General features: G+C 72.4%; 52 protein-coding genes (2 of these 52 running past the window's edge). 25 read left to right on the forward strand and 27 right to left on the reverse strand.

What is annotated here, in order from left to right; all coding sequences use genetic code 11:
- From ABD331_RS11485 to thrS, 4 genes are all read right to left on the reverse strand, one after another.
- Positions 1-153, reverse strand: the start of a protein-coding gene (locus tag ABD331_RS11485; protein ID WP_344473498.1) for a DUF1850 domain-containing protein. The gene continues 321 nt to the left of window position 1, outside the view; 153 of the gene's 474 nt are visible here — the first part of the coding sequence; the start codon lies at positions 151-153; the stop codon falls past the left edge of the window.
- A 23-nt stretch (positions 154-176) separates the two neighbouring features.
- Entirely contained in the window at positions 177-1,130 is a 954-nt protein-coding gene (locus ABD331_RS11490; protein WP_344473500.1) for a TAXI family TRAP transporter solute-binding subunit, read from the reverse strand.
- Entirely contained in the window at positions 1,127-3,106 is a 1,980-nt protein-coding gene (locus tag ABD331_RS11495; protein ID WP_344473502.1) for a TRAP transporter permease, read from the reverse strand. Before ABD331_RS11495 ends, ABD331_RS11490 begins: the two co-directional genes overlap by 4 nt.
- 92 nt (positions 3,107-3,198) lie before the next feature.
- Positions 3,199-4,434 carry a threonine--tRNA ligase gene (thrS, locus tag ABD331_RS11500; protein WP_344473504.1) on the reverse strand — a complete coding sequence of 412 codons (1,236 nt, stop codon included), beginning with the start codon at positions 4,432-4,434 and terminating at the stop codon, positions 3,199-3,201.
- Positions 4,435-4,560: 126 nt separating this feature from the next.
- Between thrS and ABD331_RS11505 the strand changes: the two genes are divergently transcribed.
- Both ABD331_RS11505 and ABD331_RS11510 read left to right on the forward strand, forming a co-directional pair.
- Positions 4,561-5,532 carry a helix-turn-helix transcriptional regulator gene (locus ABD331_RS11505; protein WP_344473506.1) on the forward strand — a complete coding sequence of 324 codons (972 nt, stop codon included), beginning with the start codon at positions 4,561-4,563 and terminating at the stop codon, positions 5,530-5,532.
- Between the two features lie 302 nt (positions 5,533-5,834).
- Positions 5,835-6,812: a trypsin-like serine peptidase gene (locus ABD331_RS11510; RefSeq protein WP_344473509.1), complete on the forward strand. Its 978-nt coding sequence runs from the start codon at positions 5,835-5,837 to the stop codon at positions 6,810-6,812.
- A 99-nt stretch (positions 6,813-6,911) separates the two neighbouring features.
- Here the strand turns inward: ABD331_RS11510 and ABD331_RS11515 are convergent, their stop codons facing one another.
- On the reverse strand, positions 6,912-9,509 hold the full coding sequence (locus ABD331_RS11515; protein WP_344473510.1) for a LuxR C-terminal-related transcriptional regulator: 2,598 nt from the start codon (positions 9,507-9,509) through the stop codon (positions 6,912-6,914).
- 75 nt (positions 9,510-9,584) lie between these two features.
- Between ABD331_RS11515 and ABD331_RS11520 the strand changes: the two genes are divergently transcribed.
- From ABD331_RS11520 to ABD331_RS11530, 3 genes are all read left to right on the forward strand, one after another.
- Positions 9,585-10,661, forward strand: a complete 1,077-nt coding sequence (locus tag ABD331_RS11520; RefSeq protein WP_344473512.1) for a hypothetical protein — start codon at positions 9,585-9,587, stop codon at positions 10,659-10,661.
- A 104-nt stretch (positions 10,662-10,765) separates the two neighbouring features.
- Positions 10,766-11,104 carry a YciI family protein gene (locus ABD331_RS11525; protein WP_344473514.1) on the forward strand — a complete coding sequence of 113 codons (339 nt, stop codon included), beginning with the start codon at positions 10,766-10,768 and terminating at the stop codon, positions 11,102-11,104.
- A gap of 31 nt (positions 11,105-11,135) precedes the next feature.
- Positions 11,136-12,446 carry an RNA polymerase sigma factor gene (locus ABD331_RS11530; protein WP_344473516.1) on the forward strand — a complete coding sequence of 437 codons (1,311 nt, stop codon included), beginning with the start codon at positions 11,136-11,138 and terminating at the stop codon, positions 12,444-12,446.
- On the opposite strand, the gene ABD331_RS11535 is transcribed toward ABD331_RS11530, so the two are convergent.
- Positions 12,426-13,520 (reverse strand): cytochrome P450, encoded by a 1,095-nt coding sequence (locus ABD331_RS11535; protein WP_344473518.1) that lies wholly within the window; start codon positions 13,518-13,520, stop codon positions 12,426-12,428. The two genes, ABD331_RS11530 and ABD331_RS11535, sit on opposite strands and share 21 nt — an antisense overlap.
- A 273-nt stretch (positions 13,521-13,793) precedes the next feature.
- Complete coding sequence (locus ABD331_RS11540; RefSeq protein ID WP_344473520.1) at positions 13,794-14,246, reverse strand: ATP-binding protein; 453 nt, start codon at positions 14,244-14,246, stop codon at positions 13,794-13,796.
- 171 nt (positions 14,247-14,417) lie between these two features.
- Here ABD331_RS11540 and ABD331_RS11545 point away from each other — a divergent pair, with 171 nt between their 5' ends.
- Complete coding sequence (locus ABD331_RS11545) at positions 14,418-14,885, forward strand: adenylyltransferase/cytidyltransferase family protein (RefSeq protein WP_344473522.1); 468 nt, start codon at positions 14,418-14,420, stop codon at positions 14,883-14,885.
- Between the two features lie 208 nt (positions 14,886-15,093).
- Here the strand turns inward: ABD331_RS11545 and ABD331_RS11550 are convergent, their stop codons facing one another.
- On the reverse strand, positions 15,094-15,951 hold the full coding sequence (locus tag ABD331_RS11550; protein ID WP_344473524.1) for an NAD(+)/NADH kinase: 858 nt from the start codon (positions 15,949-15,951) through the stop codon (positions 15,094-15,096).
- 68 nt (positions 15,952-16,019) lie between these two features.
- On the opposite strand from ABD331_RS11550, the gene ABD331_RS11555 reads away from it, so the two are divergent.
- Complete coding sequence (locus tag ABD331_RS11555) at positions 16,020-16,871, forward strand: DUF72 domain-containing protein (RefSeq protein ID WP_344473526.1); 852 nt, start codon at positions 16,020-16,022, stop codon at positions 16,869-16,871.
- On the opposite strand, the gene ABD331_RS11560 is transcribed toward ABD331_RS11555, so the two are convergent.
- The 3 genes from ABD331_RS11560 to ABD331_RS11570 all read right to left on the reverse strand — a co-directional run bounded on the left by ABD331_RS11560 (position 16,868) and on the right by ABD331_RS11570 (position 20,164).
- A complete protein-coding gene (locus ABD331_RS11560; protein ID WP_344473528.1) occupies positions 16,868-18,190 on the reverse strand; it encodes an enolase C-terminal domain-like protein in 1,323 nt (440 codons plus the stop codon). The two genes, ABD331_RS11555 and ABD331_RS11560, sit on opposite strands and share 4 nt — an antisense overlap.
- Before the next feature lie 8 nt (positions 18,191-18,198).
- The gene (gene kdgD, locus ABD331_RS11565; RefSeq protein WP_344473530.1) at positions 18,199-19,113 is read right to left on the reverse strand and encodes a 5-dehydro-4-deoxyglucarate dehydratase; all 915 of its coding nucleotides are present in this window, start codon (positions 19,111-19,113) and stop codon (positions 18,199-18,201) included.
- A 124-nt stretch (positions 19,114-19,237) separates the two neighbouring features.
- Entirely contained in the window at positions 19,238-20,164 is a 927-nt protein-coding gene (locus tag ABD331_RS11570; protein WP_344473532.1) for a LysR family transcriptional regulator, read from the reverse strand.
- 169 nt (positions 20,165-20,333) lie between these two features.
- Between ABD331_RS11570 and ABD331_RS11575 the strand changes: the two genes are divergently transcribed.
- From ABD331_RS11575 to ABD331_RS11595, 5 genes are all read left to right on the forward strand, one after another.
- Positions 20,334-21,341, forward strand: a complete 1,008-nt coding sequence (locus ABD331_RS11575; RefSeq protein ID WP_344473534.1) for a Bug family tripartite tricarboxylate transporter substrate binding protein — start codon at positions 20,334-20,336, stop codon at positions 21,339-21,341.
- A 63-nt stretch (positions 21,342-21,404) separates the two neighbouring features.
- Positions 21,405-21,956 carry a tripartite tricarboxylate transporter TctB family protein gene (locus ABD331_RS11580; RefSeq protein WP_344473536.1) on the forward strand — a complete coding sequence of 184 codons (552 nt, stop codon included), beginning with the start codon at positions 21,405-21,407 and terminating at the stop codon, positions 21,954-21,956.
- A 9-nt stretch (positions 21,957-21,965) separates the two neighbouring features.
- Positions 21,966-23,474: a tripartite tricarboxylate transporter permease gene (locus ABD331_RS11585; protein ID WP_344473538.1), complete on the forward strand. Its 1,509-nt coding sequence runs from the start codon at positions 21,966-21,968 to the stop codon at positions 23,472-23,474.
- Positions 23,471-23,866: a universal stress protein gene (locus tag ABD331_RS11590; protein ID WP_344473540.1), complete on the forward strand. Its 396-nt coding sequence runs from the start codon at positions 23,471-23,473 to the stop codon at positions 23,864-23,866. Before ABD331_RS11585 ends, ABD331_RS11590 begins: the two co-directional genes overlap by 4 nt.
- Entirely contained in the window at positions 23,863-25,137 is a 1,275-nt protein-coding gene (locus ABD331_RS11595) for an enolase C-terminal domain-like protein (protein ID WP_344473542.1), read from the forward strand. The genes ABD331_RS11590 and ABD331_RS11595 overlap by 4 nt, the downstream gene beginning before the upstream one ends.
- Before the next feature lie 4 nt (positions 25,138-25,141).
- Here ABD331_RS11595 and ABD331_RS11600 read toward each other — a convergent pair whose 3' ends face one another.
- The 7 genes from ABD331_RS11600 to ABD331_RS11630 all read right to left on the reverse strand — a co-directional run bounded on the left by ABD331_RS11600 (position 25,142) and on the right by ABD331_RS11630 (position 34,525).
- Entirely contained in the window at positions 25,142-25,858 is a 717-nt protein-coding gene (locus ABD331_RS11600) for a FadR/GntR family transcriptional regulator (RefSeq protein ID WP_148438804.1), read from the reverse strand.
- Between the two features lie 10 nt (positions 25,859-25,868).
- Positions 25,869-26,993 carry an L-talarate/galactarate dehydratase gene (locus ABD331_RS11605; RefSeq protein ID WP_344473546.1) on the reverse strand — a complete coding sequence of 375 codons (1,125 nt, stop codon included), beginning with the start codon at positions 26,991-26,993 and terminating at the stop codon, positions 25,869-25,871.
- Between the two features lie 3 nt (positions 26,994-26,996).
- Positions 26,997-28,118, reverse strand: coding sequence for an L-talarate/galactarate dehydratase (locus ABD331_RS11610; protein WP_148438806.1), 1,122 nt, complete (start codon positions 28,116-28,118; stop codon positions 26,997-26,999).
- A gap of 77 nt (positions 28,119-28,195) precedes the next feature.
- Positions 28,196-29,395: a cytochrome P450 gene (locus ABD331_RS11615; protein ID WP_344473549.1), complete on the reverse strand. Its 1,200-nt coding sequence runs from the start codon at positions 29,393-29,395 to the stop codon at positions 28,196-28,198.
- Between the two features lie 17 nt (positions 29,396-29,412).
- Positions 29,413-31,110 carry an FAD-dependent oxidoreductase gene (locus ABD331_RS11620; protein WP_344473551.1) on the reverse strand — a complete coding sequence of 566 codons (1,698 nt, stop codon included), beginning with the start codon at positions 31,108-31,110 and terminating at the stop codon, positions 29,413-29,415.
- Positions 31,111-31,210: 100 nt separating this feature from the next.
- Positions 31,211-32,128, reverse strand: a complete 918-nt coding sequence (locus ABD331_RS11625) for a TIGR03620 family F420-dependent LLM class oxidoreductase (protein ID WP_344473553.1) — start codon at positions 32,126-32,128, stop codon at positions 31,211-31,213.
- 192 nt (positions 32,129-32,320) lie between these two features.
- The gene (locus ABD331_RS11630; protein WP_344473555.1) at positions 32,321-34,525 is read right to left on the reverse strand and encodes an AfsR/SARP family transcriptional regulator; all 2,205 of its coding nucleotides are present in this window, start codon (positions 34,523-34,525) and stop codon (positions 32,321-32,323) included.
- A 481-nt stretch (positions 34,526-35,006) separates the two neighbouring features.
- Between ABD331_RS11630 and ABD331_RS11635 the strand changes: the two genes are divergently transcribed.
- From ABD331_RS11635 to ABD331_RS11675, 9 genes are read left to right on the forward strand one after another with little or no spacing between them, the layout of a single operon-like run.
- Positions 35,007-35,951 carry an alcohol dehydrogenase catalytic domain-containing protein gene (locus ABD331_RS11635; protein WP_344473557.1) on the forward strand — a complete coding sequence of 315 codons (945 nt, stop codon included), beginning with the start codon at positions 35,007-35,009 and terminating at the stop codon, positions 35,949-35,951.
- Between the two features lie 2 nt (positions 35,952-35,953).
- The gene (gene melA, locus ABD331_RS11640) at positions 35,954-37,249 is read left to right on the forward strand and encodes an alpha-galactosidase (RefSeq protein ID WP_344473559.1); all 1,296 of its coding nucleotides are present in this window, start codon (positions 35,954-35,956) and stop codon (positions 37,247-37,249) included.
- Positions 37,242-38,294 (forward strand): amidohydrolase family protein, encoded by a 1,053-nt coding sequence (locus tag ABD331_RS11645; RefSeq protein WP_344473561.1) that lies wholly within the window; start codon positions 37,242-37,244, stop codon positions 38,292-38,294. The genes melA and ABD331_RS11645 overlap by 8 nt, the downstream gene beginning before the upstream one ends.
- Positions 38,291-39,220 (forward strand): carbohydrate ABC transporter permease, encoded by a 930-nt coding sequence (locus ABD331_RS11650; RefSeq protein ID WP_344473563.1) that lies wholly within the window; start codon positions 38,291-38,293, stop codon positions 39,218-39,220. Before ABD331_RS11645 ends, ABD331_RS11650 begins: the two co-directional genes overlap by 4 nt.
- Positions 39,221-39,234: 14 nt before the next feature.
- Positions 39,235-40,104, forward strand: a complete 870-nt coding sequence (locus ABD331_RS11655) for a carbohydrate ABC transporter permease (protein ID WP_148438816.1) — start codon at positions 39,235-39,237, stop codon at positions 40,102-40,104.
- 12 nt (positions 40,105-40,116) lie between these two features.
- Positions 40,117-41,448 carry an ABC transporter substrate-binding protein gene (locus tag ABD331_RS11660; RefSeq protein ID WP_344473566.1) on the forward strand — a complete coding sequence of 444 codons (1,332 nt, stop codon included), beginning with the start codon at positions 40,117-40,119 and terminating at the stop codon, positions 41,446-41,448.
- A 16-nt stretch (positions 41,449-41,464) separates the two neighbouring features.
- A complete protein-coding gene (locus ABD331_RS11665; protein WP_344473567.1) occupies positions 41,465-43,528 on the forward strand; it encodes a spherulation-specific family 4 protein in 2,064 nt (687 codons plus the stop codon).
- Positions 43,525-43,683 (forward strand): hypothetical protein, encoded by a 159-nt coding sequence (locus ABD331_RS11670; protein WP_344473569.1) that lies wholly within the window; start codon positions 43,525-43,527, stop codon positions 43,681-43,683. The genes ABD331_RS11665 and ABD331_RS11670 overlap by 4 nt, the downstream gene beginning before the upstream one ends.
- A gap of 31 nt (positions 43,684-43,714) precedes the next feature.
- Positions 43,715-44,560: a hypothetical protein gene (locus ABD331_RS11675; protein WP_344473572.1), complete on the forward strand. Its 846-nt coding sequence runs from the start codon at positions 43,715-43,717 to the stop codon at positions 44,558-44,560.
- A gap of 4 nt (positions 44,561-44,564) precedes the next feature.
- Here ABD331_RS11675 and ABD331_RS11680 read toward each other — a convergent pair whose 3' ends face one another.
- The 7 genes from ABD331_RS11680 to ABD331_RS11710 form a co-directional block, all read right to left on the reverse strand.
- Positions 44,565-45,329, reverse strand: a complete 765-nt coding sequence (locus ABD331_RS11680) for an SDR family NAD(P)-dependent oxidoreductase (protein ID WP_344473575.1) — start codon at positions 45,327-45,329, stop codon at positions 44,565-44,567.
- A 21-nt stretch (positions 45,330-45,350) separates the two neighbouring features.
- Entirely contained in the window at positions 45,351-46,433 is a 1,083-nt protein-coding gene (locus ABD331_RS11685; RefSeq protein ID WP_344473578.1) for an alanine racemase, read from the reverse strand.
- A gap of 82 nt (positions 46,434-46,515) precedes the next feature.
- Positions 46,516-47,274 carry an IclR family transcriptional regulator gene (locus tag ABD331_RS11690; RefSeq protein ID WP_344473581.1) on the reverse strand — a complete coding sequence of 253 codons (759 nt, stop codon included), beginning with the start codon at positions 47,272-47,274 and terminating at the stop codon, positions 46,516-46,518.
- 61 nt (positions 47,275-47,335) lie between these two features.
- Positions 47,336-50,110, reverse strand: a complete 2,775-nt coding sequence (locus ABD331_RS11695; protein ID WP_344473584.1) for an FAD-binding and (Fe-S)-binding domain-containing protein — start codon at positions 50,108-50,110, stop codon at positions 47,336-47,338.
- Between the two features lie 61 nt (positions 50,111-50,171).
- Positions 50,172-51,020 carry a fumarylacetoacetate hydrolase family protein gene (locus ABD331_RS11700; protein ID WP_344473586.1) on the reverse strand — a complete coding sequence of 283 codons (849 nt, stop codon included), beginning with the start codon at positions 51,018-51,020 and terminating at the stop codon, positions 50,172-50,174.
- A gap of 11 nt (positions 51,021-51,031) precedes the next feature.
- On the reverse strand, positions 51,032-51,895 hold the full coding sequence (locus tag ABD331_RS11705) for an SMP-30/gluconolactonase/LRE family protein (protein ID WP_344473588.1): 864 nt from the start codon (positions 51,893-51,895) through the stop codon (positions 51,032-51,034).
- Positions 51,892-52,662 (reverse strand): IclR family transcriptional regulator, encoded by a 771-nt coding sequence (locus ABD331_RS11710; protein WP_344473591.1) that lies wholly within the window; start codon positions 52,660-52,662, stop codon positions 51,892-51,894. The genes ABD331_RS11705 and ABD331_RS11710 overlap by 4 nt, the downstream gene beginning before the upstream one ends.
- A gap of 110 nt (positions 52,663-52,772) precedes the next feature.
- Between ABD331_RS11710 and ABD331_RS11715 the strand changes: the two genes are divergently transcribed.
- Complete coding sequence (locus tag ABD331_RS11715; protein WP_344473596.1) at positions 52,773-53,312, forward strand: hypothetical protein; 540 nt, start codon at positions 52,773-52,775, stop codon at positions 53,310-53,312.
- On the opposite strand, the gene ABD331_RS11720 is transcribed toward ABD331_RS11715, so the two are convergent.
- Positions 53,309-54,304 carry a zinc-dependent alcohol dehydrogenase family protein gene (locus tag ABD331_RS11720; RefSeq protein ID WP_344473599.1) on the reverse strand — a complete coding sequence of 332 codons (996 nt, stop codon included), beginning with the start codon at positions 54,302-54,304 and terminating at the stop codon, positions 53,309-53,311. The two genes, ABD331_RS11715 and ABD331_RS11720, sit on opposite strands and share 4 nt — an antisense overlap.
- 82 nt (positions 54,305-54,386) lie before the next feature.
- The gene (locus ABD331_RS11725) at positions 54,387-54,575 is read right to left on the reverse strand and encodes a hypothetical protein (protein ID WP_344473602.1); all 189 of its coding nucleotides are present in this window, start codon (positions 54,573-54,575) and stop codon (positions 54,387-54,389) included.
- A gap of 167 nt (positions 54,576-54,742) precedes the next feature.
- Between ABD331_RS11725 and ABD331_RS11730 the strand changes: the two genes are divergently transcribed.
- The 3 genes from ABD331_RS11730 to ABD331_RS11740 all read left to right on the forward strand — a co-directional run.
- A complete protein-coding gene (locus ABD331_RS11730) occupies positions 54,743-55,105 on the forward strand; it encodes a nuclear transport factor 2 family protein (protein ID WP_344473603.1) in 363 nt (120 codons plus the stop codon).
- Positions 55,106-55,195: 90 nt separating this feature from the next.
- Positions 55,196-56,047: an LLM class F420-dependent oxidoreductase gene (locus ABD331_RS11735; RefSeq protein WP_344473606.1), complete on the forward strand. Its 852-nt coding sequence runs from the start codon at positions 55,196-55,198 to the stop codon at positions 56,045-56,047.
- A gap of 29 nt (positions 56,048-56,076) precedes the next feature.
- On the forward strand, positions 56,077-56,493 hold the 5' portion of the coding sequence (locus ABD331_RS11740) for a GNAT family N-acetyltransferase (RefSeq protein WP_344473609.1). Its footprint extends 429 nt past the window's final position; only the first 417 of its 846 coding nucleotides appear in the window; the start codon lies at positions 56,077-56,079; its stop codon lies beyond the right edge, outside the window.

Raw genomic sequence — 56,493 nt, forward strand, 5'->3', positions numbered from 1 at the left:
CATGGTGAAGCGCCCGCCCGCCACGGTGAACACCTCGGCGGAGGGCGCCCGGTAGATCGAATGCACGTAGGCGAGGGCGAAGCCGTTCGTCACGGGCAGGCCGTTGAGTGCCGGGCGCCCGGCTCCGTCGCCGGAGCCGAGCGCCAGCGCCACCGTCAGCGCCAGGAGCAGGCGGATCAGCCCTTCTCCTTGTAGTAGCGCGCGGCCCCCGGGTGCAGCTCGACCGGGGCCACCTGCTGACCGAGCGCCGGGTCGAGCTTCTTGGCCTCGGGGTGCACCTTGGCCAGCTCGTCCTTCTTGTCGAACAGGGTCTTGGTGATGTCGTGGGCGAGCTGCTCGTCCATGGAGTCGGGCACGAGCAGCACGTTCGCGATGCCGACGGTCTTGATGGTGCCGGACAGCTTGTAGGTGGCGGACATGTCCACGTCGAGCGAGACGTACTGCTGCCCGTAGGTGGACTGCATCTTGGCCAGCACGTCGCTGGTGTCGAGCATCTTCATGTCCGGCTTGCTGGTGGCCAGGTCGGTGATGCCGGACGTGGGCAGGCCGCCGACCCAGAAGAACGCGTCGATCGTGTCGTCCTTGACGGCCTGCACCGACTCGTTGATGGACAGCTGCTGCTTGGTGATGTCGGTGTCGGGGTTCAGCCCGGCCGCCTCCAGCACGCGCCTGGCCACGACCTGGGTGCCGGAGTTGGCGGGGCCGAGCGAGACGCGCTTGCCCTTCAGGTCGGCGACCTTGGTGGCCTCGACGCCGGGGGCGACGACGACGTGCGTGTAGTTGTCGTAGATGCGGGCGATGGCCTTGACCGGCTGCTTGGCGGTGAAGGTGTCCTTGCCGTTGACCGCGTCGGCGGCCGTGTCGGCCTGGGAGAACCCGATGTGCGCCTTGCCGCCGGCCAGCAGCTTGATGTTCTCGACAGAGGCCGAGGTGACCGACGCGGTGGCGCGGGTGTCGGCGATGTTGGCCGAGAGCTGCTGGGCCAGGCCGCCGCCGTAGACGTAGTAGACGCCCGTCGTGCCGCCCGTGGCGATGGACAGCCGGTTGCCCGCCCCCCCCCCCCCCCCCCCCCCGCCGCCGCCCGCCGCGGCCAGGACGGCGGCGGCGACGATGATGAGGATCCGCTTCACGCTGCTTCCCTTCTCCTGCTTCTGATGAGGTGCACGGCGGCGGCCACGGCGAGCACGGCCAGGCCGGCGACGATGGGGACGGGTTCGAGGAACAGCAGCAGCACCGCGGCCACGGCCGCCAGCAGCCGTTCGGGCCAGGCGGCCAGCCCGCCGGTGGCCATGGCCAGGGCGGCCACCGCGACGGCCGACACCCCGGTCATCAGCAGCACGGTGCCGATCGGCCCCTGCCCGAGCAGCGCCTGCCCGTTGGGCGTCAGCACGAAGGCGAACGGCACCAGGAACGCCGGCAACGTGTAACGCCAGGTCATCATCATGGTCTTGTACGTGTTGCCGCCGGTGATCGCGGCCGCCGCGACCGCGGACAGCGCGGTGGGCGGGCTCACCTCCGAGAGCACCGCGTAGTAGAAGACGAACATGTACGCCTCGGGCCGGCTGACGCCGAGGTCGAAGAGGGCCGGGCCGATGATCACGGCCGCGATGATGAAGCTGGCCGTCACCGGGACGGCCAGGCCGAGCAGCAGCACCGCGATCGCCGCCATGACGGTGGTGATGATCAGGTTGCCCGCGCCGATGTCCACGATGATGTCGGCCAGGTTCTGGCCGAGCCCGGTCAGCGTGATGGAGCCGACGATGATGCCCGCCGCCGCGCAGACGGCCGTCACCGGCAGCACCTCCAGGGCGCCCTTGGCCAGCGCCTGCCCGATCCGTTTGGGCCCCATCCGGTGCGCGGGGTCGAGGAACGACAGCAGGAACGCCACCACCGTGGCGATCACCACGGACTGGAACGCCGACCGGTCCAGCGCCATCAGCACGACGATGAGGATCAGCGAGCTGAAGTGGTAGCCGAAGCGCAGCAGCAGCCGGCCGATCCTGGGCGCGTCCACCTCGACGGCGCGGGTGCCGAAGCGGCGCGAGTCGATCTCGATGGCCAGGAAGATGCCGAGGTAGTACAGCAGCGTGGGGATGGTCGCGTACAGCAGCACCTGGAGGTAGTTGACGCCGAGGTACTCGGCGATGATGAACGCCGCCGCGCCCAGCGTGGGCGGCGACAGGATGGCGCCGATGCCGCCCGCGGCGAGGATGCCGCCCGCAGGCTCCCTCGGGTAGCCGGCCCGCCGCAGCACCGGCCAGGCGACGCTGCCGAGGCTGACGGTGGTGGCCACGCCGGAGCCCGACACGGTGCCGAGCAGGAAGCCGGCCGTGGTGACGGTGCGGCCGGGGGCGGCGCGGGACTTGCGGAAGGCGGCGAAGCTCAGGTCGATGAAGAACCTGCTGGCGCCCGAGTATTCGAGCACCGCGCCGTAGATGGTGAACAGGATGATGTAACTGGCCGCCACCTGCATGGGCACGCCGAAGAAACCTTCGGTGCCGGTGTAAAGCTGCGAGATGATTTGTCCGATATCAAACCCGATGTGACCTATAGTCCAGTCAATGGGTAAATATGCGCCGTAGTAGGTGTAAAGCAGGAAAATTACGCAGATGATGGCGAAAGACCAGCCGACCGTACGGCGTACCGCCTCCAGCAGCAGCACCGTCAGCACCACGCCCGCCACGACGTCCAGGTCCGTCAGCGCCGCGCCCGAGCCGCGGTCGCGGAACGCCTCGATGTCCAGCAGCGGGTAGAGCAGCACCGCCAGCGACGCCGCCGCCAGCAGCCAGTCGGCCACGCTGGGCCACTCCACCCTCGGCCCCGCCACCAGCTCAGGCTCAGGCTCGGGCCGCCGTAACAGGCGCCGCGCGTACGGCGCGAGACCCGAGCGGTAGCAGAGGAAGACCAGCGGCAGCGCGACCGCCAGGAACGTCATCCGGTGCTCGATCGCCTCGACCGGCCGGAACACCACCACCAGCGAGTACGCCGACAGCAGCCCGCCCACGATCCACACGCCGAGTTTGAGCGGCCCGCCCAAATGACGCGCCGGACGTTCCTGCTCGTGAGCGGAGACCAGCTCTGACTCACGATCGCTCAGCTCGGTCAAAATCCGGCCTCCCCGACCACGGCGTTGCAGCGGACTTTACGAGCCGTTCACATGATCAGGGAAGCCTCCGTTATCCATTTGATTTCCGCTCGTCAGCCGAACGGTCGCGATTGTGCGGCCAACTGCTCGATCGGCACCTCCCCCGCCTGGCTCCCGTCGCGCAGCCGCACCGCCGCCCGTCCGCTCGCCGCCTCGCGCGGCCCCACCACGAGCTGGTACGGCACCAGCCGGTGCGCCCTGATCCTGGCCCCGAGGCTGCCCCGGTCGGCGGGCGCCAGCTCGGCCCGCAGCCCGGCCGCCACGCAGCGGCGCAGCAACTCCCCGGCGGCGGGTGACTCGGCGTCCGACAGCGGCAGCACCACCGCCTGCACGGGCGCCAGCCAGGCGGGGAACGCGCCGCCGTGCACCTCGATGAGGTGCGCGACCAGGCGTTCGAGGCCGCCGACCACGCTGCGGTGCACCATCACCGGCCGCTCGCCGCCCGCGTAGCGCAGGTCGAAGCGCTCGGGCTGGAAGTAGTCGACCTGGACGGTGGACAGGGTCGCCTCGCGGCCGGCCGGATCGGCGATCTGGATGTCGATCTTGGGGCCGTAGAAGGCGCCCTCGCCGTGCTCCTCGTCGTACGGGCGGCCCCGCTGCCGCAGCACGTCCCGCAGCACCGACTCCGAGCGCCGCCACATGGCGGGGTCGTCCACGAACTTCTCGCCGTCGCCGCGCAGCGACAGCCGGTACCGGGCGGCCCGGATGCCGAGCCGGTCGTGCGCGGCCTCGATCAGGTCGAGCGCCGCCGACACCTCGGCGGCGGCCTGCTCCGGCGCGCAGAACACGTGCCCGTCGTTGAGCTGGATCGCCCGCACCCTGGTCAGCCCGCCCAGCACCCCCGACAGCTCGGAGCGGTACATGCCGCCCAGCTCGGCCAGACGCAGCGGCAGGTCACGGTGGCTGCGCTGCCGTGAGCGGTAGACGAGCGCGTGGTGCGGGCACAGGCTGGGCCGCAGCACGAACTCCTCCCCGCCCACCCGCATGGGCGGGAACATGTCCTCGGCGTAGTGCGCCCAGTGCCCCGATCTCTCGTACAGCTCCCGTTTGCCCAGCACCGGCGAGTTGACGTGCAGGTAGCCGTTTCGGCGCTCCAGCTCGTGCACGTAGTCCTCGATCGCCTTGCGCACGGCCGCCCCGGCGGGCAGCCAGTAGGGCAGGCCGGATCCGATCAGCGGATCGGTGTCGAAGATGCCCAGCTCACGGCCGAGCCTGCGGTGGTCGTTCATGGTCAACCTCTCCGTGGAAAGGGCGAACGACCAGCTCCCGGGCGTCCGCCCGGGAAGCATGGAGTCAGCGCGCCGGGAGGGTCTCCGGCGTCGTCGTGACGAAAGCGCGCTGCATGGCTACGACCATAGCACCGGGCGCCTCGGCGGCACCCGGGTTAAAACTTCGGCAAATGATATAAAAGCACCGTGGCCCAGATCACCGTGGACGTGCGCCATCTGCAGGCGTTCGCCGAGGTCGGCTACCAGGTGGCGGGCGGCGGGGGCGCGCACGGGGCGATGGCGGCGCTGCGCCGCGTGGTCGCGCTCGACGCCTACGAGTTCGTCGCCTACGACCCCGCCACCGGGCGGCACCACAGCGTGGTCTCCGACGGCCATCCGCGCATCGACCAGGACGCGGCCGAGGAGTACGCCGGGCTGGAGGCGTACCGCAGGGCGATGGCCACCCGCGCGCCCGTCGCCATGCCCGAGCCGGGCACCGAGCGGTACTTCCGCCGCCACCTGGCCCCCTACGGCTGGCGGGCGGGGCTGACGGCGCCGCTGTTCCTCGACGAGGGACGCTACACGGGGCTGCTGCACCTGGCGGCCAGGGAGGCGTTCCCGCTGCTCACCGGGGCGGTGGTGGCGGCGGTCAGCCCGATGCTGGCGCACGTGACCGATCTGAGCAGGTGCGTGATCGACCCGGTGGGGCTGCCGACCGGCTTCCGCGCGGTCGCCTACGACCGGCTCGGCGTCCGCCGGGAGGTGCCGGGGCACGAGGTCTCGGCCGCGTTATGGGACGACCCGGCGATGGCCGCCTACGCGCGGGCGTTCATCGACTCGCGCGAGCTGAGCAGGCATGGGCTCTGGCTCGGCGCCGACGGGCGCTGGCGCGAGGTGCGGCTGCTGCGGGCCGGCGTCGGGTTCCAGGGGGCGGTGCAGGGGGCGGTGGCGGCCGAGCGCCGCTGTCACCTGCCGTACGAGCTGACGGGGCGCGAGGTGGACGTGCTGACCCGGGTGGCGGCGGGTGACTCCAACCCGCAGATCGCGGCGGCGCTGGTGCTCAGCGTCCGCACGGTCACCACGCATCTGGAGCACATCTTCGCCAAGCTGGGCTGCGACAGCCGCACCCGCCTGACCACCAAGGCCCTGGCCGAGGGCCTGTGCCGCCTGGACGTCTGACCTAGCGGTTCACCACCAGTCCCGGCCGCCTCCCCAGGGGCCGCCCCACCAGCGCCTGCGGCGGCGGCAGCGGCGACGACGCCAGCGGCGCCGCCCGCAGCCTCCTCCTTCGTGGAAGCCGGATGTCCCAGCCATGATGTCCTCCCCCCGATCGTCACTCCCTTCCTCTCCACGCTAATCCCGCAAACCCCCACAAAACCCCATATATCCACTCATTTCGCCCAGTCTTGGGACCTTTCTGGTTCTCCTCAAACGTGACAAATGTGGTAAGTCTCCGTGGTCACTTTTGTCACGGAGGACCCATGCGCACCCTGCCTATCGCCGGATTGACCGCCTTGCTGCTCGGGCTGCCCGCCCACGCCGCCCATGCCGCGCCCGACCCGGACGGGCCCGTCGCGCACCAGCTCACGCGCACGTTCGCGGCGGGCGACGACTACTGGACGCCCGAGCGCATGCGCGCCGCCCGGCCGCTGGCCGCCCCCGCCGGCGCCGCCAAGGCCGCGACCGGCGGCGCGACGCCGTACGCCGCCGCCGAGCAGGTGGACGTCAAGCCCGCCACCTCCCTCGCGCGCTGGGAGAAGGTCTCCGCCTACGACGCCTCGGCCGCCGCCCAGCAGACGTGGAAGTCCGGCGGGCTCATCGGCAGGACGGCCGGCAAGGTGTTCGGCACCGGCGGCAACGGCAAGGACTTCGTCGCCTCCGGCACCGTGGTGAACAGCGCCGACGGCGACATCGTCCTGACCGTCGCGCACGCCATGATGGACGCCGAGGGCCGCTGGAGCAGCAACCTGGTCTTCGTGCCCGCCTACAAGAACGGCGCGGCGCCGTACGGGAAGTTCGCGGCGCGCACCATGTTCATCTGGTCCGGCTACTACAAGGACGGCGTCCGGCAGCCGCCGCTCGACTTCGGCATGCTGGTCGTCAGCAAGGTGAAGGGCAAGACCCCGGTGCAGACCGTGGGCGGGCAGGGCATCCGGTTCAACGCCACCGCCGCCGGCACGTCCAACCTGCTGCTCGGCTACCCCAGCAACGGCAACGGCGGCCAGACCCTGCAGTACTGCAGCGGCGCCTCCGTCACCCCCGCCTACGGCATGAAGTACGCGCTGATCTGCGACATGGGCGGCGGCTCCAGCGGCGGCCCCTGGTTCCAGCAGTTCAACAAGCTCACCGGCGCGGGCTACGTCATCTCCGCCCACGCCCTGCGCAACACCACCACCAGCTACGGCGCCTACCTCGGCCCCGAGGCCCTAGCCACCTTCCGCGCCGCCGAGGCCGCCTGACCGGGCGCACTGCCTCGACGCTCAGGTCAGGCCACCTGAGCGGGCGCACTGCCTCGACGCCCGGGTCAGGCCGCCGGACCGGGCGTGCTCCGTCGGCGCTCACTCCAGAAGGTCCATCAGCCGCGCCAGCCCGGCGCGGCTGCTCACCCCCGTCCGCTCGTAGACCTGGACGAGCGTGTTGGCCACCGTGCGGCGCGACAGCACCAGCCGCTCGGCGATGTCCGGGTTGCTCAGCCCGGAGGCGGCGAGCTGGGCGATCTGCCGCTGCCTGGCCGTGAGCCCGGGGACCGCCAGGCCGACCAGCGCCGGCGTGCGCGCCGTGCCGCACCGGCGGGCCAGCGTCCACGCCCGCGTCTCGGCCGCCCTCTCCGCCCTGCGCAGCCCGTCGCGGTGGTGGCCCGCCGCCGCCTGCGCGGCGGCCTCGGCGGCGTGCAGCGTCAGCCCGAGTCCCTCCAGCGCCTCCGACACCTGCTCCAGCTCGGCGGGGGTTCTGGCGCGGGCGTGCCTGGCGAGGACGGGAGCCAGGTCCCCCTCCACGACCTGCGCCAGCCACCCCAGCCGGTCGGCGACCCGCTCGCCCGCGCCCAGGCGGACGACGTCGTGCAGCGCCAGCAACTCGTAACCGGGAAACACGGTCGCGCCCTCAGCGCCCGCCCCATGTAGTTCTCCCCTGGCCGCCCGTGCCGCGCCCAGGGCCGCCTCCACCGCGCCCTTGACGTCGCCCTCGGCGGCCAGCGTCCACGGCCTCGCCAGCAGGAAGGCGAACTCGGTCTCGTGCGGGCCCGGCAGCACCAGCTCATCGGCCAGCCGCAACGCGCCCTGCATCGCCGCCACGTCCCCGGCCAGCGCGTACGCGTGCACCAGCTCAGCCAGGCACATCCCCGCCTGCATCGTGCGGCCCCGCAGCCGGACGAGCGCCTGCCTGCACAGCCGGACGGCCTCCGCGACCTGGCCGCGCAGCCGCAGCACCTGCGCCCGCCGCGCCGCGAACGCGACCAGCGCCCGGTCCCAGCCCGCGTAGTCCTCCCCGATGCGGTACCCGATCCCGGCGAACCGCTCGGCCGCCGCCAGATCCCCCGCCAGCACGGACGCCGCGGCCCCCGCCCCGGCCACGGCCGCCGTGATCGAGGGCAGCTCCTGCTCGGGCCCGCGGCCGATCAGGGCCAGAGCCTCGTCCGCCGTCGCCATGGCCTGCCGCGCGAGCCCCCGCCCCAGCAGCAGGTACGCCTCCACCCCCACCACCCCGGCCGTCACCCGGGAGCCGCAGGGGCCGATGGCGCGGATCTCGTCGAGCGTGGCGCGGGCGACGCCGAACAGGCCGGTGGCATGCTCGATCGAGGACCTGACCGTGAGCACCCCCTGCCGCGGCTCCACCTCGGACATCAGCTCCCGCGCGTCCGTCAGCACGGCCCGCGCCTCCTGCGCCCGCCCGAACCCCCAGAACAGGTTGAGCGCCCGCACCACCTCGTACTCGGCCAGCGTCTGGTCGTCCATCGGCGCGCCGGCCAGCCCGGCCAGCACCTCCTGGGCCTCGCCGTAGCGGTCGGCGTAGCTGAGCACGTTCGCCAGGGGAATCCCGGCCGCGACGCCGCCGCCCGCGGCCAGCGCCGCCCTGCCGAGCCTGGCTGCCAGCTCCAGGTCTCGTACGGTGCGCGCGATGTGGCACGCCCTGACCAGCGGGGCCGGGTCGGCGGCGGTGCCGCTGTCCAGCCGCCAGACCGCGACGCGCAGCAGGTCCTCCGGCGTGCGCGGGCCCGCCGACTCCAGCGCCCCGGCCAGGCCGCGCAGCACCTCGCGGGTGCGCAGGGCGCCGCAGCCCGCCCGGATCACCTCGCCGTGCAGGGGGTGCGCCAGGCGTACCACGAGGTCAGGGGTGGTGACGGCGGCGAGCTGGCGGTCCTCCAGGCCACGCAGGGTCTCCTCGGGCACGAGCCGGGTCAGGGCCGCCAGGGGCAGCGGCTCGCCGTACGCGATGAGCTCCAGCGCGGCCCGCTCACCGGTCGTGACGTCGCCCAGGCGGCTCTCGATCAGCTCGCGCAGCCGCGTCGTCACCGGGATCTCGCCCTGCCCGCGCCACACGCCGTGCTGCTCGGCGAGCGTCCCCCCGGACTCACCCGCCAGGACGAGCTCGCGCAGGAACAACGCGTTGCCGCCGCTCACCTGCCACAACCGTTTGGCGGTGGCCGGCTCCACCTGCCCGCCCAGCGCGCCCGCCAGGATCTCCGCGGCCTCGCCCAGCGTCAGGGGGGCCAGGTCCAGGCGCGGGAGCAGCCCGTCCTTCCACAGCGCGGTCACCGCGTCGGGCGCCCGCTCGCCGGACCTCAGCGTGACCAGCACCTTGATCCGGCCGTCCGCCGCAAGGTGGTGGACCAGCGCGGCCGAGACGGGGTCGAGCAGGTGGGCGTCGTCGGCCAGCAGCGTCCTGTGCCGGGTCGCGATGGCGTCGGCCGCCCAGCGGAGCACGTTGTGGCCGGGCGCATCGGGCGGCAACAGGTGCGCCACCGCCCCCAGCGGAATACCGGACGCCGCAACCGTCGCCCTCACCACGGCAACACCCGGCTCGCGGACGGCCTCGGCGGCCAGTCTGCTCTTGCCCACCCCCGCCGGGCCGGCGAGCACGGCGCCCTTGGAACGCAGGGCCGCCGCCACCGAGGCCAGCTCGGACGTCCGGCCCGCGAAAGGCCACAGGGCACGCACAAGGGGATGATAAGCCGCCCTTTTGAGTAAGCCCATGCTCTATGCGCAGACCGCCTCCACCGGCACGGTGTGGACATGTCGCACGCCGACCCCACCCCCCTCGTACGGCAGGCACTGGACCTCCCGGACGCCGAGATCGCCGCCACCCGCGTGGAGCCCCTCGCGCACGTGCCTGGCACCCCCTCCACGGGCTCCCTGCGCAGGGTCTCCGGCACGACCACCTGCGGGCGCACCTGGTCGTTCGTCGTCAAGCGCATCCAGTCGGCGCGCCACTGGCCGCACCTGCACCTCGTCCCCGAGGACGCGCGTGACCGCTTCGTCGCGATCTTCCCGTGGCGGATCGAGGCCGACGTGTACGCGTCCGGCAGGCGGCTGCCGCCGGGGCTGCGCATGCCGCGCCTGTACCTGCTCGACGACCTCGGCGACGACCGCCTCGACCTGTGGCTGGAGGACGTGCGCACCCGCGGCCCCGCCGAATGGGACCTCGCCAGGTACGCGGCGGCGGCCCGCGTCCTGGGCAGGCTGGCCGGCATGTACCCGGCCGCCGGGCCCGGCGAAGGACCCGGGTTGCGCATGTACGTCACCAACCGGGTCATGGCGGGCGCCGTGCCCGCGCTGCGCGACCCGTCCGTCTGGCGTCACCCCCTCGTCGAGCCGCACGCCGACCCGCTGCTGCGGATGGACCTCGACCGGCTCGCCCACCGCGTCCCGGACCTGCTGGCCGCACTCGACGCCCTGCCGCACACCATGGCGCACGGGGACGCCAGCCCCGAGAACCTGCTCGTGCCCGCCTCCCGGCCGGACGAGTTCGTCGCCATCGACTGGGGGTGGCAGGAGCCGGTGCCCGTCGGCTTCGACCTCGGCCAGCTCCTCGTCGGCCGGGCGCACGAGGGGCGGCTCGAACCCGGCGAGCTGCCCGCCGTCCACCGAGCCGTCCAGGAGGCGTACGCGCTGGGCCTGGCCGACGAGGGCGCGCCGGCCGGCGGGCTGGCGGCCGGGTACGTCACCTCGCTCGTGCTGCGCAGCGCGTTCACCGCGATCCCGGTGGAGCGGCTGGGCGAGCCGGTCACCGCGGAGCTGGCCGAGCTGTTCCGCAAGCGGGTCGGGCTGGCCCGCTTCCTGGCCGATCTCGGGCTCGGGCTGCCATCGTGAAAGTCGCGGCAGAATTTTTCCCGGGGCGTGTCCTTCCGCGGTCGTCCCGTTCGTAGAGATGGCGACGCGGCGCTCCGGCCGCGACGACGACAGGGAGACCGGACATGAAGTACATGCTGCTGATCAACAGCGCCGCCGAGGAGAGCGACGCCGAGGGCGCCTCGTTCGAGGAGTGGATCGCCTACGACAAGAGCGTCAGGGAGTCGGGCGTCTACGTCTCGGGCGAGTCGCTCGCCGACCTCACCACCGCCACCACCGTCCGCGTGGACGCCTCCGGCGAACGGACCGTCACCGACGGGCCGTTCGCCGAGACCCGGGAGGTTCTGGGCGGCTTCTACGTCATCGACGTGCCCGACCTCGACGTCGCCCTCGACTGGGCGTCCCGCTGCCCGGGCGCCCGCGGCGGCGGCTCCGTCGTGGTCCGGCCGGTCGCCGAGTTCTGAACGAGGGAGCGGTGATGGTGGCGGTGGCGTCGTGACGGCGGGTGGGGAGGGGGTGGCGGGGGTCGGGCCGTCGGTGGAGGCGGTTTTCCGGGAGGAGCGCGGCCTGCTGCTCGCCGCCCTGGTGCGCCGCTTCGGCGACCTGGACCTGGCCGAGGAGGTCGCGTCGGAGGCCATCGAGGCGGCCCTGGTGCACTGGCCGTCCGACGGCGTGCCGCCGAACCCGGGCGCCTGGCTGATGACCACCGCCCGCCGCCGCGCCGTCGACCGCCTGCGCCGCGACCGCACGTACGCCGCCCGCCTGGCCATCCTCCAGGTGGAGGCGGAGCGCGCGGGCCCGGCCGCACCCAGCACCGGGGACGGCGAGCTGCCGGACGAGCGGCTGCAGCTCTTCTTCACCTGCGCCCACCCCGCCCTGTCCGCGGAGGACCGCGTGGCGCTGACGCTGCGCTGCCTGGCCGGGCTGACCACGCAGGAGGTGGCGCGCGCCTTCCTGCTGCCGCCCGCCACCATGGCCAAGCGCATCGTCCGCGCCAAGAAGAAGATCCGCGAGGCCCGCATCCCGTTCCGCGTGCCGGGCGCGGACGAGCTGCCGGGGCGGCTGCCCGGCGTGCTCCAGGTGATCTACTCGATCTTCACCGAGGGGTACGCCGCCAGCGCCGGCCCCGACCTGCAACGGCTGGACCTGGCGGAGGAGGCCATCCGGCTGGCCAGGATCCTGCGCCGCCTGCTGCCCGGCGAGCGGGAGGTCGCCGGGCTGCTCGGCCTGATGCTGCTGGTGCACGCCCGCCACGCGGCCAGGATCGGCGCGGACGGCGAGCTGGTCCTGCTCGACGACCAGGACCGGAGCCGGTGGGACCGCACGCTCATCGAGGAGGGTCAGGGTCTGGTGATCGTGGCGCTCACCGGCGGCCCGCCCGGCCTGTACGGGGTGCAGGCCGCCATCGCCGCCCTGCACGACGAGGCCGCCGACCTGGCCACCACCGACTGGCCGCAGATCGTGGCACTGTACGACGTGCTGCTCTCGCTGGCCCCGTCCCCGGTGATCGCGCTCAACCGGGCGGTGGCGGTGGCCATGCGCGACGGCGCGGAGGCGGGGCTGGCGCTGCTGGACGAGCTGGCCGGGGAGCCGCGGCTGTCCGGCTACCACCCGTACGCGACGGCGCGCGGCGACCTGCTGCACCGGCTGGGCCGCCACCGCGCCGCCGCCGACGCCTACCGCCAGGCCCTCGGCTGGGCGGGCACGGAGCCCGAGCGGGCCCATCTGCGGCGCCGTCTGACGGAATGCGAGACGGCCGCCGACGGCAGCTCAGAAGACGTCAGTTCAGGAGACCGCGACGACTAGCCCCCTGATCTCGTAGCCCCCGATGTCGTTGTTGAACGTCACCCTGGGCGCCGCCGCCATCCTGACCCCCTCCATGGCCAGCAACCGCGTCAGGAACACATCGGTCTCCAGGATCGCGATCCCGGATCCCGGGCACTTGTGCGGCCCGTCCCCGAACGCCAGCGCCGCCGCCCCCGTCCCGTCGCCCACCGCCCGCCCGGGCCGCACGGCGAGCGGCTCGTCGCCGACGGCGGCGGGGTCGGTGTTGGCGGCGTCCACCAGCACCTCGACCACCGCACCGGCGGGCACCGTGACGGGCCCGTCGGCGCCGGGAAGCTCGATCGCGGCCGTCGTGCGCCGCCGCAGCCTGCTCACCACCGGCTCCAGCCGGACGATCTCGTGCAGGACGGCCAGCCGCCCCGGCTCGTCCGCCTCCCGGTAGCGGGCGAGCAGGGCGTCGTCGGTGAGCAGGTGCCAGGCCGCCACGCAGATGAACTCGCGGGTGGTCACCATCCCGGCCGCCGCGAACGTCAGGCACTCGCCGAGGATCTCCGCCGCCGAGCACCCGTCGTCCAGCAGGTGCGAGATGAGGTCGTCGCGCGGCTCGCGGCGGTGGTCGCGGATCGCCGGGCGTACGTCGGCCAGGTAGACGCGCATCCAGTTGGCGTTCTGCCTGAAGATCCAGTAGAGGCCGTGGAGGCTGGTCAGCCCCGGTTTGCCGTACTTCTCGGGGAAGAAGCGCTCCAGCCGTTCGCGGATGCCCGGCTTGCTGGAGGTGAGCCCGATGATCGCGCTCGCCACCTCGATCGCCATGCCGAAGCTCAGCTCGGAGAGCTGGGCCTCGCCCGCCGCCCGCAGCTTGGCGAGCTGCCGGTCGGCGACGTCGGCCATCAGGCCGCGGTACCGCTCGTCCACGCGGCGCGGCGTGAAGAACCGGGCGGTCTGCCGACGGTCCTCCCGGTGCTCCGGGCCGTCCCGGTACAGCACCGGCCGCCTGACCTTGGCGGGCAGCTTCTCCACCGTCTCGACGCCCAGCCCCGCCTGCACGGTGGCCTCGCTGCGCAGCACGGCGCGGGCCGTCGCGTGGCCGCTCACCTGCCAGGTGCCGTCATCCGCCCGGCGAATGGGACAAACCTGCCGCTCAGTACCGGACCGCTCAGTGCCGGGCCGTTCGATGCCGGGCCGCTCAGTGCCGGGCCGCTCAGTGCCGGGCCGTTCAGTGCCGGGCCGTTCAGTGCCAGGTCGCTCGATCTTGCGAGCGTCGCCGTCATACCGACTCACGCCGCGCGTCTCCCGTCCGTACTCGGATCCCGCTGACCATGCTCCAGCGCGCCCGCCTCCGGATCAACCCCGCGCGGAACCGCCGCCCTACACGGCCACCCGCGCGGGCAGCCGCTGCTGCGACAGCTCGAACCAGACCGTCGTCGCCCCCGCCTCCCTGACGAACCCCCAGCGGTCGCTGAGCGCCTCGATCAGCGGCAGGCCGCGCCCGCTCGTCGCCTGCATGCTCGTACGGCACACGCACGGCGGCTCGTCCGACCCCCCGTCCGACACGAACACCCGCACCACCACGGCCGAGCTGACCACGCTCACCGTGAACGAGCCGCCCGCGCCGGACTTGGTGTGCAGGATCGCGTTCGTGGCCAATTCGCTGGTGAGGAGCGCCACGTCGTCGTAGAGCGGGTGATCGCGGCCGAGCGCCGCGCCGACCAGCTCTCTCGCCCTGGCCACCTGCGACGGCATCCCCGGCAGCCGGACCACGTGGTCGCCCGCGCCGGTCTGGTCATCCCCGTTCACGTGCTGCGAGTCCGGCGGCGCCACGGCGACCTCCCCCAAATCCGGTGACGTTATGAGACGCGCGGGGGGCGGCCCGGAGATTATCGCGAATAGGTAGTAATGACCTTTCCCGAGGTCGCTTGCACGTCCCGCTTCACCGACCGAGTACGCTGCGATCGACGAGTCGTCTAGGCCCGTGGGGGAGCAGGAGGTCGCGTGAGCAGCCTGGAGGCCGTCTGGACGCAGCCTTACGAGCGGCCGGGGGCGGCGGTCGTGACCGGCGTCTTCGACATTCTGCATGTCGGTCACGTGCGCTATCTCGGCGCGGTGGCGGCGCGCGGGCTGCCGCTGGTGGTGGGCGTCGAGGACGATCCGCGCGTGCGCGCGTGGAAGGGGCCGACGCGCCCGTTCAACCCATCGGCGGAGCGCGCCGAGGTGCTGGCCGCGCTCCGCTTCGTCGCCGGGGTCTTCATCGTGACGGGGCCGCCGGAGGCGCACGGGCCTGACGACTACATCGACCTGCTGGCCCCGATGCGGCCTGCCGCGCTCGCCCACACGGCCGGTGACCCGCACGCGGGGGCCCGGGCCGCTGCGGCGGCGATCCTGGGCGCCGACTGCTGGGAGATGGCCGCCATCCCGGACCGCTCGACCACGCGCATCGTCAACGCGGCCGGCAAGGGCTGACCCCCACCGCCCGCGCCTGGCGATCCAGGCCCCGCGCGAGCATGAGCGCGGGCAAGCCATGGGGTAAGGGCGCGTGGCGAGGGGCGCACTACGAGGGGCAGTGGCACGCTGAGCACGGTGCGAGGCGCATCGGCCGCAGCGCGAAAGGCATGGCCGCGCCGGGCACAGCGCGAGGGAGCCTGGCGCGCGTTGGCTGCGGCGCGAGGGCTCAGTCGACCTCGGCGCTCCCGTCAACGCGCAGTTTGCGCCGCGCCCGCTCGTAGAACGTGGTGCCCAGCCGCACCACCTTCGCGGCCCCCGGCCACGCGGTGACCGTGACGCTGTCGCCCGGGCACAGGTGCCCGACCACGGCCCCGTCCACTTCGACGGCGAGCCGCCCGCTGGTGGGCAGCACCTGCAGCGTCACCTCCTCGTCGGCGGGCAGCACGAGCGCCCGGTTGAAGGCGGAGTGCGCGGCGGCGGCCACGACGAGGACGGCTTCCACGCGGGGCGACACGATCGGCCCGCCGGCGGAGAAGCTGTAGGCGGTGGAGCCGGTGGAGGTGGCGACGATGACGGCGTCGGCGGAGTAGCGGACGAAGGGGCTGCCGGACGGCGTGACGGACACGGCGGCGAGCCCGTCGCCCGGGATGCGGACGAGCGCGATGTCGTTGAAGGCGGTGACGTCCACCCCGGCGACGGAGCTGCGGATGGCCATGCGCGGCTCGATGGTGTAGGCGTGCTCGTCGATGGCCGACAGCGTGCCGGCCAGTTCGTCCACGTTGATCTCGGCGAGGAAGCCGAGCCGCCCGAGGTTCACCCCCAGGATGGGGGTGGGCCGGCCGGCGAGCAGCCGCATGGTGCGGAGCATGGTGCCGTCGCCGCCGAGGCCGACGAGCAGGTCGGCCCGTTCCACCAGGGTGGTGGCGTCCACGGGGACGGCGGTGCAGTCGATGCGGCCCACCTCCTCGGGCAGGCCGAGCACGGTGGCGCCTTTGTCGGCGGCCCACCGCAGGATCGTGTCTATCGCCTTCTTGGAGTCGCGCTGAGGATGCAGTACCAGCCCGACCGTCCCGACCATGCCCATGCCGCCCACATTACGACGAGCCCGGACGCGGCGGCGTGACGGGGGCGAGTGGCGATAACGTCGTGCCCATGCGGCTTCACGTGGGATGCGCGATGTGGGCACATGCGCGCTGGCAAGGACGTTACCTCCCCGGCAACCTGACCCCGGGTGACCGGCTGCGCGCCTACGCCACCTGGTGCGACGCGGTGGAGGGCAACACGACGTTCTACGCCACCCCGCCGAGGGCGGCGGTCGAGTCGTGGGCGGCGCAGACGCCGGAGGACTTCCGGTTCGTGATCAAGCTGCCCAAGCCGATCACGCACGAGCGCCGCCTGGCGGGCGCGGAGGAGGAGCTGCGGGCGTTCCTGGAGGCGATGGAGCCGCTGGGGCCGCGCGTGCACGCGTTCTGGGTCCAGCTTCCCGGCTCCTTCTCCCCCGCCGACCTCGGCACGCTGGCGGCGTTCCTGCGGGGCCTGCCCCGCGAGCACCGTTACGCCGTGGAGGTGCGGCACCGCGCGTTCTTCGCGGAGGAGCGGGCCGAGCGGCTGCTGGAGCGCGTGCTGGCGGCGGTGGACGCCGAGTGGGTGCCGTTCGACACGACGGTGATGTTCGCGAGCCCGCCGACCAGCGACGCCGAGCGGGACGCGTGGATGAAGAAGCCGCGCGTGCCGCGCCGCACGCGGGCGCTGACCGCCCGCCCGATCGTGCGTTATCTGGGGCGCGACGCCGAGGAGCGGACGGTCGAGGGCTGGCGGCCGTGGGTGGAGCAGGTGACGGGGTGGCTGCGCGAGGGCCGCGAGCCGACGGTGTTCGTGCACACCCCGGACAACGCCGACGCGCTGCGGCTGGCCCGCCGTTTCCACGACGAGGTGCGCGCCGGCGTCCCGGAGCTGGAGCCGCTGCCCGACCCGATGCCGGACGAGCCGCTGACTCTTTTCTAGCGGACGAGGCAGGGCCGCTTCGGGTCGAACACCCAGCCTTCGACCAGGAACCGCATGGCGACGGAGTCGTCGCGCGCGCCGAGCCCGTGGCGCAGGTACAGCTCGTGGGCCGCGGCCAGGGCGTCCCTGTCGAGCTCGACGCCGAGGCCTGGCGTGTCGGGCACGTCGATGGCGCCGCCGGTGATCAGGAACGGCGCGGTGGTGAGCGCCTGGCCGTCCTGCCAGATCCAGTGCGTGTCCAGCGCGGTGATCTCGCCGGGCGCGGCGGCGCCGACGTGCGTGAACATGGCCAGCGAGATGTCGAAGTGGTTGTTGGAGTGGGAGCCCCAGGTGAGCCCGAAGTCGTGGCAGAGCTGGGCGACGCGCACCGAGCCCGCCATGGTCCAGAAGTGCGGGTCGGCGAGGGGGATGTCCACGGCGTCGGAGCGGATGGCGTGGGCCATCTCGCGCCAGTCGGTGGCGATCATGTTGGTGGCGGTCGGCAGGCCGGTGGCGCGGCGGAACTCGGCCATGGTCTCCCGCCCGGAGAAGCGCCCCTCGGCGCCGCACGGGTCCTCGGCGTAGGCGAGCACGCCGCCGAGGCCGCGGCACAGCCGTACGGCGTCGGACAGCAGCCAGCCGCCGTTGGGGTCGAGCGTGACGCGCGCCTCGGGGAAGCGGGCGGCCAGCGCCCTGACGGCCTCGACCTCGTCCTCGCCGGGCAGCACGCCGCCCTTGAGCTTGAAGTCGGCGAAGCCGTAGCGCTGCTGGGCGGCCTCGGCCAGCGCGACGACGGCGTCGGGGGTGAGCGCCTCCTGGCGGCGCAGCTTGGACCAGGCGTCGTCGCCGCCGTCGTCCATCAGGTAGGGCAGGTCGGTCCTGCCGGTGTCGCCGACGTAGAACAGGTAGCCCAGCATCGGCACCCGGTCGCGCTGCCGCCCCTCGCCGAGCAGGTCGGCCACGGGCAGGCCGAGGTACTGGCCGTGCAGGTCGAGCAGGCAGGACTCCAGGCCGGTGACGGCGTGCACGGTGGTGCGCAGGTCGAAGGTCTGCAGGCCGCGCCCGCCGGCGTCCCTGGAGGCGAACCGCTCGGACACCGAGCGCAGCAGGGCGCGGTAGCGGGCCACCGGCCGGCCGGTCAGCAGCTCGGCGGCCTCCTCGATGGTGCGCCTGATGGCCTCGCCGCCGGGCACCTCGCCGAGCCCGGTGCGGCCGTCGGAGTCGGTGACGATGACGACGTTGCGGGTGAAGAACGGGCCGTGGGCGCCGCTGAGGTTGAGCAGCATGCTGTCGTACCCGGCGACCGGGACGACCTCGACCCCATGGATCGTGGGAGACACGAGAGCCCCTAGCTGATCTTGTTGATGAGGGCGGTCAGCTCGGCGAGCTCACCGTCCTTGAGGTTCGACAGCGGCGGGCGCACCGGGCCGGCCGGGCGGCCGACGGCGGCCAGCCCCGCCTTGATGATCGACACGGCGTAGCCCTTGGTGCGGTCGCGGATGTCCAGGTAGGGCACCACGAACTCGCGGATGCGCCGGTAGACGGCGGCGTGGTCCTGGGCGCGCACGTCGGCGTAGAAGTCGAGCGCGTACTGCGGCACGAAGTTGAAGATCGCCGAGGAGTACGTGCTCATGCCGAGCTGCAGCAGCGGCAGCGCGAACGTCTCGGCGGTGGGCAGGCCGCCGATGTAGGCCAGGCGGTCGCCGACGGCGGCGTAGATGCGGGTGAGGTTCTCGATGTTGCCGACGCCGTCCTTGAACCCGACGAGCGTCTCGTTCCGCTCGGCCAGGGCGGCCACGGAGCGGTCGTTCAGCACGGCGTTGGCGCGGCTGTAGACGATCACGCCGAGGCCGCTGGCGCGGCAGACCGCGGAGACGTGCTCGACCAGGCCCTCCTGGCCGGCCTCGGTGAGGTAGGGGGGCATGAGGAGGATGCCGTCGGCGCCCGCGGCCTCGGCGGCCTTGGCCTGGGCCACGGCGTTGGCGGTGCCGCCGGTGGCGGGGGCCACGACCGGGACCTTGCCGTTCACCTCGCTCACCGCGGCACGGACCACCTGGTCGATCTCGGCGGCGGTGAGCGAGAAGCCCTCGCCGGTGCCGCCCGCCGCGAACAGGCCCGCCACGGGGTACGAGCTCAGCCACGACAGGTGGTCGCGGTAGCTGGCCTCGTCGAACTCCAGGTCCTGGGTGAAATGGGTGACGGGGAACGACAACAGACCACTCTTGAGCTGTGTGGCGAGCTCCTGCGGGGAGTAATGGGGCATGGCGGACGCTCCTCGCTTCACTGCGGTCGTGGGACTTTTCCCGCACCGCCGGTAAGAACTGACGCCGACAGGCTAAGGAAGTGGGGCGATACTTGTCCAAGTGCGATTATGTATCCGGCGATACTCAACGAGCATCATCGGCTTCCAGGTCGGGCAGGAGTTCGAGCACCCGGGCCAGCGCGGGGTTGGTGGACTCGCGGCTCCAGATGACGTGCAGCTCGACCGGCTCGCCGTTGCCGCCGTCGCCGTCGAGCGGGTCGCCGCCGCCGCGTACCAGGTCACAGAAGGCGATGCCGTCCACGCCGAGGGACCGCGCGCTGGCGGGCGTCAGCGCGACGCCCCGGCCCGCCGCGACGAGCAGCACGGCGGTGAGGATCTGGTGGACCTGCTGCTCGATCCGCGGGTGGGCGTTGGTCAGGAAGCGCACGGTCAGCTCGTGGAAGTAACGCGACTGGACGGGGTTGTAGCTGATCACCGGCAGGCCGTCGAAGTCGTCGGGGGCCAGCGGCCTGCCCAGCTCGGACAGCGGGTGGCCGAGCGGCACGGCGGCGCACAGCGGCTCGCGGAAGACGACTCGGGAGTCGAGGGTGTCGATGTCGAAGGGCGGGCGGGCCAGGCCCAGGTCGAGCTCGCCGCGCAGCAGCCCGTCCACCTGCCCTGCGGTCACCCGCTCGTGCAGGATGACGTCGATCTCGGGAAGCTGCTCCGACAGCCGCCGCAGCAGCGCGCCGAGCATGCTGATGGCCGAGACGGCGGTGAACCCCAGCCGCACGGTGCCGGCCGCGCCGCTGGCGATCCGGCGCGCCCGGTCGCCCGCGGTGTCGACGAGGGAGAGCATGCGGCGGGCGTCGTCGAGGAAGCCGCGCCCGGCGTCGGTGAGCACGACACGGCGGTTGTCACGCTCCAGGAGCGTCACCCCGATCACCCGCTCCAGCTTCTGTATGTGCCTGCTGAGCGGGGGCTGGGTCATGCGTAGCCGATCAGCCGCGCGGCCGAAGTGCAGCTCCTCGGCGACCGCCACGAAGGCTCGGATCTGATCGAGTGTTAGCATGATGCACGAAGAGTATCACTTGATACCGAATTGAGCCTGGACAGGCATCGAGGCTGGTCCATAGTCTCCGGAGACTACAGAGCGGAAACCTTGCCGTAACCTTACGCAACCCTCTCTCCGCTTCACAGAGATCCACGGGCGGCTCCCCGCCCGCATGAAGGAGAAGTCAATGCCGACATCTCGGACAGCCCCCCGTCGCATCCTCCTGGGTGTCGCCGGCGCCGCCGCCGCGATCACGCTGACCGCCTGCGGTGGTGTCAAGACGACCTCCTCGGGTGGCGGGGACGGCGAATATCCCACGGGCAACATCGAGTTCAGCGTGGGCGCCTCCGCGGGCGGCTCGACCGACCTGATCACCCGGTCCCTGGCCAAGGGCATCGGCCAGGAGCTCGGCGTCTCCACCCCCGTGCTGAACAAGCCGGGCGCCAACGGCGCGCTGAACGCCAAGGAGCTGCAGTCGGCCAAGGCCGACGGCTACAAGATCGCCGTGCAGAACGCCTCGCTCTTCACGATCACGCCGCTCACGGTGTCGGCCGCCGAGGCCACGAAGATCGACTCGTTCGACGTCATCACCGGCATCTCGCGCGACGACTACGTCATGGCGACCAGCACCCAGTCCGGCTACAAGTCGATCGACGACCTGAAGAAGGCCGGCAAGACGATCAGGTACGGCACCACCGGCGTCGGCACCGGCGCCCAGCTCGCCTCCGCGCTGACCTTCAAGTCGGCCGGCGTCGAGTCCACCGCCGTGCCCTTCGACGGCGGCGCCCCCAACCTGACGGCCCTGCTGGGCAACCAGGTGGACGTGTCCACCATGCAGATCGGCGAGGCCATCGAGAACATCAAGGGCGGCAAGCTCGTCCCGCTCGCGGTCTTCTCGCAGGAGCGCATCCCGTTCCTGCCCGACGTGAAGACGGCCAAGGAGCAGGGCTACGACGTCCAGGTGACGCAGTACCGGTTCCTGACCGCGCCCAAGGGCACCCCGGAGAACGTCAAGGCCAAGCTGCTCGACGCGGCCAAGAAGACGTTCGCCACCGCCGAGTACAAGAAGTTCAACGAGGACAACTCGCTGACCCCGATGGAGGTCTCCCCGCAGGAGGTCCTCACCTCGCTGCAGAACGACTCCACCACCTTCAAGGCACAGCTCGACAAGTTCGGCATCAACCTGGCCGGTTGATGACGACGGCGGCGGCCGGGCTCACCGGCCGTCGCCGTCCGGCACAAAGGAGTGTGCATATCCATGACCGACCCCGCGAAGCCGCCCGGCGCGGAGCCTGAGCACGCCGCTCTCGCGACCGACCTCCAGGAGGAGGCCGACCGGCTCCAGGCCGAGCTGGACGAGGCCAGGCCACCGCACGCGGGTCCGATCTCGCAGATCGCGGCCGCCGTGGTGACGCTCGCCGTCGGCGTCTTCGGTGCGGTCGGCTCGTACGCGCTCGGGCTCGGCAAGCTCACGCAGCCCGGCCCGGGCCTGTGGCCGTTCGCCATCAGCGTCGTCATCATCGTGCTGTCGGCCGTGCTCCTCGTCACGGGCCGCGGCCTCCAGGACACCGAGCGGTTCTCCCGCTCCAGCCTGCTCACCGCGGTGGGCCTGGTGACGCTCGTCGGGCTGGCCGCGCTGCTGCCGGTGATCGGCTTCGAGATCCCCTCGCTGCTGCTGATGTTCATCTGGCTGCGTTTCCTCGGCAAGGAGTCGTGGCGTTCCTCCATCGTGATCAGCATCTGCGCCGTGGCCGCGTTCTACGTGCTCTTCGTCGTGCTGCTGCAGATCCCGCTCCCTCGCCTCATCTGAGAAAGTCACATGGACATCTCCCCGATCCTCGACGGCTTCGGCGTCGTCCTGGAGCCGACCAACCTGCTGTACTGCCTCATCGGCGTCATCATCGGCATGCTCATCGGCGTGCTGCCCGGTCTCGGCCCCGGCGCGACCATCGCCATCCTGCTGCCGATCACGTACGGCATCGGGCCCGTGTCGGCCATCATCATGCTGGCGGGCATCTTCTACGGCGCCCAGTACGGCGGCACCATCACCTCGGTCCTGCTCCGCCTGCCCGGCGAGGCGTCCTCGGTCGTCACCGTCTTCGACGGCTTCGCCCTGGCCAAGCAGGGCAGGGCGGGCACGGCGCTGGGCATCGCGGCCATCGGCTCGTTCATCGGCGGCACGGTCTCGATCATCGGCCTGACGCTCGTCGCCCCGGTCGTGGCCGGCTTCGCGCTCGACTTCGGGCCGCCCGAGTACGCCGCGCTGGGCATCCTGGGCGTGCTGCTGATCTCCTCGATCGGCAACGGCAACAAGCTCAAGGCCATCATCGCCGCCTGCATCGGCCTGCTGATCGCGACCGTGGGCCGCGACACGTTCACCGGCGCCGAGCGCTTCACCTTCGGCAGCCTGAACCTGGCCGAGGGCATCGACTTCATCCCGATCGCCATGGGCCTGTTCGGCCTCAGCGAGATCCTCTACAACCTGGAGGAGCGGCACAACCAGGTGCACGCGCCGGCCAAGGTCGGCAACGTGTGGCCATCGCGCAAGGACCTCGGGCAGGCCAAGGGCGCCATCGGGCGCGGCTCGGTGATCGGGTTCGTGCTGGGCGTGCTGCCCGGCGGTGGCGCGGTGCTGTCGTCGCTGGCCGCGTACGCGCTGGAGAAGCGGCGCGCCAAGCAGCCCGAGCGCTTCGGCCAGGGCGCCGTGGAGGGCGTGGCCGCTCCCGAGACCGCCAACAACGCCGCCGCGACCTCGTCGTTCATCCCGCTGCTGACGCTGGGCATCCCGGCGAACGCGACGATGGCGCTGATGTTCGGCGCGCTGCTCATCCAGGGCATCCAGCCGGGGCCTCAGCTCGTCACCGAGCACCCGGACGTGTTCTGGGGCGTCGTCAACTCGATGTACATCGGCAACATCCTGCTGCTGGTGATGAGCATCCCGATGGTGGGCGTGTTCGTCCGCATCCTACGGGTGCGACCGGCCATCATGGCCCCGATCACGGTGCTGATCACGCTGCTGGGCGCGTACACGGTGCGCAACCAGGCCTACGACATCTTCCTGGTGATCGTGTTCGGCGTGCTGGGGTACTTGATGAAGAAGTTCGGCTTCGAGCCGGGGCCGCTGGTGCTGGCGTTCGTGCTGGGCTCGATGATCGAGAGCTCCGCGCGGCAGGGGCTGCTGATCTTCGGCGGCAACCCGGCCGGGTTCTTCACCCGGCCCATCTCCGGCACGGTGTTCGCCCTGGTGCTGATCGTGGCGGTGTGGCCGCTGATCCGTAAGGCGATACGCCGCAAGCCCACCGATCGTGTTGAGGAGAAGATCTCATGACCATCCTCGTCGGTTACCTGCCGACGCCCGAGGGCGAGGCCGCCGTGGACGCGGGCCTGCGCGAGGGCGCGCTGCGCGGGGAGCGCGTGATCATCGTGAACTCGCCGCGCCGCGGCGCCCCCATCGACGAGCACAAGATCGACGACGCGGCCGGCGCGGAGTTGCTGCGGCGGGCGCGGGAGGCGGGCGTGGACGCCGAGCTGCGCCAGCCGCTGCACGACGACGACCTGCCCGAGACGTTCGAGGCGCTGGTCAAGGAGACCGGCGCGACGCTCGTGGTGATCGGGATCCGGCACCGGTCGCTGGTCGGCAAGTTCATCATGGGCAGCGAGGCGCAGCGCATCCTCATGGAGTCAACCGTCCCCGTGCTGACGGTGAAGGCGGCCCAGTGACTGTCAGTGAGGCCGGGCGGGTCAGCAGGGTCGTCGTCACCCCGGTCGCCTTCCGCGACCCGCCGCTGCTCAACGTCGTGGGCGTGCACCAGCCGTACGTGCTGCGCACCATCGTCCAGGTGCACACCGACGAGGGCCTGGTCGGCCTCGGCGAGACCTACGCCGACCAGGCGCACGTCGAGCGGCTGGAGGCGGTCGCCGCCGCCCTGCCCGGCGCGGACGTCTTCGACCTGCACGCCCTGCGCCGGATCGTCGGCGAGACGCTCGGCGCCGCCACCGGCGGGGCGGGCGCCAGCTTCGGCGGCATGCTGGAGGTCTCCAGCGCCGTGGACACCGTGGTGTCGCCCTTCGAGGTGGCGCTGCTGGACCTCCAGGGCAGGGCGACCGGGCGGCCGGTGAGCGACCTGCTCGGCGGCGCCGTACGCGACCGGGTGCCGTTCTCGGCGTACCTGTTCTACAAGTGGGCCGGCCACCCGGGCCACGAGGAGGACACCTGGGGCGAGGGCCGCACGCCCGAGCAACTGGTCGAGCAGGCGCGGCGGATGATCTCCGAGTACGGCTTCACCGCCGTCAAGCTCAAGGGCGGCGTGTACGAGCCCCGCCACGAGTTCGAGACCGTCGAGGCCCTGGCCGCCGCCTTCCCCGGGCACGCCCTGCGCATCGACCCGAACGGCGCCTGGACCGTCGAGACCTCGATCAAGGCGGCCGACCGGCTCTCCGGCCTGCTGGAGTATTTGGAGGACCCGACGCCGGGCATCCCCGGCATGGCCGAGGTGTCCAGGCACACCGACCTGCCGCTCGCCACGAACATGTGCGTGATCGCGTTCGAGCACCTCAAGCCCGCCGTCGCCGCCGACGCCGTGCAGGTCGTGCTCTCCGACCACCACCTGTGGGGCGGGCTGCGCCGCTCGGCGCTGCTGGGCGGCATCTGCGAGACGTTCGGCATGGGGCTGTCGATGCACTCCAACTCGCATCTCGGGGTCAGCCTGGCCGCCATGACGCACCTGGCCGCCGCCACCCCGAACCTCACCTACGCCTGCGACACCCACTACCCGTGGAAGACGGAGGAGGTCGTCAAGCCGGGCGCGCTGGAGTTCTCCGGCGGGTCCGTCGCCGTGCCGAAGGGGCCGGGGCTCGGCGTGGAGCTGGACGAGGACGCGCTGGCCGCGCTGCACGAGCAGTATCTGACGTGCGGGCAGCGGGCGCGCGAGGACACCGCCTACATGGCCTCGATCGTGCCGGGCTTCACCCCGAACACCTCCCGCTGGTAGCCGGTCACGGCGGCTGCAGCCTGGCCTTGGAGTTGGACAGGTGCAGCCGCATGGCCGCGCGCGCCGCGGCGGGGTCGCGCCCGGCGATGGCCCGGTAGACGTTCTCGTGCTCCAGCGTCACCCGCGTGAAGTGGGTGGCGTTGGAGACCGTGTAGACGTGCTCCAGCCGGGTCCGCGGCAGCATGATCATCATCGGCCCGAGCGACGTGAGCAGGTCGGCGTAGAACCGGTTGTTCGCGGCGAGCGCGATCTTCAGGTGGAACTCGAAGTCGGCCTCCACGGCGTTGCCGGGCTGCTCCCCCGAGCGTCCCAGGTCGACCAGCGCCCGCTCGATCGCCTTGAGCTGCAGGTCCGTACGCCGCTCCGCCGCCAGCCCCGCCGCCTCCGTCTCGACCCCGATCCGGAAGTCGATCATGTCGAGGACGTCGCGGTGGGTGCGCACCTGCGACGCCTCCACGGAGAACGCCGTGGAGGCGGGCAGGGCCAGCACGAACGAGCCGCGCCCCTGGAAGGTCTCGACGAGCCCGGCGGCCTGCAGCCGGGAGACGGCCTCGCGCACCACCGTGCGGCTGACCCCGAACTCCTGGATCAGCGACGACTCGGTGGGCAGCTTCTGGCCGGGCTGGATCTCCCCGGCCAGGATGCGGGCCTTGAGCCGCTCGACGAGCTCGTGCGCGAGCCCGCGGCCGGTGTCGCGGTCGAGTCTCTGATCGGGCGGCACGGCGGACAATCTACCGGCCGTCCACGCGGAACTCGACCTCGTCCAAGCGCCAGTCCCTGGCCTGCGCGGCGAGGCTGAGGCCGAGCCCCGGCCGGTCGGGCACGGCCATCCGCCCGCCCTCGATCTTCAGCCGCTCCTCGAACAGCGGCGAGAGCCATTCGATGTGCTCGACCCAGGACTCGCGCGGGTAGGCCGCGGCCAGGTGCACGTGGATCTCCATCACGAAGTGCGGCGCGACGTGCAGGTGCGCGTGGTCGGCGAGGGCGGCGACCTTGAGGTAGGGGGTGATGCCGCCGACGCGCGGCACGTCGGGCTGCAGGAAGTCCACGGCCCGCAGGTCCACGAGGCGGACCAGGTCGGTGACGCTGGACAGCATCTCGCCGGTGGCGATGGGGGTGTCGAGCGCGGCGGCGAGCTGGGCGTGCCCCTCGGCGTCGTGGGCGTCCAGCGGCTCCTCGATCCACACCAGCCCCAGGTCCTCCACGGCCCGGCCGAACCGCAGCGCGCTCGCCCTGTCCCACTGCTGGTTGGCGTCCACCATCAGCGGCACCTCGTCGCCGAGGTGCTCGCGCACGGCCGTCAGCCGCCGCAGGTCCGCCGCCATCGAGGGCTGGCCGACCTTGATCTTGATGCCGCCGATGCCGCTGTTCAGCGACTGGCCGGCCTTCTCCTTGACCTCCTCGATCGGGGCCTGGAGGTAGCCGCCGGAGGTGTTGTAGACCCGCACCGAGTCGCGGTAGGCGCCCAGCAGCTTGGCCAGCGGCAGCCCGGCCCGCTTGGCCTTCAGGTCCCACAGCGCCACGTCCACGGCGGCCAGCGCCTGCGTCGCCACCCCCGAACGGCCCACGGACGCGCCCGCCCACAGCAGCCGGTCGTAGATCCGGCCGATGTCGGCGGGGTCCTCGCCGAGCAGCAGCTCGCCGACCTCCTTGGCGTGCGCGAACTGGGCGGGCGTGCCCGCCCTGGTCGTGTAGGAGAACCCCAGCCCCGCCAGCCCGTCGGTGGTGACGATCTCGCAGGTCAGGACGTCGATCTGGGCCAGCGGGCGCTGCCGCCCGGTGGCCACCTTGGCGTCGCTGACCGGCGTGGCGAGCGGAACGGCGTAGCGGCCGAACCGCACCGACTCGACGCGCACGGGTCAGGCCTTCCCGAACTCGACGGAGTCGACGGTCCACTTGCGGCACTGCTCGCTGAGCGTGAAGCCGAGCCCGGGGCGGTCCGGCACGATCATGCGGCCGTCACGCGTCTCCAGGCGCTCCTCGAACAGCGGGTTGAGCCACTCGAAGTGCTCGACCCACGGCTCGCGCGGGTAGGCGGCGGCCAGGTGGAGGTGGATCTCCATGGCGAAGTGCGGCGCGAGCTGCAGGCCCGCGTGGTCGGCGAGCGTGGCCAGGCGCAGGAACGGGGTGATGCCGCCGACGCGCGGGGCGTCGGGCTGGATGATGTCGGCGGCGCGGGCCTCGATCAGGCGGACGTGCTCGGCGACGCTGGACAGCATCTCGCCGGTGGCGATGGGGGTGTCGAGCGCGGCGGCGAGCTGGGCGTGCCCCTCGGCGTCGTAGGCGTCCAGGGGCTCCTCGATCCACACCAGCCCCAGGTCCTCGACCTGCCGCCCGAACCGCAGCGCACTGGCCCTGTCCCACTGCTGGTTGGCGTCCACCATCAGCGGCACGCCGTCGCCCAGGTGCTCGCGCACGGCGGCCAGCCGGCGCAGGTCCTCCTTCATGTCCGGCTGGCCCACCTTGATCTTGATGCCGCCGATGCCGTCGGCCAGCGACTGCGTCGCCCGCGCCTTGACCTCCTCGATCGGCGCGTGCAGGAAGCCGCCCGAGGTGTTGTACGTCCTGACGGAGTCGCGGTAGGCGCCCAGCAGCTTGGCCAGCGGCAGCCCGGCCCGCTTCGCCTTCAGGTCCCACAGCGCCACGTCCACGGCGGCCAGCGCCTGCGTCGCCACCCCCGAACGGCCCACGGACGCGCCCGCCCACAGCAGCGACTCGTACACCTTGCCGATGTCGGACGGGTCCTGGCCGAGCAGGTTCTCGCCGACCTCCTTGGCGTGCGCGTACTGGGCGGGGCCGCCGGCCCGCTTGGAGTAGCTGAAGCCGGTGCCGCTGTGGCCGTCCTCGGTGGAGATCTCGGCGAACAGGAAGGCGATCTCGGTCATCGGCTTCTGCCGGCCGGTGAGGACCTTGGCGTCACTGATGGGGACGTCGAGCGGGAGCGTGACGGAGGAGAGGGCGACGTGGCGGATGCGGTCCATGGAGGTCCCCGGAGGTCGGCGGCAGATTCGTACGTCATCGTATGACTCAATAAGTCGTATGACAACATCGCCCGGGGTCACACGACCCCGTCGTAGTCCACCACCAGGTGCCGCGGCCCCCGCAGGACGGCGCTCGGCCGGTACGGCGGCGGGTCCGCGACCAGCCGGGGATTGTCCAGCCGCCGGATCAGCTCGTTCAGCACGATCTGCGCCTCCAGCCTGGCCAGCGGCGCGCCGAAGCAGTAGTGCACGCCGCCGCCGAACCCGAGGTGCTCGTTGCGCGGCCGGTCGAGGTCGAAGTCGTCCGGATGCGGCACGTGGCCGGGGTCACGGCTGCCCGCCGCCATGGCCAGCACGACGGGCGCGCCCGCCGGGATCGTGGTGCCCGCGATCGTGATGTCGTCCAGCGCCACCCGCGACGACACGAACTGCACGGGCGGCTCGTAACGCAGCAGCTCCTCCACGGCCGGGATGATCAGGGCGGGGTCGTCGCGCAGCCGCCGCAGCAGGTCAGGGCGGCGCAGGAAGGTGAGCATGCCGTTGGCGATGAGGTTGATCGTGGTCTCGTGGCCGGCGATCAGCAGCAGCACCGCCGTGGACACCACCTCGTCCTGGGTCATGCCGCCCTCGGGCCCGCGATGGGTCATCAGGCCCGACAGCATGTCGCCGCGCGGCTCCCTGCCGCGCGCCTCGGCGAGCCCTGCCAGGTAGCGCGACAGCTCCAGGCCCGCCGCCTGGCGGGCCCGCTCGCGTTCCTCCCGGTCCTCCTCGCCCGGGCCGAGCGTCTCGACGACCTCGTCGGCCAGGGCGTGGAAGCGCGGCTCGTCCTCCTCGGGGACGCCGAGCAGCGCGCAGATCACCGACACCGGCAGCGGGTAGGCCACCTCGTCCACCAGGTCGGCCCTGCTCTTGCCCGCCAGCGCGTCGATCAGGGCGGTGGTGAGGTCGAGCATCTTCGGGCGCAGCCGTTCGACCGTCTCCGGCGCGTGCGGCGGGCCGAAGTGCCGCATGGTCAGTGCACGCAGCCGGTCGTGCTCCGGCGGGTCCAGGCCGATGAACGACGGGTGCAGGTCGGGGTCGTGGGCGGTGGCGCTCCTGAGGTTGCGGCGGTCGGAGCTGATGCGCGGGTCGTGCAGCAGCGCGACGATCTCACGGTACGTCGTGACGAGGTACGTGCCGTCGTCCCGCAGCACCACGGGGCTCTCGCGCAGCGCGCCGAAGAACCGGTACGGGTCGGCGCGGGCCGCCGGGTCGAGGATCTGCTTCAGGACGTCCATGCTCTCTTCTCCTACCGTCAGCGTGGATGCACCAGCGAGACGCGGCGCTCCGCCGGGTCGTGGCCGGTCACCGCGACCGTCACACCGGCGGCGGCCACCAGCCGCTCGGGAACCCGCGCGGGCACCGGCCCCCCGTCCACTCCCCCAGCGCCGTCCACTCCCCCAGCGCCGTCCACTCCCCCAGCGCCGTCCACTCCCCCAGCGCCGTCCGCCCGCCCGGCTCCCCCGGCTCCTGCGGCTTTCCTGGCCTTCCCGCCGACGTGGCGGAAGTCCGGTGGGAACGGCGCCGCCTGCTCGATCTGGCGCTGGTAGAACTCCAGCCACATGGCCTGGTCGAAGGTGACCGCCGCCGTGACCCTGCCCTGGTACCCGTAGACGGCCACGAACCGCCGCTCCGCCGGCGAGCCCTGGGTGAAGACGATCTGGTCGGCGAACGTGGGCACGCCGACCGACTTGATGTTCACGCCGAACTGGCTGGACCAGAAGACCGGCACCGACAGGTGCGGCCAGCGGTGCGCCTGGTCGCTGACCATGTTGTGCGCGGCGATCTCGGCCTGGGCGACCGCGTTGCCCCAGTGTTCGAGGCTCATGAACTGGTACTCGTAGATCGGGTGCGGGAAGCGCGCGATGTCGCCGGCCACGAACACGTCGTCGGTGACCAGGCCGTTGACGTCCACGGCGCGGCAGCCCGCGTCGCACGTCACGCCCCACACCCCGGCGGCCAGCCCCGAGTCGCGCAGCCATTCGACGTTGCGCACGGAGCCGAGCGCCACCACCGCCACGTCGGCCGCCACGGTGCTGCCGTCCGACAGCGTGGCCCCGGTCAGCCGGCCCGCGCCGTCCGACTCCAGCGCCGTGACGGTCGTGCCGGTCCGCAGGTCCACGCCGTGGTCGCGCTGGAGCTGCGCGGCGACGTCACCGATCACGCCGCCCATGGCGTTGTAGAGCGGGGCGGGCCCGCGCTCGACCACCGTCACCGGCAGGTCCAGCTCCCGGCAGACGGAGGCGATCTCGCTGCCCGTGAAGCCCGCGCCGAGGATGAGCACCCGGCGCGGGCCCGCCGCCAGCGCCTGCCGCAGCTCGACGGCGTCCCCGGCGTCGCGCAGCGTGTACACGCCGTCCAGCGCGGCCTCGGCCGCGTCCGGCCAGGGGCGGGCGCGGGTGCCGGTGGCCAGCAGGACCCGGTCGAACCCGACCTCCCTGCCGTCGGCCAGCAGCACCCGCTTGCCCGCCACGTCCAGGCCGGTGGCCGGCGTGCCGAACAGCAGCTCGGCGTCCACCTCGCGCAGGCGGGGCAGCAGGGTGTGCTCGGGCGGCACCTGGCCGGTGAGCACCTGCTTGGACAGGGGCGGCCGGTCGTACGGCTCGCGCGTCTCGTCGCCGATCATGGTCAGCTCGCCGGTGAACCCGTCGCGCCTGAGCACCTCGGCGGCCCGCGCGCCCGCCAGCGAGGCGCCGACGATCACGATCCGCCCGCCGACCGGCTGCGGGCGGGGCTCCCGGTCGAGGGGCTGGTGCACCGAAAGGGCGGTCCTGTCGAGGTGGATGGCCTGGACGGGGCAGGCCGCCGCCGCCCTGAGCACGTGCTCGCGGTGCTCGTCGGCGGGCTGCAGGTCGTACAGGAGCGCCTCGTCGCGCATGGTGAAGACGTCCGGCGCGAGGAAGACGCACTGCCCGTACCCCTGGCAGCGCGTCAGATCGACGATGACTCGCACAAGCCCACTCCCCCGTTGAGCGTCACCCCCAGCGCTCTTCCCCGTCGCGGGCGCCCCGTAGCCGGTCCGCCCCTTTCCTTGAGGTCTCTTTGCCCGGCGCTCAGGTCGCCACGACGTCGGACCTGGCCAGCACCCGCAGGTGCTCCATCAGCCGCTGCGGGCTGTCGGCGAGCGGCTGGATGCACACGTGGTCGGCGCCCGCGTCGAGGTGGGCGCGCACCCGCTCGATGATCGTCTCAGGGTCGCCCCACGCCACGATGGCGTCTACCAGCGCGTCGCTGCCGCCGCCGGCCAGGTCGTCCTCCTTCCAGCCCAGGTCGAGCAGGTTGTTGGCGTAGTTCGGCAGCGCCAGGTACCGCGCCGTGAAGCCGCGGGCGATCTGCCGGGCCCGATCCGCGTCGGATTCGAGGATCACCGTCTGCTCGGGCGCCAGCACCGGCTCGGGGCCGAGCACCGCACGCGCCCGGGCCGTGTGCTCGGGCGTGACGAAGTACGGGTGCGCCCCGTACGCCCGCTGCGCCGCCAGCTCCAGCATCTTGCCGCGCAGCGCCGCCAGCAGCCGGGGCGCCGGCGCGGGGAGCGGGCCTGAGTACTCGGTGGCGTCCATGGCGTCGAGGTACTCGCGCATCGCCGACACCGGCTTGCGGTAGTCGTGCCCCCGCCCCTGCACGGCGGGCGCGTGGCTGACGCCGATGCCCAGCACGAACCTGCCCTCGTACGCCTCCGACAGCGTGTTCGCCCCGTTCGCGGCGGCGGTGGCGTCGCGACCCCAGATGCTGGCGATGCCGGTGGCGACGGTCAGGCTGCTCGTCCCGCCGAGCAGGATGGCCGCGTGGGTCAGCGCCTCCTTGCCGGTGGGGGTCTCCCCGATCCACAACGCCCCGAACCCCAGGCTCTCGATCTCGGCGGCGGCCTCGCGCTCGAACGCGGCCGCCTCGCTGCTCAGCGTGCTGTTCCAGACCCCGACCCGGCCCAGGCGCCGCTTCAGCGCCTGTATGTCCTTCATCTCCGGCTTCATGCCTCATCACCTCACATCACAGGCACCTCTGCCCACGCGATCACGGAGCCACGCCGACGGCCCGACCGTGGTTCGCTCAGCGTCCGCGTCCCATGGCGGCGGGCCTGACCGTGGCTCGCTCAGCGCCGCGTCCAGCAGGCCTGGCCGTAGTTCACTCAGCGCCGCGTCCAGCGGTGGCGGGCCGTGCTTCGCTCAGCGTCCGCGTCCGGTGGTGGCGGGCCTGGCCACGTGCGCGTCGAGGGCGCAGGGGTGCTGGCGGCCCAGAGCCGCCGAGGCGGCCCGGCTGTAGTGATGGAACAGGCGGGTGAGCGCGGCGCGCCGGTCCTCCTCGGACTCCTCGCGGACGGCCCGCGCGGCGGCGTGGGCGCGCACCAGTTCGTGGAAGCGGTAGCGGCCGGGGACAGGCTCCCCCAGCAGGTGCAGCTCCAGCAGCCGCTCCAGCGTCGCCGACGCCCCGGCGACGGTCGTGGACAGCAGCGCGGCGGCGCTCTCCGGCACGAACTCGGCGCTCGGGTGCAGGCCCAGCAGGCGGTAGGCGCGCCGCCCTGCCGGGGTCAGGTCGCGGTAGGACAGGTCGAGTGCGGCGGCCACGCTGCGCCGGCCCGCGCTCAGCTCGCTCAACCGTCGCCCGCGCGGCTCCAGGCGTTCCAGCAGGTGACGCACGCTCCAGGCCGGGTGGGCCTGCAGCCGGGCCGCCGCAAGGTGGATGGCCAGCGGCAGCAGGCCGCACCTGCGGACCACCTCGGCCACCGCCTCGCGCGCCTCCCGCGCCTCCCGCAACGCCCCCGGCACCCCCAGCACCCCCAGCGCCCCCGGCATGCCCGGCACCCCCCGCGTGCCCGGCGCATCCGGCCCGTCCGGCACCCTCAGCGCCCCCGGCGCCCCCGGCGCGTCCGGCGCGTCCGGCGCGTCCGGCGCATCCGGCGCCCCCAGCGCGCGCGGCACCCCCAGCGCGTCCGGCGCATCCGGCGCCCCCGGTGTACCCAGCGCGTCCCCTGCGTCCGGCGCCTCTAGCGTGCCCCGCGTGCTCGGCACCCCCGGCGTCCTCGGTGCGCCCATGACGCGGTCGGCGCCCGCGGCGGCGATGAACAGGGCGATGGCGTCCGGTTCCGGGAGCACGTCCACCGGGACCGTGCGGGCGCCGTCCAGGTCGAGCAGCCGCCTGCGGCTGGTGACCAGCACCCGGCAGGCTCCCGCGCCGGGCAGCAGGGGCCGGATCTGGTCCTCTCCGGCGGCGTCGTCCAGCACGATGAGCATCTTCCTGCCGGCCAGCACGCTGCGGTACAGGGCGGCCCGGTCGGCGAGCTGCCCGGGGACGGCCTCGGCGGGCACGCCGAGCAGGGTCAGCACGCGGCCGAGCGTGTCGGCCGGGTCGTCGGGCGGGTGGCCGTGCAGGTAGCCGAGGTCGTCCGGGGTGCCGGCCGGGGTGTGGCCGTGCAGGTCGATGAAGAGCTGCCCGTCGGGGAAGGCGGGCGCCAGCCGGTGGGCGGCGTGCACGGCCAGCGCCGTCTTGCCCGCCCCCGCCATGCCCTCCACGGCGGTGACCATCGCCGCCGACGCGTCGCAGATCCCGTCCAGGACGGCCAGCTCGCGCGAGCGCCCGGCGAACCCCGGCACGTCGGCGGGCAGTTGCCGGGGCGTGGGCCGCGCCGCGCGGGGTGTGAGCCGCTCCTGGGTGAGCACCGCGCGGTGCAGCCGGCGCAGCTCCGTGTTGGGGTCGATGCCCAGCTCGTCCCTGAGCAGGCGGGAGATGGTGCGGTACGCGCCGAGCGCCTCGGCCTGCCGCCCGCCCCGGTACAGGGCGGTCATGAGCTGGGCCCAGAACCGTTCCCGCAGCGGATGTTCGGCGGTCAGCGCCCGCAGCTCGGCGGTGAGCGCGGCGTGCTCCCCCGCCTGGAGGTCGGCGTCGATGCGGCGTTCGAGCACCTGGAGGCGCTGCTCGGCGAGTGGCGGCACGTCGATCCTGTGCAGCGTGTCGGACTCGACGTCGGCGCAGGCGGGGCCGCGCCACAGGCGCAGCGCCTCGTGCAGCAGGCGCCCCTCCTGCCCGGCCGCCGCGGCGTGGTCGGCCTGCTGGACGAGGCGCCTGAACTGGAGCAGGTCGAGCTGGTCGGCGCGCAGCCTGGCGAGGTAGCCGCCGGGCTCGGTCTGGATCAGCTCGCCCAGGCCCAGCGACTGCCGCAGGCGCGCGACGTTGGTCTGCAGGACGCGGCGCGGGTTGCGGGGGATGCGTTCGTCCCACAGCCGTTCCGCGAAGTGGTCGACGGTGACGACCTGGTTGGGGCGGAGCAACAATGTCGCGAGAACCGTCCGGATCTTGCCGCCGGGCACAGCCGTCCGCCGCCCGTCGCGGAATACGGCGAGAGGGCCCAGCACCGAGAACCGTACAACGATCACAACGCCCACTTCCTCTGTGTGGCTCGATCGAGGGGGCGGCCGTTCGGAGCAGGATCGTGCGAGGCGCCGCGGCGTGGTGGCGGCACTGGCCGGCGCGATGATCGGCCCCCGTGGCCGCGCGGTCCCAAGGCGCGGCGGGGCCGTTGACGTTTGCCCCCGTGAAATTTTCATTATCCCCGCCCTCAACAAAACGTTCGAATATGGCAGCGAACCGACCCCAAACCGTTATTGACACGGAGTCGGCCATGCGGTGAACGCCTTCTCGAAAACGAATTCCGCCCAGGCCGAAATACAACGCTTCCCGTTTGGCGTAACGACATTCCACGTCACGGAACAAGGCCGGGACGCCGTGATCCGCCTCCCGCCCTCTTGACACACTCTTCGCGGCAGTGGTCTCCTATCGCCAGTTCGGAATGACGTTCTGCCATACGGAATGAGGAAGCCCCATGGAACGCCCCCTCTCGACGACCGGACACCGCGGGTGAAGGCGCTCGTCTTCACCGGGCCGGGTGTGGTGGAGCCGCAGGACGTGCCGGAGCCCGAGGTCGGCCCCGGCGAGGTCCTCGTGCACGTGGTCACGTCCGGGATCTGCGGCAGCGAGCTGCACGGCGTCAAGACCCCGGGCTTCCGGGTGCCGCCGCTGGTCATGGGGCACGAGTTCGCCGGGCGCACGGACGACGGGCGGGCCGTGACGGTCAACCCGATCCTGTCGTGCGGCGCGTGCGACGTGTGCGCGGCCGGGCTGCGCAACGTCTGCAGGAACCGGCGGATCATCGGGGTGCACCGCCCCGGCGCGTTCGCCGAGCGCGTCGCGGTGCCGTCCGCCGCCGTGGTGCCGCTGCCCGGCGAGCTCGGGTGGACGGCCGCCGGCGTGGTCGAGCCCGCCGCCAACTCCGTGCACGCCTGGCGGCTGGCCGGGCGCCCGTCCGGCGCCAGGGTCGGCGTGCTCGGCGCCGGCGCGATCGGGCTGACCTGCCTCCAGGTCGCGCTGTCCGGCGGCGCCGCCTCGGTCGAGGTGGCCGACCGCGCGCCCGGCCGGCTGGAGATCGCCGCCCGCCTCGGCGCCTCGGCCGCGGGCCCCGAGCTGACCGGCGAGTACGACGTGATCTTCGACGCGGTCGGCGCCGCCGCCACGCACGAGCAGTCGGTCGCCCGGCTGCGCCCCGGCGGCGTGGCGGTCTGGCTCGGCCTGGCCGACCACGTGTCCGGCTACGACGCCGCCGATCTGGTGCGCGGCGAGAAGCGGGTGCTCGGCTCGTTCGCCTACGACGACGCCGACTTCGCCGCCGCCATCGACCTGGTCCCCGGCTGGGACCTGAGCTGGGTCGAGACCTTCCCCCTCGCCGAGGGCGCCCAGGTCTTCACCTCGCTGATGAACGGCCGCGCCACCCCCGTCAAGGCCCTGCTCACGCCGGAAGGAGCGTAGCGATGGCCCGCATCGTCCTCGTGGGCGCCGGCAGCATCACGTTCGCCAAGAACCTGCTGTCCGACCTCCTGACCTTCCCCGAGCTGTCGGAGTCGACCGTCGTGCTGCACGACATCGACCAGGCCAGGCTGGACACCGCCGAGGCGATGGCCAGGTGGATGGTCGCGGAGCTGGGCATCGGCGCGAAGGTCGAGGCGCACGCCGACCGCAGGGCCGCCGTGGACGGCGCCGACTACGTGATCAACGAGATCGCCGTCGGCGGCCTGGACGCCGTCAAGCGCGACTTCGAGATCCCCGCCGCGTACGGCGTCCGCCAGACGATCGCCGACACCCTCGGCATCGGCGGCATCTTCCGCGCGCTGCGCACGATCCCCGTCATGGTCGGCATCGGCGACGACCTGGCCGAGCTGGCCCCGCGCGCCACGCTGTTCACCTACACCAACCCGATGTCGATGATCCCGTGGTCGGTGTACGCGGGCACGGCGTTCAAGAACGTCGTCGGCGTCTGCCACGCCGCCCGCGACACGCAGAAGACCCTGGCCAGGATGGTCGGCGTGCCGGAGGAGGAGATCTCCTTCCTCACCGCAGGCGTCAACCACCAGGCGTTCGTGCTGCGCTTCGAGCGCGACGGCGAGAACCTCTACGACCGCCTCGACGAGCTGATCGCCCAGGACCCCGAGCTGGCCCGCCGGGTGCGCGTCGAGGTCTACCGGAGCTTCGGCTACTTCCCCACCGAGTCCAGCGAGCACGGCTCGGAGTACCTGCCGTGGTTCCTGCCGCACGAGGAGGAGGTGGCGCGTTACCGCATCCCGGTGGGCGTCTACCTCGACTGGCTGGCCGACGGCTTCGAGGAGTACGAGACGTACCGGCGCTCGCTCGAAGAGGGCAGGGGAGTGCCGATCGAGCGGGGCGAGGAGCTGGCGTCGCTGGCCATCCACTCGATGGAGACGGGCACCCGCCGCATGATCCACGGCAACGTGCGCAACGGCGGGCTGATCTCCAACCTGCCGCAGGAGGCCACCGTCGAGGTGCCCTGCCACGTGGACCGCGCGGGCGTGCAGCCGGTGCGGGTCGGCGAGCTGCCCGCCCAGGTGGCGGCGCTGAACCGGACGTTTCTCAACGTCAGCGAGCTGACCGTGAAGGCGGCGCTGGAGGGCCGCCGCGACCACGTCTACCAGGCCGCGCTGCTCGACCCCAACACCTCGGCCACGCTCCCGGTCCGCAGGATCCGCGAGCTGGTGGACGACCTGATCGCGGCCCACGGCGACCTGCTACCGGAGGGAATCAGGAATGTGTAGCCCGGATCTGCCCCTGTCCCGTTACCGGCCGGTCTCGCAGCTCCAGGTGGCGGTCCACGAGGTGGACCGCGCCCGGGTGCCGGTCGTGGACGCGCACATCCACCTCGGCCGCTGGCTGACCGAGGACGGGAGCTGGATGGTCAAGGACGTCCCTGCCCTGGTCGGGCTGATGGACGAGCTGAACCTGCGCGGCATGGTCAACCTCGACGGCCGCTGGGGCAGGGAGCTGGCCGAGAACATCGAACGCTACGACGCCGCGTACCCGGGCAGGTTCGCCACGTTCTGCCACGTGGACTGGTCGCAGGCGGCCGAGCCCGGCTTCGGCGAGCGGCTGGCCGGGCAGCTCCGCCGCAACGTGGCGGAGGGCGCGGCGGGGCTGAAGGTGTGGAAGGACGTGGGCCTGCGGGTCCGCGACCACCGGGGCGAGCTGGTCATGCTCGACGACCCGCGGCTCGACCCGCTGTGGGCGGCCGTCGGCGAGGCGGGCATCCCGATCGCGCTGCACACCGCCGACCCGGTGGCCTTCTTCCAGCCGGCCGACGAGCGCAACGAGCGGCTCGAACTGCTGGCGGCCCGGCCCGACTGGAACTTCTCGGGGCCGCAGTTCCCGCCGTTCGAGCGGCTGATGGAGGCCATGGAGTCGATGATCGCGCGGCATCCGGCGACCACGGTGATCGGCGTGCACGCCGGCTGCTGGCCGGAGAACCTGGCCTTCGCGAGCCGCCTGCTGGACACGTACCAGAACTTCCGCGTCGACATCGCCGCGCGCATCGCCGAGCTGGGCCGCCAGCCGCGCGCCACGCGCGCGCTGATGCTGCGCCACCCCGACCGGGTGCTGTTCGGCACGGACGAGATCCCGCCGGACCGGGAGATCTACCGCATCCACTTCCGGTTCATGGAGACCGACGACGAGGCGTTCGCGCACTCGCTGGACGACCCGCCGCCGATGGGCCGCTGGACGATCTCCGGCCTCGACCTGCCCGACGACGTCCTCCAGCAGGTCTACGCCGGCAACGCGCTGCGACTCGTGCCGAGGCTGGCATGACCGCGACGCTCACGCGCGCCAAGGCGGCCCCCTTCAAGCCCGCCTTCAAGCACAGCGCCGAGGGCGGGCAGGGCCGCCACGCCGTGCTCTTCCTGCTCCCGGCCCTGATCGGGTTCGCCGCGTTCTACATCTACCCGAGCGTGCGCGGCCTGTGGTTGTCGGTCACCGACTGGAACCTGCTGTCGGAGCCCGAGTTCGTCGGTTTGGACAACTACGCCGAGCTGGCCACGGACCCGCTGTTCTGGAAGGCGCTGCTGCTCACCGCCTACAACACCGTGCTGAACCTGGTGGGCCAGATCACGCTGGCGCTGCTGCTGGCCGCGCTGATGCACCGGCTGACCAAGTCGGTGGTGCTGCGCGCCACGCTGCTGCTGCCCTGGCTGGTGCCGAACGTGGCCACCGCGCTGCTGTGGCTGTGGCTGCTGGACGCCAACCTCGGCTTCGTCAACCAGCTCATGAACGCGATGGGCCTGCCCACGCACGGCTTCTTCAACGCGCCCGCCGAGGCCATGCCGAGCGTGGCCGCGGTGACCACCTGGGCCTCCGTCGGGTACGTGGCGCTGCTGCTGTACGCGGGCATGCTGCAGATCCCCGCCTCGGTGTACGAGGCCGCGGCGATGGACGGCGCCGGGGAGGTCCGCACGTTCTTCCGCATCACGCTGCCGCTGCTGCGGCCCGTGCTCGCGCTCGTGCTGGTCGTGTCGGTGATCGGCTGCTTCCAGATCTTCGACACGATCGCGGTGGCGACCAGGGGCGGCCCGGTCAACGCCACCAAGGTCATCTACTACTACATCTACCAGGAGGCGTTCACCCACTTCCGGATGGGCTACGCGGCGGCCATGGCGCTCAGCCTGGTGGCGATCCTCGGCGTGCTGACGTTCGTGCAGATGCGCCTGATGCGCGCCTCCGACTCGGACCTCGGATAAGGGAGGGACCCGACATGCGCGCAGGCCGGATCGCCGCCTGGACGGTGCTGGGGCTGGCCGTCCTGGTGACCGTGTTCCCGTTCTACTGGATGGTGCGCACGGCGCTCACCGACGCCCAGCACCTGTTCTCCGACAACTTCTCGCTGTGGCCGCAGCACTTCACCTGGGCCAACTTCAAACGCGTGCTGGGCCTGTCCACGTTCGCCGAGGCGCAGGCCGCCGGCGGCTCTGGCGCCTCCCTCGACTTCCTGCTCTACCTGCGCAACTCGATCGTCTACACGGCGGTCGTGGTGGCCGTGCAGACGCTGTCGTGCGCGATGGCCGCCTACGCGCTGGCGCGGCTGCGCTTCCGCGGCAGGGAGGCGCTGTTCTCGGCGTTCGTGGCGGCGCTGATGGTGCCGCCGATCTTCACGCTGCTGCCCAACTTCGCGCTCGTGCGCAACCTGGGCCTGCTCAACACGTTCGCCGGGCTGGTCGCGCCGATCCTGCTGATGACCCCGTTCACCGTCTTCTTCCTGCGGCAGTTCTTCCTGTCGCTGCCGCGCGAGGTGGAGGAGGCCGCCGTCATCGACGGCGCGGGCGTGTGGAGCGTGTTCTGGCGGGTGGCGCTGCCCATGTCGCGCGGCCCGCTCATCACGATCGCCATCATCAACGGCGTCTACGCCTGGAAGGACTACCTCTGGCCGCTGCTCGTCGGCCAGGACGAGAGCAGCCGGGTGCTCACCGTCGCGCTCGGCGTGTTCCTGCAGCAGTCGCCGAACGCCCGCCCCGACTGGACGGGCCTGATGGCCGGCTCGACCCTCTCCGTCATCCCCGTCCTGCTGCTCCTGCTGGTCTTCGGCAAGCGGCTGGCCAACTCGCTCAACTTCACCGGCATCAAGTAAAGGACCCCCCAGATGTCCCGCAAGACCCTTCTGACCCTTGTCACGCTCGTCTGCGCCACCTCGGCGTGCGGCGGCGGCACCGACGCGCAGGCGGGGCCCGTCGAGCTGAACTACGTGATGTGGGTCGACAGCCAGGTGCCCGCCTACAAGCAGTGCGCCGACGCCTTCACCAAGAAGAACCCGAACATCACGATCAAGCTCAGCTCGGTGGCCTGGGCGCAGTACTGGCAGAACCTCACCACGCAGGTCGTCTCCGGCACCGCCCCTGACGTCTTCCGCGACTCGGTGGCCTACTACCCGCAGTTCGCCAAGAACGGCCAGCTCCTCGACATCAGCGAGTACGTCGCGCGCGACAAGGTGGACCTGGGCCAGTACCAGAAGGGCCTGGCCGACGTCTGGGTGCGCGACGGCAAGCGGTACGGCCTGCCGCTCGACTGGGACACCATCGGCGTCTTCTACAACCAGGACCAGGTGAAGGAGGCCGGCCTCGACCCCGCCGGCTTCGCCGAGTGGACGTGGAACCCGAAGGACGGCGGCACGTTCGAGAAGGCCATCGCCGCGCTCACCGTGGACGACCAGGGCCGCAGGGGCACCGACCCCGGCTTCGACAAGGAGCACGTCGCCGTCTACGGCATCGCCCCCGACTACAACACCGGCGCGCTGGGCCAGACGGGCTGGGCCGCGTTCGCGGCCGGCAACGGCTTCAAGTACCTCGACAAGAACCCGTTCGGCACCAAGTACTTCTACGACGACCCGAAGCTGGCCGAGACCATCGACTGGTTCGCGAGCCTGATCAAGAAGGGGTACGCGCCGCCGTACGACAAGCAGTCGGCGCTCGGCGGCGACGCGGTGCTGCAGGCGGGCAAGACCGCGATGGTGATGGCCGGGTCGTGGATGGCCAAGCCCTACCTGGACAACAAGGCGCTCAACCTGGCGGTGGCGCCGCTGCCGACGGCGCCGCTGGGCCGTAAGTCGCCGATCAACGGCGTCTCCGACGCGATCTACGCCGGGACGAAGCACAAGGAGGAGGCATGGCAGTGGGTCAAGTTCACGGCCTCCGCCGAGTGCCAGGACCTGATCGCCGCGACCACCGAGGTGCTGCCCGCCATCACCACCTCCTCCGACAAGGCGCTGGCGGCGCACGAGGCGGCCGGGCGGGACGTCAAGCCGTTCGTGGCGGAGGCCAAGGCCGCCGACGGCACGTTCCTGCTGCCGGTGACCGACAACGCCGACAAGATCAACGAAATCATGGACACCGCGATCTCGTCGGTCCTGCTGGGCACCGCCGACGCCAGGACCGCGCTCCCCAAGGCCAACACCGAAGTCAACGCGCTGTTCCAGTAGTCAAGAAAGGGTGTACATGCTCAAGTCCCGCTGGCACACGCTGCTCGGAGCGACGCTCTTAGCGATCCCGTTGCTGGCCGCCACACCTGCGCAGGCGGCTGACGCCGTGCTCGACCAGCAGGTGGCCGTACCCGCCTACTTCCTGCCCGGCAACACTCCCGACTACTGGAGCCAGCTCAACACGGCGACCGTCAAGCCGGGCGTGGTGGTGGCCAACGTCGCCAACGGCCCGGGCAACCTGGCCAAGCCGGCCTACACCTCCGCGCTGGCGACCGCGCACGCCGCCGGGATGAAGGTCATCGGCTACGTCGACACCGGCTACTTCGGCACCAGCATCGGCGCCAACCGGACCCGGCTCGGCTCGTCGGCCGTCGAGGACTGGCGGGCGCAGATCCAGTCCGACATCAACAAGTGGTACGAGTTCTACGGCTCCTCGATCGACGGCATCTTCTTCGACCAGGCGCAGAACGCGTGCGGGCCAGCCTCGGGCGGCGAGGCTTACGTGAACCTGTACCGCGAGATCAACACGTACGTGAAGACGTACCACCCGGGCGCGACCACCATCGCCAACCCCGGTGTCTCGCCCGCCGCGTGCTTCCAGGACGCCGCCGACATCCTCGTCACCTTCGAGGGCTCCTACAGCTCCTACCAGAACCGGCAGGAGCCCTACCTGCCGTCGGCCTGGGAGGCCACCGCCGACCCCAGGCAGATCTGGCACCTGATCTACGACGTGCCCGACGCGGCGGCCATGGCCACGGTCGTCGCCACGTCCAAGACCAACAACGCCGGGTACGTGTACGTGACCGACGACAAGCTGGAAAATCCCTGGGACACGCTGCCCTCGTACCTGTCGTCCCAGGTGACGGCGGCGAAGGGCAGCGGCGGCGCGGCTCCCGCCAAGCCCGCCACGCCTGCCGCCAGCCTGGTGAAGGCCACGAGCGCGCGCCTGAGCTGGACCTCCGCCGCCTACCCCGGCGTGGTCGGCTACGACGTCTACCAGGGCAGCGTGAAGATCGGCAGCAGGGCGAACCTCACGCCTTCGGCGACCACCTTCGACGTGGGCGGGCTCACGGCCGCCACCGCCTACTCCTTCACGGTCAAGGCGCGCGACCGGGCGGGGAACGTCTCCGCCGCCAGCACGGCCCTGGCCGTGACGACCGCCGCCGCCAGCGCGAACAATCCCACGGCGCCCGGCACGCCCGTGGCGTCCGGCGTCGGCCCGACCAGCGTCAAGCTGACCTGGACCGCCTCCACGGACGGCGACTCGGGCGACAGCGTGGCCTTCTACGACGTGTTCAAGAACGGCGTGCGGGAGCTGTCCCTGCCCGGCGGCAGCACCAGCGTCAACCTCGGCGGCCTGGCGCTCAACACGTCCTACGGCTTCACCGTGCGGGCCCGTGACACGACCGGCCGCGCCTCGGCGCAGTCGGCCAGCACGGCCATCACCACCACCAACCCGGTGCCGATCACCGGCGCGACGGCGGCGATGGACGAGAACACGGCGACCTACCAGGCGCAGTTCAACCTGCCGTACAGCGGTCACCACGTCTTCATCGACACCGACGCGGACTACCAGACCGGCTGGTCGGTGAACACGATCGGCGCCGAGTACATGATCGAGAACAACGCCCTCTTCCAGAAGACCGGCGACCCGGGCCAGTGGTCGTGGAGCATGGTTCCGGGCGTGACCCCGCTGGTCTCCGACACGAACGGCCTCCACAAGTGGTCCGTGCCCTCCTGGCTGCTGACCGGCACGGGCACCACCCACAAGATCGTCTTCCACGGGACGGACGGCGACCGCAACGACTACGCCGCGAGCGTCCTCACCGTCACCGCCCCCTCCACCCCGGTCGCCCCCATCGCCGGAGCGGTGGCGGCGGTCAGCGCGGGCACGGCGACCTACACGGCGAAGTTCAACCTGCCGTACACCACCTACCACGTCTTCATCGACACCGACGCGAACTACCTGACCGGCTGGTCGGTGAACACCATCGGCGCCGAGTACATGATCGAGAACAACACCTCTTCCAGAAGACCGGCGCCTCGAACGCCTGGTCGTGGAGCGCGGTGGCCGGCGTGAGCCCGCTGGTCTCCAGCACGGACGGGCTCTACAAGTGGTCGGTGCCGCTCTCACTCCTGACCGGCACGGGCAACACCCAGAAGATCGCCTTCCACGCCACGGACGGCACGCGCGACGACTACGCCCCGAACGTGATCACCCTCACCACGGGCTGAACCGATCGCCTGTGGTGATCGTTTCACGGGTATGACCTCACGCTGGAGCGCCGTTCCGGTGCTGGCGCTCGCGCTGGCACTGGCGGCGTGCGGCGGCGCGGGAGCCGGCGAGACACCCCGTCCTGGGGGCTCGCCGGCTCCTTCGCCTGTCGCCGAACCCGAACCGCCCGCCACAACCGCACCCAACCAGCCCGCCACCGACACGGCCGCGACCGAGGCGGTCGTCACCGAGGCGGTCCACGCGGGGCGGCCGGTCGCCGCATGGTCGTGGCAGGGCGGTTACCTGGCTCCCGGCCTCAGGGCCGTCCGCCCTCCCGCGCTGGTCGTCTACGCCGACGGGCGGGCCATCGCGGAGGCCGCCCACGAGCTGCGCCTGCCACCCGCCGAGGTGGAAGCCCTGGTCAAGGCGCTGCGCCAGGAGCTGGCCGGGCAACCAGCCACCGTCTCGCCCCGGCCAGGCACGCCGACCGTCTACGACGCGCCGGCCACCGTCCTCGGCGTCGACACGGGCAACGGGCTGCACGAGGTGTACGTACCGCATCTGGACCAGACCCCCGAGGGCTACGACGCCGCGCTGACCGGCGCCCGCGACCGCCTCAGCCTCCTGGCCGACCGGGTCGCGGCCGGGGGCCGCCCGTACGCCGTCGCCCGGGTGCGGCTGTCAGCCGACCGGGTCAGCGGCTACGGCAAGGTCAAGCCGTGGCCGCGCGGCCTGCCGGTGCCCCCTCACGAGAGCAGCGAGAACACCCGGGACTACGCGGGCGCCAAGGCGCGGGCGATCGCCCGCCTGCTGCCGGCCGGGGGCAGGCAGGTCTATCGCACGTCGTCAGGGGAGGAGCTGGCGCTGGCGTGGCGCTACCTCCTCCCCCACGAGTAGGGGCTCACATGATGGCGAGCTGCCCGCCGTCGATGACCAGCTCCGTGCCGTGCACGAAGGCCGCGTCGTCGGAGGCCAGGAAGGCGTACCCGGCGGCGACCTCCTCGGCGAGCCCGGCCCGGCCCAGGGGGATGTGGTCGCGCTCGTAGGAGGACACGAAGTCCCCCGCCAGGCCCTCGGAGATGGAGGCGTTCAGCGGCGTCCTGATGTAGCCGGGGCACAGCGCGTTCACGCGGATGCGGTGCCTGCCCAGCTCGACCGCCATCGTCTTCGTGAGCAGCAGCACGCCGCCTTTGGAGGCGTTGTAGTGGGCGTAGTCGGCCTCGCCGCCCAGCCCGTTGGTGGAGGACATGTTGAGGATGACCCCGCCGGTGCCCTGCTCGACCAGGTGGCGCGCGACGGCCTGGGCGACCAGGAACATGCCGCGCAGGTTCACCGCCATGATGGTGTCCCAGTGCCCGGGGGTGATCTCCAGGAACGGCTCGCGCCAGGCGGTGCCGGCGTTGTTGATCAGAACGTCGAGACCGCCGAGCGTCTCCACGGCCCCCTCGGCCAGGCGGGTGACGTCGGCCTCCGTGCTGATGTCACCGGCGATGCCGCTCACCTCGCCCAGCCCGGACAGCTCGGCCACCGTCTTGTCCACCTCGGCCGGGTCGAGTCCGCCGAGCACCACCCTGGCGCCCTCTTCGAGGAACCTGCGGGCCGTGGCGGCGCCGATGCCGCTGCTTCCCCCGCTGATCAGTACCCGCTTGCCCGCGAGTCCCCGCATGGCGTTCTCCTTCCGTTCCCGCTAGCGCACCGCGCCGCGGGCGGCGACGCGAAGCTCGGTGGTGACCCTGCCGTTCTCGACTCCGTGGGCGACGTCGAAGAGGTTGACGGCCGCGCAGGCGTGGCTGGGGATGAGCTGCGCCCGCGTGCCGACCGGCAGCTCGTCGTGGTGGCCCGCCTCCAGGCGGGCCACGCCGTGCTCCTCGTTGAGGAAGTCCATGTGCAGGTACGGCAGGCCGGCGGCCCTGATCCAGCCCGGCGAGCCGGCGCCGTCGGAGGTGAGGCACTTGGTGCCGGCGTCGAAGACGACCCGCTCCGGGGTCGAGCGGGCGATCACGGTGGTCAGCACCCGGGCGGCGGCCGTCTCCTCGGTGGCGACGCCGAGGCGCATCATCGCGGTGTCGTTGAAGATGTACGTGCCGGGCCTGATCTCGGTCACCCCGGCGACCCCGGCGGCGTACCGGGCGGTCGGCGTGGAGCCGACGCTGATCTCGCGCAGTCCGATGCCGTCGCGCAGGCACAGCTCGGCCGTGGCCACCAGGTCCTCGCCCTCGCGGCGGGCGGTCTCCTCCAGCTCGGCGCGGTCGCGCGAGTGGTAGGCGTGCCCGGCCAGCGTGAGCAGGCCCACGACCTCGACGCCGGGCACGGCGGCGATCTCGGCGACCAGGTCGGCGGTGGGCCGGCCCGGCGGGCGGCCCAGCCGGTGCTGGCCGGTGTCCACCTCCACCAGCACCTCCACGGGCGGCCCGCCCAGCCGGCCGAGCCCGGCGGCCACCTCGGGCGAGTCGAGGCTGACCCGCACCCGGGCGCGCTCGCGCAGCGCTGCCAGGCGGCGCAGCTTGGGCTCGCCCCAGATCGGGAAGGCCAGCAGGATGTCCTCGACGCCCGCGTCGGCCATCACCTCGGCCTCGCCGAGCTTGGCGCAGGTGATGCCGCTCGCGCCGGCGTCGAGCTGCATGCGGGCCAGCTCGGGCATCTTGTGGGTCTTGATGTGCGGTCGCAGCCTGACGCCGTGCGCCGCGGCCGTCTTGGCCATCTCGGCGATGTTGGTCCTGACCGCGTCGAGGTCGATGACGAGCGATGGGGTATCGAGCTCGAAGTACATGAAGGTACGGCTCCTCCGGGAGAAGTTCTCCCAGAAGATAGCACCCATTCCGCATCGCGCACCAGCGTTCCGCATTACGGAATCAGACGTGCTCGGCGACCGCCTTCCGCAGACCGTGCCCGATCTCCTCCATCCGCGCCGGCGACATGCGGTCCTTCAGCGCCGTCACGCTCACCGCCGCCACCGGCGCCGTCCTGCCCATGAACACCGGCACGGCCACGCACCGCACGCCCGGCTCGTTCTCCTCCAGGTCGAGCGCGTAGCCGCGCTGACGCACCTGGTCGAGGTGGGTGGCCAGCTTGGCCGGGCTGGTCAGCGTGTTCCGCGTCCTGCCCGACAGCGGGCCGAAGCGCTCCGCCCACGCCTTGACCGACTCGTCGGTCGGGTACGTCCAGGCCAGCAGCGCCTTGCCGACGCCCGTGCAGTGGGCGGCGTTGCGCCCGCCGATCACCGAGGTCATCGTGATCGACCGCACCGCCTCCACCTTGTCGACGTAGACGACCTCGCCGCCGTCGAGCGTGGCCATGTGCACGGTCTCGGCGAACTCCTCGCTCACCCGCAGCAGCAGCGGGCGCACGAGCGTGCGCAGGTCCATCGTCTCGTAGAACCTGAAGGCCGTGGCCAGCAACTCCGTGCCGAGGAAGTACGGCCCGCTCGGCTCCGGCTGCGCCGCGAACCCGCGGTGCTTGAGCGCGCCGAGCAGGCGGTGCAGCGAGCTCTTGGGCAGCCCGAGCCGGGTGGCGAGCTCGTCGAGCGTAACGCCCCTGCTGTGCTTGCCGATCTCCTGAAGGATCAGCAGGGCGCGATCGACGCTCCCCACGGGGGACTGGGCCTCAGCCACCACCACTCCATTCTGTTCCGCTTCGTGGAATGCTAACGCGTGTAGCGGAATCCTACGTCACTTATGGCGCGGTGGCCCTGTCGAGCAGTTCGAGCAGGTGCTGGTACTGCTTGCCGGTGGCCCTGGTGAGGCCCAGCTCGCAGGTGCGGTTCACCGAGGCGTGCCCCGCGAAGTCCCCGGCCCGCACGGCGGCGGCCTCGTCCCGGGTGGCCGAGGCGGTCAGCTCGGGACGCAGCAAGCCTCGGTCGCCGGCGAAGGCACAGCACTGCCAGCCGTCCGGCACCACCACCTCCTCGGCCACGGCCTCCGCGATCCGCCGCAGCGCGGCGTCCAGGCCGAGGCGGGTGGAGGAGCAGGTCGGATGCAGGGCCAGCGACGGCAGCCGGCGCTTGACGGCCAGGTGCGGCAGGAGCCGGTCCGCGGTGTAGGCGACCGCGTCCAGCACCTCGACGGGGACGGCGTCCACGAGGCGGTGGAAGCCCTCCGTGCAGGACGCGGCGTCGCTGACCACCGGGACGCGCCCGCCGTCGGTCGCCTCCAGCAGCGCGTCGCGGACCCGCTCCCCCATGGCCTCGTATCCGTCCGCGTACCCCTTGGACGACCAGGGCGTGCCGCAGCACAGCCCGGCGATCCCCTCCGGCACGCTCAGCCGCCCGCCGGCCCGCTTCACCAGCCGCGCGAAGGCCACCATCACGCCGGGCCCGCCGTCGGCGGGCGCGAAGAGCGTGTTCAGGCAGGACGGCACGTAAACCACGTCGGCGTCGGCGGCCGGGACCGGACGGCGGCGCATGCCACCCTTGGGCAGGTCGCGGCTCCACTGCGGCACGGCCTCGCTCACCCTGCGGGCGGCCCGGGAGGCGGTCTCGGGCAGCGCGGGCGGGGTGGCGGCGGCGGCGTCCAGGGCGAGGTTCATCGCCCGGGTGACGCCGTCCCAGTGCCCGGCGGCCGTCTTCCAGCCCCTCCGCGCGGCCCTGCCGTGGCGCTCGGCGCGCAGACGCTTGGTCAGGTCGCCCGTGTTGATCAGGACGGGGCAGGCGGTGGCGCACATGCCGTCCACGGCGCAGGTGTCCACGGCGTCGTAGCCGTACTCGGACTCCAGCTCGGCGGCCAGCTCGTGGTCGCCGTCGCGGTGGGCGGCGGCCAGCTCCCGCCTGAGCACGATGCGCTGGCGCGGGGTGGTGGTCAGGTCGCGGCTGGGGCAGACCGGCTCGCAGTAGCCGCACTCGACGCAGCGGTCCACCTCGGGCTCGACGGTGACGACGGGCTTGAGGTCGCGCAGGTGGGCGTCCTCCCGGTCGGTCAGGACGACCCCGGGGTTCAGCGTGCCGCCCGGGTCGCACAGGCGCTTGATCTCGCGCATCACCTCGTACAGCTCGTCGCCGTACTGGCGGCGGACGAACGGGGCCATGACCCGCCCGGTGCCGTGCTCGGCCTTCAGCGTGCCGCCACGGGAGAGCACGGCCTCGACCATGTCCTCGGTGAAGTCGGCGTAGCGCTCCAGCTCGGTCTCGAAGTGCTCGTTCAGCATGAAGTGCAGGTTGCCGTCCTTGGCGTGGCCGAAGATGACGCTGCGCTCGTAGCGGTGCCGGGCGAACAGGTCGCTCAGCTCGTCGCACAGGCCGGCCAGGGCGGGCACGGGCACGGCGACGTCCTCCAGCAGGGCCGTCGTGCCGGTGGGGCGGGCGCCGGCGACCGAGGCGTACAGGCCCTTGCGGATGTGCCACAGCGCGGCCCTGCCGCCCGCCTGCCTGCTCAGCCTGGCGGGGACGGCCGGCTCCAGCGCGGGCAGCAGCTCGGCGGCGGCCCGCTCGCGGTCCGCCAGCAGGTCCTCGTCCGGCTCCTGCCACTCGACCAGCAGCGCGGCGTGCCCGGCCACGTTGAGCGAGCGCAGTACCTCGTCGGCTCCCGCGTCGGTCTGCGCCACCCGCAGCGACTCGGCGTCCAGCAGCTCGACGGCGGCGGGGGCCAGCTCGACGAGCTGCGGCATGGCGGCCATGGCCCGGTACAGAGTGGGGAAGACGAGCAGGCCGGTGGCGGCCAGCCGGTGCGCGGGCACCGTGCGGAAGACGGCCTCGGCGACGAAGCCGAGCGTGCCCTCGCTGCCGATGACGAGGTGGGCGAGGAGCTGCGCGGGCGTGTCGTGGTCGAGCAGGCTGTTCAGGCCGTAGCCCATGGTGTTCTTGAGCGAGAACTGCTCCCGCACCCGCCGCACCGAGTCCGGATTTTTCCGGACTCGGTCGCGCAGCCTGACCAGGCCCTCCGCCAGGCCGGGCTCCAGCGCGCGCAGCCGCTCGTCCGCGTCCGGGGCTCCGGTGTCGATGACGGTGCCGCTGGGCAGCACCACCGTCATCGACTCCAGCGTCCGGTACGTGTTGGCGTGCGTGCCGCACGTCATGCCACTGGAGTTGTTGGCCACCACGCCGCCGATCGTGCACGCCGACTCGCTGGCCGGGTCGGGCCCGAGCTTGCGCCCGTACGGGGCCAGGCGGGCGTTGACCTGCCGCAGCACCGCGCCGGGCTGCACCCGCACCCGCTCCCCGCCGTCCAGCACCTCGATCCCGCGGAAGTGCCGCCGGGTGTCCACGAGCAGGTGCTCGCTGACCCCCTGCCCGCTCAGGCTGGTGCCGCCCGACCTGAACGTCAGCGGCAGGCCCGCGCGCAGCAGCGCCGCCACCTGCTGCGCGTTCTCCGGCACCAGGACGGCCTGCGGGGTGAGCAGATAGTGGGAGGCGTCGTGCGCCATGCCCAGCCGGTCGCTCGCCCGGGTCCTGGCGATGCCGGGGACGGCGGCCTCCGCCCTGGCCAGGACGGCGGGATCGGGTGCGGTCAAGCTCATGCTCACTCCGTACGTTCAGCGCGGGGCCGCCGATCAGCGAGGCCCGTCTTTCGGCTTCTTCTCAGCGCGGGCCGATGACGTGCTGGCGCTGGCTGCCCAGCCCATCGATGCCCAACTCCATCACGTCGCCCGGCTGGAGCCAGATCTGCGGGTCGTGGCCCATGCCGACGCCGGGCGGGGTGCCGGTGTTGATCAGGTCGCCGGGCTCCAGCACCATGAACTGGCTCAGGTGGTGCACGATGACGTACGGGTCGAAGATCATGGTCTTGGTGGTGCCGGTCTGGCGGCGGGTGCCGTTGACGTCCAGCCACATGCCGAGGTTCTTGACGTCGGCGATCTCGTCCGGCGTGACCAGCCACGGCCCCGCCGGGTTGAACGTCTCGGCCGACTTGCCCTTGCTCCACTGCCCGCCGCGCTCCATCTGGAAGGCCCGCTCGCTGACGTCGTTGACCACGCAGTAACCGGCGATCGCGTCCCTGGCCTCCGCCACCGAGTCGAGGTAGGAGGTGCGCCGCCCGATGACGATGCCCAGCTCCACCTCCCAGTCGGGCTTGGTGGAGCCGCGCGGGATGCGCACCTCGTCGTTCGGGCCGATGAGCGTGTTGGGCGGCTTGGTGAACAGGATCGGCTCGTCCGGCACGGCCTGGCCGGTCTCGGCGGCATGGTCGCTGTAGTTCAGGCCGATGCACAGGATCTGGTGCGGCCGGGCGATCGGCGCGCCGATCCGCTCACCGGCGAACTCCACGCGCTGTCCGGTGGCGACCTTCCCTGCGAGCAGCGCGGCGCCGCCGGCGGCGAAGAACCTCTCGTCGAAGTCGGGGGTGACGTCGGAGACGTCCACGTAATGGGTGTCGTCGACGCGGACGACGGGCTTCTCGGCGCCGGGCGCGCCGATGCGCATGAGGTACACGGGGGCCTCTCTCAGAAGGGGTTCCAGTAGGGGACGGGCAGGCCGCGGACGCCGACGCGCGCCGTGAACAGGCGGCCGTCGTCCGGGCCCGGCCCGTCCAGGCCGGTGCGGGCGGTGGTGATGACGAGGACGTCGAGGCCGGGCCCGGCGAAGACCGGGCAGGAGGTGTGCGGGGCGCCGGTCTCGACGACGTCGATCAGCTCTCCCCCGGTGCCGCGGCACTCGACGCGGCCGAGCCCCCAGTTGGCGATCCACAGGTTGCCGTCGGCGTCGGCGCACATCCCGTCGGGCATGCCGTCGCCGATCGTGAACGCCTCCCGCCGCGGCCCCGTCTTGCCGGTGTCCGGGTCGTAGTCGCGCACCCAGATCGTGCCGGGGACGGTGTCCACGCTGTAGAGCCGGTCGCCGACCCAGGCCAGGCCGTTGGAGAGCACCAGATCGGTGTCGAGGTAGGTGAGCCCGCCGCCGTCCAGGCGGGCCAGCACCTCCTGCCCGTGGCGGTCGTCCTGGGCCAGGCTGCCGATCAGGAACCGGCCCGCCGGGTCCACGGCCCCGTCGTTGAGCCTGCTGCGCCGGCCCTCGGGCAGCACCCTGGCCAGCTCCGTGCGGCTCCCGTCGGTATCGACGCTGATCAGCGTGGACTGCCCGGCCACGATCAGCTCGCCGCCGGACGCCACGGCCACCGCGCCGACGGTGCCGTCGAAGACGTGCTCGCCGGTGACGGTGATCCGGCCGGTCGCCGCGTCGAGGCGGCCTTCGTACACGGTGGCCGCGACGATGTCGACCCACAGCAGGCGCTGCCGGGCGGCGTCCCAGACGGGGCCCTCGCCCAGCGTGTAGACGCCGGCCGAGGCAGGGACAGCGGTGAACGTCAAGGAAGTTCCTCTCCTGAGGCGATGGCGCGGATGGCGGGCAGGTCGCCGACGAGCTTGCTCAAGGGGGTGCGGTAGGCCAGGCCGCTGACGCTGATCGCGCCGCTGGGCACGGTCGGCGAGGCCAGGTAGGCGGCGACGGCCACGCAGTTGACGCCGGGCTCGTTCTCCTGGTCGTCGGCGGCGTAGCCCTGCTCGCGGATGCGGGCCAGCTCGGCGTGCAGCTCCTCGACGGTGCCGATCGAGCGCTCGGTCGGCCGTTCCAGCGCCCGTCCGTCCGCCCAGTCGCGCACCGCGTCCCGCGTCCTGAGCGCGTCGGCGAGCAGCACCTTGCCGACCGCCGTGCAGTGCGCAGGGTTGCGGCCGCCCACCACCGAGGTGAGCCGCACCGCCCCGGCGGCCGGGTCGAGCTTGGAGCGGTAGACGACGTGGTGCCCGTCGAGCACGGCGTAGTGCGCCGTCTCGCCGTAGCGCTCGCACAGCGCCTTGAGCACCGGCATGACGCGGACGTGGTCGGGCCGCGCCTCGTGGTGCGCGAACGCCATCCGCAGGAACTCGTCGCCCAGCGCGTACCGGCCGTGGCCGTGCTGCGCGGCGAGGCCGGCGCGGCGTAACGCGGCCAGCGCGCGGTGCACGGTCGGCTTGGGGCTGGACACCGCCCGCGCCATCTCCTCCAGCCCGATGCCGTCGGGGTGGCGTGCCAGCTCGGCCAGCACCGCCAGGACGCGATCGGAGCCGACGAGCTTGTCCGCGGGGATCTGCTCGGACATGTTCCGAACAGTAGACCATCGTTCCATCAAACGAAAGTTCACCGGATGCGGTGGGGACGGCTAGGGTGGCGATCATGTCGCGACGTGCCTTGGGCGTCTTATTGGCGGTCATGACCGCCACCGGTTGCGCGCAGCCCACCGCGCACACGACCACCGCGCAGACCGTCACTCAGACCAGCCCGCCCCCCTCAGGACCGCCCGGCATCGTGGTGACGGATGACGGGACAGGCCCGGACGTGTGCTCCCTGATCTCCACCGAACGCATGGGCGACATCTACGGCACCCCCGGCGTCACCACCCAGCCCCCTGTGGCACTCCGAGGCAGCCAGCTCAGCGGCTGCGTCTACATGATCGGCGCCCTCACGGTGGACGTCGGCCTGTACGCCCTGGACCCCTCGATGGACAGCCCCGCCCGGATGGCCGACGAGTACACCTACCGCAAGGGCACGCCCATCGCGGACCTGGGCGACGCCGCCGCCGTGGCCACCTACGACGACAGCGACCCGAAACTCGCCGCACTCGCGGGCAGCGGGCGGCTGGTCGCGATCGACCACGACGCGATCCTGGTGATCGACGGCCCGGAGGCGGCCGTGGAGCGCTTCGAGGAGGTCGCGAGGGAGATGTGGCCCCGGGTGGGTGCGCTCTACTAGACGGTGACCACGATCTTGCCCACCTGCGCGTTCGACTCCAGGTACCGGTGCGCCTCGACGATCTCCGCCAGCTCGAACGTCCGGTCCACGACCGCCCTGAACGCCCCGGACCGCAGCCCGGAGTGCACGAACGCCGCCGCCCTGCGCAGCCGCTCGGGCCTGGTCGTCGTCTCCAGCATCGTGTACGTCCGCATGGCCAGCGCCGGCATGCCCAGCTCGATCCCCGGGTAGGGCGTCGGCTGCCCGCTCAGCGCCCCGTACACCAGCAGCGTGCCGTCGCCGGCGACCGCCCTGGCCAGGTCGCGCACGCCGGGCCCGGCGACCGCGTCGAGGACGACTTCGGCGCCGCGGCCTCCGGTGGCCGCCAGCACCCGCTCCGCCACGTCCTCACCGTCCCCGGTGACGATCACCTCGGCGGCGCCCTCCTTCAGCAGCGCCTCCTTCTTGGCGGCGGTGCGCGTGAGCGCGATGGGGGTGGCGCCGAGCCGGTCGGCCACGCGCAGGGCGGCCAGCCCCACACTGCTCGATGCCGCGTTCAGCACGACCGTGTCGCCTGGCCGCATCCCGCCGGCCTCCATCAGCGCGCCGTAGGCCGTCACGTACGCCATCCACACGGCGGATCCTTCGACGGCGCCGATCCCCTCAGGCCGCCGCAGCACTGCCGTCGCGGGCACGACCATCCGCTCGCCGTACACCCCGTAGTCGTTCATCGAGAACGTCTGCACCGTGCTGACCGGCTCCCCCGGCCGCAGCCCCGTCACGCCTGCCCCGACCGCCTCCACGACGCCGGCGGCCTCCGTGCCGAGCGTGGCGGGGAACCTCTTCACGGGCTCGATGTACAGGCCGGAGCGGAACAGCGCCTCCGCCCGGTTCAGCCCGAACGCCTCCACCCTGATCAGCACCTCGCCGGGCCCCGGGTCACGCACCTCCACGTCCTGCACCCGCATCACCCCGGGCCCGCCGAGCTCGCTGAACAACACCGTCCTGGCCATCGCACAGTCCTTCCGTCACAGAAATGGCCGGACCACTTCAGCACGGAAGTTCGATGGCTGTCAAACTTTGACGGCTGTCGTCCTAAACCGGGCGCTTGGCGCCCGACTCGCCGTCGGCCAGCACCCCGCTGAACTGCGGCGTGCGGACGACGGTCGCGGCCTTGCACGGATCCGACGCGCCCGCCTGCGCCGGCGCGGGGTTCAGCACCAGCACCGCGCCCAGCGCGGCAGCCGCGGCGGCGGCACGACGAGTCCGGGTTCGGACCTTCATGAGGCTCCTCCTGTCTACGGGTGATCGTGGACGTGCTGCTCACCAGCATCGGCTCCACACCCCATCCCGTCCACCCCGAATCTCCCTTTTCTGCTAGTTGCGCCCCGCACCTGGTCCCGTATCGTCCCCACCACGGGACGACCCCGATCACGTGAGGGAGAACCGCCATGTCCGTCAACGCGGTACGGCACGTCTTCCAGGTGGTGGACTCGTTCGACGCCGACGAGTTCGCCGCGCTGATGGCCGAGGACGCCACGCTGGTGTTCGCCAACGCCGAGCCGCTGGCCGGCCGCGAGGCCATCGCCGCCGGGATCCGCGAGTTCTTCGCCACCATCGGCGGCCTGCGGCACCGCGTCGTCAGGACGTGGGAGGCCGGCGACGACAGCATCGCCGAGACCGAGGTCACCTACCGGCGGCTCGACGGCAAGGACGTCACCGTCCCGGCCGTGTCGATCTGGCGCTCCCGCGACGACGGCCTCATCACCGACTACCGCATCTACATCGACCTGGCTCCGGTCTACGCCCCATAACCACCGGCTATACCAGCAGGTATTGGACGCGAACGGCACCGGACACCGATCATGAGCCCCATCCACGACCGCTGACGGATGGAGAACGTGATGGAGCTCGGCGTGAACGGCCTGAACGCCAAGGCCACCCTGGGCCCGGCCGACACGGCCCGCCTGGTGCGCCTGGCCGAGGACCTCGGCTACACCTCGTGGTGGGCGGGCGATCACGTGGTGCTGCCCAGCCCGCGCGTGCCCGCCTCCCCCATGGACCCCGAGGACCCGATCCTCGACCCGCTCGTCCACCTGACGTTCGTGGCCGCCCTCAGCAGCCGCCTCGAACTCGGCACCGGCATCGTCATCCTGCCCCAGCGCAACCCGCTCGTCCTCGCCAAGCAGGCCGCCAGCCTGGACGTGCTGAGCGGCGGACGGCTGCTGCTCGGCGTGGCGGGCGGCTACCTGGAGCCCGAACTGGCCGCGCTGGGGGTGCCGATGTCGGAGCGGGGCAGCCGTACCGACGACCACCTGGACGCGATGACCGCCCTGTGGACCGCGCCCGCGCCGGTCTCCCACGCCGGGCGGCACGTCTCGTTCGAGAACCTGGACGCCCACCCGCGGCCGGTCCAGCCGGGCGGCCCGCGCATCCTGATCGGCGGGCACAGCCCGGCCGCGTTCCGGCGCGCCGTGGCGCGCGGGCACGGCTGGATCGGCAACGGCCGCTCCCCCGAGGACCTGGCCGCCGCCCTGGCCGGGCTGGAGAAGGCCGCCGCCGAGGTCGAACGCCCGGCCGCGCTGGGCCGTCTGGAGATCACCTACCTGCAGCTCGACCCGGTGGAGGTGGACGCCGCGACCGCGCTCCGCTACGCCGGGATGGGGGTGGACCGGCTGCTGGTCTACCCGCTGCCGCTGGAGGACCCCGACGACGTGGCCGCCTTCCTGGAGCGGCACGCCTCCCTCCCCCGCTGACGGTCTTCGCCGCTGCCTAGACTCTGGGCGTGGATCTCAGTGTGCGGGCCGCGTCGGCGGACGACCTGCCGGCCGTACGAGCGGTGGCCCGGCGGTTCGGCCTGCTGAGCGGGTGGCCCGCCGGCTCGCCCGACTTCCTGGACGCCGAACGCCTCTTCGGCACGCTTCTGATCGCCCCGGCACAGACCGGTGGCGGCGGGGTCGCTTGGGGTTTCGGCGGGACGCTGCGCAGAGGCGACCTCACCCACCTCGGCGACCTCTTCGTCCTGCCCGCCCACCAGTCGTCGGGCCTCGGCCGCGCCATGCTGGCCCGGCTCCTGTCCGGGGACGGCCCCAAGGTCACCTTCGCCTCGTCCGACCACCGCGCGATGGCCTTGTACGTCCGCCACGGCCTGCGCCCCTGGTGCCCGCTGCTCTACCTGTCCGGCCCGGCGACAGTCCTGCCC

It is taken from the genome of Nonomuraea monospora, assembly GCF_039531895.1.
Lineage (GTDB): Bacteria > Actinomycetota > Actinomycetes > Streptosporangiales > Streptosporangiaceae > Nonomuraea > Nonomuraea monospora.

What these genes read in the sequence shown, in the direction of transcription:
- ABD331_RS11735 (WP_344473606.1), top strand. Translation starts at nt 55,196, where the DNA reads ATGGAGCTCGGCGTGAACGGCCTGAACGCCAAGGCCACCCTGGGCCCG.
- melA (WP_344473559.1), top strand. Translation starts at nt 35,954, where the DNA reads ATGGCCCGCATCGTCCTCGTGGGCGCCGGCAGCATCACGTTCGCCAAG.
- ABD331_RS11685 (WP_344473578.1), bottom strand. Translation starts at nt 46,433, where the DNA reads ATGTACTTCGAGCTCGATACCCCATCGCTCGTCATCGACCTCGACGCG.
- ABD331_RS11610 (WP_148438806.1), bottom strand. Translation starts at nt 28,118, where the DNA reads ATGGACCGCATCCGCCACGTCGCCCTCTCCTCCGTCACGCTCCCGCTC.
- ABD331_RS11725 (WP_344473602.1), bottom strand. Translation starts at nt 54,575, where the DNA reads ATGAAGGTCCGAACCCGGACTCGTCGTGCCGCCGCCGCGGCTGCCGCG.
- ABD331_RS11660 (WP_344473566.1), top strand. Translation starts at nt 40,117, where the DNA reads ATGTCCCGCAAGACCCTTCTGACCCTTGTCACGCTCGTCTGCGCCACC.
- ABD331_RS11525 (WP_344473514.1), top strand. Translation starts at nt 10,766, where the DNA reads ATGAAGTACATGCTGCTGATCAACAGCGCCGCCGAGGAGAGCGACGCC.
- ABD331_RS11665 (WP_344473567.1), top strand. Translation starts at nt 41,465, where the DNA reads ATGCTCAAGTCCCGCTGGCACACGCTGCTCGGAGCGACGCTCTTAGCG.
- ABD331_RS11695 (WP_344473584.1), bottom strand. Translation starts at nt 50,110, where the DNA reads ATGAGCTTGACCGCACCCGATCCCGCCGTCCTGGCCAGGGCGGAGGCC.
- kdgD (WP_344473530.1), bottom strand. Translation starts at nt 19,113, where the DNA reads ATGCCCCATTACTCCCCGCAGGAGCTCGCCACACAGCTCAAGAGTGGT.
- ABD331_RS11615 (WP_344473549.1), bottom strand. Translation starts at nt 29,395, where the DNA reads ATGGACGTCCTGAAGCAGATCCTCGACCCGGCGGCCCGCGCCGACCCG.
- ABD331_RS11520 (WP_344473512.1), top strand. Translation starts at nt 9,585, where the DNA reads ATGTCGCACGCCGACCCCACCCCCCTCGTACGGCAGGCACTGGACCTC.
- ABD331_RS11650 (WP_344473563.1), top strand. Translation starts at nt 38,291, where the DNA reads ATGACCGCGACGCTCACGCGCGCCAAGGCGGCCCCCTTCAAGCCCGCC.
- ABD331_RS11710 (WP_344473591.1), bottom strand. Translation starts at nt 52,662, where the DNA reads ATGTCCGAGCAGATCCCCGCGGACAAGCTCGTCGGCTCCGATCGCGTC.
- ABD331_RS11555 (WP_344473526.1), top strand. Translation starts at nt 16,020, where the DNA reads ATGCGGCTTCACGTGGGATGCGCGATGTGGGCACATGCGCGCTGGCAA.
- ABD331_RS11585 (WP_344473538.1), top strand. Translation starts at nt 21,966, where the DNA reads ATGGACATCTCCCCGATCCTCGACGGCTTCGGCGTCGTCCTGGAGCCG.
- thrS (WP_344473504.1), bottom strand. Translation starts at nt 4,434, where the DNA reads ATGCTTCCCGGGCGGACGCCCGGGAGCTGGTCGTTCGCCCTTTCCACG.
- ABD331_RS11715 (WP_344473596.1), top strand. Translation starts at nt 52,773, where the DNA reads ATGACCGCCACCGGTTGCGCGCAGCCCACCGCGCACACGACCACCGCG.
- ABD331_RS11580 (WP_344473536.1), top strand. Translation starts at nt 21,405, where the DNA reads ATGACCGACCCCGCGAAGCCGCCCGGCGCGGAGCCTGAGCACGCCGCT.
- ABD331_RS11645 (WP_344473561.1), top strand. Translation starts at nt 37,242, where the DNA reads ATGTGTAGCCCGGATCTGCCCCTGTCCCGTTACCGGCCGGTCTCGCAG.
- ABD331_RS11625 (WP_344473553.1), bottom strand. Translation starts at nt 32,128, where the DNA reads ATGAAGCCGGAGATGAAGGACATACAGGCGCTGAAGCGGCGCCTGGGC.
- ABD331_RS11675 (WP_344473572.1), top strand. Translation starts at nt 43,715, where the DNA reads ATGACCTCACGCTGGAGCGCCGTTCCGGTGCTGGCGCTCGCGCTGGCA.
- ABD331_RS11510 (WP_344473509.1), top strand. Translation starts at nt 5,835, where the DNA reads ATGCGCACCCTGCCTATCGCCGGATTGACCGCCTTGCTGCTCGGGCTG.
- ABD331_RS11570 (WP_344473532.1), bottom strand. Translation starts at nt 20,164, where the DNA reads ATGCTAACACTCGATCAGATCCGAGCCTTCGTGGCGGTCGCCGAGGAG.
- ABD331_RS11575 (WP_344473534.1), top strand. Translation starts at nt 20,334, where the DNA reads ATGCCGACATCTCGGACAGCCCCCCGTCGCATCCTCCTGGGTGTCGCC.
- ABD331_RS11655 (WP_148438816.1), top strand. Translation starts at nt 39,235, where the DNA reads ATGCGCGCAGGCCGGATCGCCGCCTGGACGGTGCTGGGGCTGGCCGTC.
- ABD331_RS11550 (WP_344473524.1), bottom strand. Translation starts at nt 15,951, where the DNA reads ATGGGCATGGTCGGGACGGTCGGGCTGGTACTGCATCCTCAGCGCGAC.
- ABD331_RS11720 (WP_344473599.1), bottom strand. Translation starts at nt 54,304, where the DNA reads ATGGCCAGGACGGTGTTGTTCAGCGAGCTCGGCGGGCCCGGGGTGATG.
- ABD331_RS11680 (WP_344473575.1), bottom strand. Translation starts at nt 45,329, where the DNA reads ATGCGGGGACTCGCGGGCAAGCGGGTACTGATCAGCGGGGGAAGCAGC.
- ABD331_RS11730 (WP_344473603.1), top strand. Translation starts at nt 54,743, where the DNA reads ATGTCCGTCAACGCGGTACGGCACGTCTTCCAGGTGGTGGACTCGTTC.
- ABD331_RS11590 (WP_344473540.1), top strand. Translation starts at nt 23,471, where the DNA reads ATGACCATCCTCGTCGGTTACCTGCCGACGCCCGAGGGCGAGGCCGCC.